Source organism: Mycolicibacterium insubricum (genome assembly GCF_010731615.1).
Taxonomy (GTDB): domain Bacteria; phylum Actinomycetota; class Actinomycetes; order Mycobacteriales; family Mycobacteriaceae; genus Mycobacterium; species Mycobacterium insubricum.
The window spans coordinates 455,405-513,075 of record NZ_AP022618.1; the positions used below are offsets into that span (position 1 = coordinate 455,405).

The following is a 57,671-nucleotide window of genomic DNA, read 5'->3' on the forward strand; positions in this document are numbered from 1 at the left end:
CTGGCGGCGCTGCTGTTCGTTATGGCGCTGACCTGGGCGTCCACCAACGGCTGGTGGTACGTCTCCACCTACGGGGTGCCGTTCAACAACGACGTGCCGGCCGTCGGCGGCATCACCATCTCCACGATGTTCTTCGCCGCGTTCGCGGTCACGGCGATCTACGCGTTCTACCTGCACTTCGCGCCGCCGGGGGCCGGTGACGGGCGACTGCCCCGGGCGCTGACCGCCGCGCCGATCCCACTGGCGGCGGGCTTCATGGTGCTGACGTTCATCGCCTCGATGCTGATCGGGGCGGTCCGCCAGTACCCGACGTACTCGAATGCCTGGGCCAACCTGCGGGAGCTCGGCGGCGGCTGCGGCATGGCCGACGACGTCCTGGTCGAACCGGATCCCAACCAGGGTTTCCTGACGCCCGTCGGCGGCCCGTTCGGTGCGCTGGGGCCCCTCGGCGGGGACAAGCCGGTGGGCTTCACACCCAACGGGGTGCCGGACAAGATCGTCGCCGAGTCCATCCGGCTGAACACCCCGAAGCCGGGTACCGACTACGACTGGGATCAACCGGTCAAACTCAAGACCCCCGGTATCAACGGGTCGACGGTGCCGCTGCCCTATGACCTGGACCCGGCGCGGGTTCCGGTGGCCGGTTCCTACCGCGACGGCTCCCAGCAGCCGGCACTGCTGACCTCGGCCTGGTACCAGTTGCCGGCGCCCGACGATGCGCACCCGCTGGTGGTGATCACCGCCGCGGGCACCATTACCGGCGACAGCGTCGCCAAGGGCCGCACCGAGGGTCAGGCCGTGCAGCTGGAGTACGCGCGCACCGGCCCGGACGGCGCCCCGGTTCCGGCGGGCCGGCTGACCCCGTACGACGTCGGCCCCACCCCGTCGTGGCGCAACCTGCGCTACCCGCGTTCGGCCATGCCCGACGATGCGACGTTCGTCCGGGTGGTGGCCGATGACCGGTCGCTGAGCCAGGGCGACTGGGTAGCCGTCACCCCGCCGCGACTGCCCGAGGTCCGGTCGGTCCAGGAGTACATCGGCAAGGACCAGCCGGTGCTGATGGACTGGGCCGTCGGGCTGGTGTTCCCGTGTCAGCGGCCGATGCTGCACGCCAACGGCGTCACCGAGATCCCGAAGTTCCGGATCAGCCCGGACTACTTCGCCAAGTTGCAGTCGACCGACACCTGGCAGGACGGCATGAACGGCGGCTTGCTGGGCATCACCGACCTGCTGCTGCGGGCGCATGTGATGGCGGCCTACCTGTCGCGGGACTGGGGCCAGGACTGGGGTTCGCTGCACCGGTTCGACACCGTGGTAGACGCCACTCCCGCCCAGATCGACCTGGGCACCGCGACGCACAGTGGGTTGTGGAAGGACGGGAAGATCCGGATCAAGCCGTAGCCGCTGCCCGCGACCGCGACCTCAGCCGCGGCGGAGCCGGGCGAGCGCCAGCTCGGCGGCGTTGGCGCCGCACATGCCGTGTGCGCCGGGACCGGGTGGCGTGGCCGCCGAGCAGATGTACATCCCGGGGACGCCGATGGTGTACGGCGACAAGGTGGTTCGCGGGCCGAACACCAGTTGCCGGACATCCTTGGCGCCGGTGTTGATGTCACCGCCGACGTAGTTGGCGTTGTAGACCGACATCTCGGTGGTCGTGCGGACCGCCCGGCCGACGATGCGGTCGGAAAATCCGGGGGCGAACCGTTCGATCTGGGCGACGATCGCCTCGGTGGCATCCCCGGCGTAGCCGTTGGGCACATGCGCGTAGGCGGAGACGGGGTTGATGTCACCCACGCTGCGCTGCGGATCCGCCAGGTACTGCTGGAAGGCCAAGACGAACGGCCGCTGCGGCATACGGCCCCGGTGGATGTCGCGTTCGGTCGCGGCGAGCTCGGCGAAGTCACCGCCGAGATGCACCGTGCCGGCCCGGCGCGCCGCCTCGTTGCTCCACGGCACTTCGCCGTCCACGGCGAAGTCGACCTTGAAGGCCCCCGGGCCGTAGCGGAACCGGCGAAACGCCCGGGCCACCCGCGCGGGCAACCGGTCGCCCAGGATGGCGGCGATCGCGGTTGGTGCCAGGTCGAACATGACGATGTCGGCGGTGGGCAACTGGTCGTACGCGGTCACCCGCACACCCGTCTCGATCCGGCCGCCGAGTTCGGTGAGCCGCGCTGCCAGCGCATCGGTCAGGGCCTGCGAACCACCCGCAGCGACCGGCCACCCGTTGGCGTGGCCGGCGGTGATGATGCCCAGCCCGATCGCCGAGGTCAGGGGGCGGGTCAGCGGCTGGAAGGTATGGGCGGCGACGCCGCCGAACAGGGCCCGGGCCTGCGGCGTGCGGAAGCCACGGGCGAGGACCGCGGCCGGCAGCACCGTCGGGGCACCGAATCTGGCCAGGCCGATCGGGTGGTGCGGGACCCGCAGCAGCGGACCCATGATGTCCTCCGACAGGGTGCCAAACCGTCTGGACGGCCCGCCGAACAGTGCTTCCCAGCGGCGGCCGTCGGCGCCGAGCCCGGCGGCGGTGTCCTGCACCGACCGGTGCAGTGCCCCGGCGCTGCCGTCGTCGAGCGGGTGTACGCAGTCGATCTCGGTCCACCGCCACTGCAGGCCGTGGCGGTCCAGGCCCTGCTCCCTGATGAATCGGGAGCCGGCGGGCATGACGTGGATGGCCGCGCAATGGTCGAAAACCAGGCCCGGCCGGATGCTTTCGCCGGAGCGGACCCCGCCGCCGATCCGGTCGGCCGCCTCCAGCACCGTCACCCCGATGCCGGCCGCGGCCAGGGTGATCGCGGCGGACAGCCCGTTGGGGCCCGCGCCAACCACGACGGCGTCAGGCACCCTGTCCCGCCTGCCCGCCGGTGGCCATCGGCGTGAGGAACTCGGTGTTGGCCCGGCGCCAGGTGACGTTCACCGGGATCGGTCCGTTGGGCAGCCAGGGCTGCTCGGTGACCAGGTCCGCGACGTTCCAGGTGCCCCGTTCGACGACGCCGAGCGCCGCATCGATCACCTTGTACTCCTGGGTCATCCGGTGGACCGGCTGCGATTCGACCCACACGACGACGAGTTCGCCCGGTTGAAACTGCGCCTCGGTCTGGATGGCCCGGATCAGGTCTTCGTCGTGCAGGTGTCCGTCGCCGAAGTTGAACCCGATGATCGTGTTGCAGGCCATCTCGCCCTCTCGCACGGTGCGGCTGTCGATGTCCGGAAGGTCGCGCAGCAGAACCGAATAGAGACCGCGCCCCTGGCTGTGCAGGGCGCGCCACGCCGTCACCTGCTGGGTGAACACCTCGGCGTCCACCGGGTCCCAGCCGAACGCGATGTACTGGTCGACGGTGTTGGGCGCCGACCGGGTGACCCTGTTCAGCTTCTCCTCGGCGCCGGGCGTGAAGGTCCACACCGCCGAAGCCCAGTTACCCGCGTACTGTCGCATGGCGGGCAGGAAGGACACCAGGTCCGGGCGCAGATTCCCGAGTATCGGGAAGAAGCAGAGGCCGATCAGCAGCGCGACGGTCAGCCACGGGGAGGACATGTCGGAGATCCCGTAGCCCTGCCAGGACGGGAATCCGGCGAACAGGAAGACGGTGATGTAGGCGAACAACACGTTCCATTCCAACGGCACGGCCAGCGGGAACGTCGAGATGATGAACAGGTGGAAGCAGACCATCAGGGCGCCGGCCGCATACGTGAGCCATGGCCAGGGGGACAGCAGCAGGGTCAGCGGTGCGACGATCTCCACGACGCTGCCCGGGCCGTGTGCCATGAACGACGCCAGGTGCGACGGTCGTAGGTCGTCGGGGAAGTCCCGGTAGTGGGCCCGTTTGATCCACCTGGCGGGGATCGACGGGCTGTTGCTGACCATCGGCGCGATGACATTGGTGAAGTGCACGCCGAACTTGGAGATACCGGCCCAGATCCACACAGTGCAGATCAGTAGCTTGCCGGCGATGATCATGTCGACGAACGGCAGCGTGGTGAAGAACAGCAATGCGGGCAGGTACTGCTCACCGCGGGCCGCGAGGAAGATCGTCTTGTCCCGCAGCCCGATCAGCACCAGCAGGACCATCGGCGCGATCAGCAGGGCGGGATCGACCAGCCCCGAGGTGTTGTCCGGCAGTGCCATCGACAGCGAATCGCTGTGTACGCCGGGGCAGACCAGCGCCAGCACGACGGCAGCGGTCAGCGCCAGGTAGACGGCGACGTCGAACCAGGTGCGCCGGTCACCGCCGGTGAACGGGACGGCCCGCCACGGACGCAGCCGGATGGTGTGCGGTCTGGCCCAGAATCGGTAGCCACCGGTCATCGGTTTGGTCTTGCCCGCCAGCGGCCCCCACGAGCCGGCGAGGCCGAGCAGTTCCAGCAGCAGGGTCCACAGGATCAGCTTCTGGTACACGATCGGCTGGTCCCACCACTGGGAGACATGCCAGAACGCGGGCAGGTGCGAAGTGGCGGTGGCGATCACCACGCCGCCCAGCGCGTAGAAGACGACGAGTTTCACGATGTAGACGACGTGGATCATCCGCGGAACGCCGAGGCCGGAATCCACCCATTTGGTGGTCATGATGCGCAGCCGCTCGGTCAGTGGGCTGCGCAGAAGGTCCTCGAGGTCGCCCTCGGGAAGGGTGGGTCGGACGAATCCCATGCTCAGCTCCTTTCGGTGGTTCGAGGTCAGGATCGCGCGGCGGCGGGCGCGGCGAGTTTGCGCAGCACGGGTTTGTCGATCTTTCCGATCGCGTTCTTCGGCAGGCTGTCCAGCACCGTGATCTCCACCGGGAGTTTGTATTTCGACAGCAGACCGGCGAGATGCGCGGCGATGCCGTCGGAGGTCGGGGCGGGGTCGGTCAGCGAGACGAACAACACCGGTTCCTCGCCGTAGAGGACGCTGGGGCGTCCGACCACCGCCGCCTCGACGACGCCGGGCAGCTGGTAGGCCGCGTTCTCGATCTCCTTCGGGTAGATGTTCTCGCCGCCGCGGATGATCATGTCCTTGGCCCGGTCGATGAGCACCAGGTAACCGTCCTCGTCGATGAGGCCGATGTCGCCGGTGTGCAGCCACCCGTCGACCAGGGTCCGCGCGGTTTCTTCGGGCCGATTCAGGTAGCCGCGCATCACGTTGGGTCCGGCGATGGTGACCTCCCCCGGGAGGCCCCGGGGTACCTCGTTGCCGTCGGTGTCGACAATGCGGATTTCCTGGCCGGGCAGCGGGATGCCGACGGTGCCGGGCTTGCGCGGGCCGTGCAGCGGATTGCCGGTGCTCGCGCACGACCCTTCGGAGAGCCCGTAGCCTTCGATCAGGCCGAACCCATAACGGTTCTGGAACCGTTCGAGCAGTTCGACGCTGGCGGGCGCGGCGCCGCACACGGCGAACCGGACTGCGCTGGTGTCCGGTTTCACGTCGGCGGGTAGCCCGGCGAGCATGGCGTAGATGGTCGGCACGGCGGAGAAGTAGGTGGCGCGGCTGGCCTCGAGGCGATCGAAGAAGGTTCCGGGGTCGAACCGGCCGGCGATGGTGACGCGGCCCCCGACGATCAGCGGCGACAGCGTGCTGACCACGATGCCGTTGACGTGGAACAGCGGCAGGATCAACAGGCTGTGGTCGGCGGCGGTCAGCTCGAAGCCGTCGATCACCATGGCGCACATGGCTTCGACGTTTCCGTGGTCGAGCATCACGCCCTTGGGCCGGCCGGTGGTGCCGCTGGTGTAGATGAGCAGCGCCAGGTCGTCGCCGGTGACCGGTGCGGCGGGTGCCGTCGGGGCGTCGGTCACGGCGAGGTCGGCCGTCGTGAGCACCGTCGCGTCGTCCTCGAAGTCCGGTGCGCTGTCCACGATCACCACCGCGGCCGCCGCGTCGCGGATCTGGAAGACGGCCTCGGGGCCGGTCAGGGTCGGGCTGATCGGGGTGACGACGGCGCCGAGCCGCCACGCCGCGAACAGCGCGACGACGAACTCGGCCTGGTTGGGCAGCATGACGGCGACGACGTCACCGGCGCGGATCCCGTGTGCACGCAGGACGGCCGCGGCGCGCAGCACGGCGGCGAGAAATGCGGCGTTGTCCAGGCTGGTGCGGTCGTCGGCGACGGCCGGTGCCGCGGGCGCCTCGGCGCCGCGGCGGTCGGGCAGTGTCACAAGGGTCATGGGAAGTACCTAGCGCGGTCGGTTGATGTGGTCGATGCACGAACGGTAGCGGTCTATGAGGTGGGTCACATCGTTGTCGGGCGATGAATTCACTTCCGCGGGTTGTTTCATAGAGACAAACCGGACGGCTTAGGCTGGGTTCGTGGCCACGCCCGCCCCGCCCGGCGACACCGCCGTCGCAGCCGCTCTCGGAGCGATCATGAGTCGGATCAGTGCGCACCAGGACCGGGTCGTCGCCACCGTGGAACGGCGGATCGTCACCGAGATCACGCAGCTTCGCGACGATTCCGGTCTCGGCGACCTGCTCGGCGCGAGCGTGGCCGGCAACGTGGACACCATCTTCCGGGCGCTGCGGCACCAGATCCCCATCCACCGCGTCGAACCGCCGACGGCGGCCCTGGAGTACGCCCGACGGGTGGCCCAGCACGGCATTCCGATGAATGCGCTGATCCGCGCCTACCGGCTCGGCCACGCCCTGGTCCTCGGCGCCATCGCCGAGGAGCTGGAGACCACGGACCTGGAACCACAACTGCGCCTCGCGGTGTTCGAGCAGATCACCGACATCAGCTTCCGGTATGTCGATTGGATCTCTCAGCAGGTGTCGGTGGTCTACGAGCATGAGCGTGACCGCTGGCTGGAGAACCGCAACAGCGCCCGCGAGATCCGGGTCCGCGAGGTGCTGATCTCCGATGACGGTGACACTGACGCAGTCGCGGCGGCGATCGGCTACCCGATGCGTCGGACGAACCTGGCGCTGATGTTGTGGCGCCCCGAGGCCGGGGAGGTCGGCGACGACCTGATCGGCCTGGAGCGCTTCCTCCGCGCTCTCACCGAAGCGCTTTCCGCACAGGGTGACTCACTATTCGTCGGTGCCGACCAGTCCTGCGGCTGGGGTTGGATACCGCTGTCCACCCGGGACGCGCCGGCGGTGGCCGCACGGGTGCGCCGGTTTGTCGGCGAGCATCCCGATGCGCCGGCCGTAGCCCTGGGGTCGGCGCTGCCCGGGCTGGACGGATTCCGCCGCTCGCACCGGCAGGCCCACCGCGCTCGGGGGATGGCGATCGCCATGGGATTGGCCGCGGGCGGGGTGATCTCCGCCGACGATCCCGGGTTCGCCACCGCCGCAATGCTCGGCGAGGATCTGGAGCAGACCCGCGACTGGGTGGCCGAGGTGCTCGGATCGCTGGCCACCGACACGGCGAACGACGCCCGGCTGCGGGAGACCCTGTGGGTGTTCCTGCAGCACGGGTCGAGCTACAAGGGCGCCGCCGCAGAGCTCAGACTGCATTTCAACTCGGTGAAGTACCGGGTCGTCCGCGCGGGACAGCGCCGTGGCCGCCCGATCGCCGACGAGCGGCTCGATGTCGAGTTGGCGTTGCTGGTGTGTCGATGGTTCGGGGGCGCGGTGCTGCAGCCCGGCGGGTGAACGTCCCGGCGCCGGGCGGGTTTACAGCGGGGTGAGGCCGTGCTTGCGGAGGACCTTCTTCTGAGGTTGCTTGTCGCGCAACATCTTCAGCGACTTGCGCAGCAGCAGACGGGTCTCGTGCGGCTCGATGACGCCGTCGATGTAGCCGCGCTCGGCGGCGATCCACGGGGTGGCCATGTTCAGGTTGTAGCCGTCGACGAAGTCCTGGCGGATCTTCTGCACCTCCGGTGCGGTCGGATCCGGGAAGCGCTTGACCAGCAGCTGGGCTGCACCCTCGGCGCCGATCACCGCGATGCGGGCGGTCGGCCAGGCGAAGTTCAGGTCCGCCGAGAGCTGCTTGGAGCCCATCACCGCGTAGCCGCCGCCGTAGGCCTTGCGGATCACGAACGTCACCTTCGGCACATCGGCCTCGACGATGGCGTTGAAGAACCGGCCCCCGCGCTTGATGATGCCCTTCTCCTCCTCGGCGACACCGGGCATCGCACCCGGGGTGTCGACGACGAAGACCAGCGGCAGGTTGAACGAGTCGCAGAATCGGATGAAGCCAGCGGCCTTGTCGGACGCCTCGTTGCCGACCGCACCGGACATGTACATCGGCTGGTTGGCGATCACGCCGACGGTGTTGCCGTCGACCCGGGCGAACGCGGTGATCATCTCGGGGCTGCGCTGGTCGGCGATCTCGAACACGTCGCCATCGTCGAAGATCCGCAGCAGGATCTCCATCATGTCGTAGGCCTGGTTGTCGTTGTCGGGCACCAGGGTGTCGAGTTCCATGTCGTGACTGGTGATTTCGGGTTCCAGGCCCGGGTTGACGACGATCGGGTCGTCGAAGGTGTTGGCCGGCAGGAAGCCGAGGTAGTCGCGCACGTACTGGTAGGCGGCGGCCTCGGACTCGACGACCTTGTGGATGTTGCCGCGCTGCGCCTGCACGTCGGCGCCGCCGAGTTCGTCGAAGGTGACGTCCTCGCCGGTGACGTCCTTGATGACGTCAGGCCCGGTGATGAACATGTAGCCCTGGTCGCGCACGGCCACCACCAGGTCGGTCTGGATCGGCGAGTACACCGCACCGCCGGCGCACTTGCCGAAGATCAGCGAGATCTCCGGGACCAGGCCACGCAGCATCTCGTGCCGGCGGCCCAGCTCGGCGTACCAGGCCAGCGAGGTCACCGCGTCCTGGATGCGGGCGCCGGCCGAGTCGTTGATACCGATGATCGGGCAGCCGACCATGGCCACCCACTCCATCAGCTTGGCCACCTTGCGGCCGAACATCTCGCCGACCGAGCCCTGGAACACCGTCTGGTCGTGGCTGAACACCGCGACCGGGCGGCCGTTGATCCGGCCGTGGCCGGTGACCACGCCGTCGCCATACAGCGCCGTCGGGTCACCGGGGGTCTTGGCCAGCGCGCCGATCTCCAGGAACGTGCCGGGGTCGAGCAGGTCGTAGATCCGCTGCCGGGCACTCGGGATGCCCTTCTTCTCCCGCTTGGCGACGGCCTTCTCCCCGCCCGGCTCGGCGGCCAGCTCCAGCCGCTCGCGCAGGTCGGCGAGTTTGGCGGCGGTGGTGTGCGGGGCTTCGGTCACTGGGACGCCTTCCAATCGTTCTGGATCTGGTCGATCGCCTGGCTCATGTGCGCACCGATCTTGGCGATGAACGGCTCATCGATGGCCTGGATGTGCTCCCCGCCAATATGCACGATCTCCAGATCGGGCACGTAGTCGCCCCAACCGCCGTCGGCCGCGCGGGTGGCGTATGCGGGCTCGAAGGTGATCGCGTCGTCCTGGTAGCGGTCGGCCATGTAGAGGACCATCCGCCCGTCGTACGGCTTGATCTCGACGACGTCGAGCGCCCGGTTGTCCAGGTACGACGTGCGCTGGTGCTCGATGATGCCGCCGGGGATCTGCACCCCGGCGTCGCGCACCGCGTTCAGCACGAACTGCACCTGACCGGCGTCGTCGAGCACCTCGAGTTCCTCGTACGGGATCGCCGGGATCTGCACGTTGAACGTCTTCTCGGCGAACTTGGCGTACCGATCCCAGCGGGCCCGGGTGCCCTCGGTGGAGGTGTCGATCGGCGTGCCGGGCCGGACGCAGTCGATGTTGCCGATGAACGACACCTCGGCGCCGGCCTGCTTGAGGCCGATCGCGCAGGCGTACGCCAGCGCCCCGCCGAGTGACCAGCCGGCCAGGATGAACGGCTTGCCCTTCTTCCCGTCGACCCAGCCGTTGAGCTCCAGCAGCTTCGGCACGTACTGCGCGGCACGCTCCTCGATGGTGCCCTCGACGCGTTCCAGTCCGATCATCGGCGTCCCGGCCGGCAGCCGGTTCAGCAGCGGTTCGTAGACGACCGTCGATCCGCCGGCGGCGTGGAACACGTAGACCGGGACCTGGTCGTCGGATTCGGCGGCCCGGATGGTGCGCACGAACCCGTCGAGCTCACCGGCCTCCAGGTAGTCCCGGACGACGGTGGCCAGCGCCTCGATGTTGGCGGCGCCGGTGACGTCGTCGGCGGTGATGGTGCCCTCGGCGCGCTCGGACAGCCGCGCCGCGAGCTTGCCGGCCGTCTCGGCGTCCACAGCAGGCAGCTCGTTGAAGATGCCGCCCGGGCTCTTGCCGGTGACGATCGCCCAGGTCGCGAACGTCAGCCGCTCGGCGGCGTCGCGCGGCGGGACGTCGGCGTTGAGCGCCGCGGCGACGGCCTCCTGGTTGAGCACCGCAGCGGCAGCCGCAAGATCGGGCTGAGCGGCGGGTCCCGACGGGTCGGTCGGCGGCGCCGGGACGGGCCCCGACGGGTCACTCGGCGGCGCGGGCAGGTCGGTGTGCGGATGGGTGTCCGCCGCGGCGACGGCCTTGCGGCCCAGCTCCTCGGCCTCCGGGCTCGCCTTCGCCGGCTCGGACTCGGCGGCCGGTTCGTTGGCGGCGCCGGATTCCAGCGAAGCCAGCCGCTCCTTCATCTCCGCGGCGGTGGTCGCCCCGCCCAGCAGTTCGGCCTGGGCCTTGGCGACCTCCTCCGCCGAAGCGGTCTGCTGGAACTGGTGCAGCCCGGCCACCTCGTCGCGGTGCTCGATCGCGTAGACGATCAGCTGCTCGACGTCGTTGATGTTGGCGTCGCGGACGGCCTGCAGCTGGATCGGCGGCAGGTCGAAGTCGTACTCGACGCGGTTCTTGATCCGCACGGCCATCAGGGAATCCAGGCCGAGCTCGATCAGCGGCACCTCCAGCGGCAGGTCCTCGGGCTCGTAACCCATGGCGCCGCCGACGATGGCGGCCAGCCGCTGCCCGACGGTCTCGCCGGAATCCGGAGACCACTTGGCGAACCCGGCGGCCAGCCCGGCGCCCGCGGTGAGGTTGTCGTGCAGGATGTCGGCGTCCTCGGCCGCGTCCACCGCGGCACCGGCCAGCGCCATCTCGGCGCCGAGCACACCCGCGCCGCCGGCCCCGGCGGCACCCGCCGCGGCGGCGGTGCCGGTGGCGACGGGCAGCGACTCGGCGGCCACCGCGACACCGGCAGCGGCCACCGGCAGCGCGGCGGCGGCACCGCCGCGGGTCACGACGGCGTCGTACACCAGGGTGAACGACTCGCCGATGCGGGAGTGCACCTGCACGGTCGCCCCGCCCGGGTGCCGGCTCAGGCTGGTCACCAGCCGTGATCCGTCGCCCGGGATGGCGCGCTGCTCGTAGGCGGTCAGCGTGGCGTCCGGGAACACCTGCGCGGCGGCGGCCTTGACCAGCGCCGCCAGGTCGCCGGCCGTCGGCTCACCCTTGGGCAAGTACTCCCAGACGTGCCGGCCGTCGGGCATGGCGACGTGGTTGCCGGGCATCATCACCGACGCGTCGCCGGTGAACCGGGCGGCCAGCCAGTGCGGCTTGCGGCGGAACTTCGTCGGCGGGATGTCGGCGTAGGCGGCGCCGTCGGTGACCGTCGAGGCGGGCGCGAACAGCGTGCGGAAGTCCAGATCGTGGCCGTAGACGAACAGGTTCGCCATCGCGACGGTCATCGAGTCGACCTCGTCGGCCTTGCGGGCCAGGGTCGGGATCAGCTGCGCGTCGGGCAGCCCGGCGGCCATGGTGGTCAGCCCGACCTGCATCAGCGCCACCGGGTTCGGGGCCAGCTCCAGGAAGGTGGTGTAGCCGGACTCCACCGCGTTGCGGATGCCCTGGGTGAAGTAGACGCTGTGCCGCAGCCCCTTCTTCCAGTAGTCCACGTCGTGGATCGGTTCGCCGCCGGGCCGCACGTAGGCGCCCTCGTGCACGGTGGAGAAGTAGCCGGTGGTCAGCGGGTGCGGCTCAATACCCTGCAGCTCGGCCATCAGCTCGCCGAGCAGCGGGTCCATCTGCTGGGTGTGGCTGGCGCCCTTGGTCTGCATCTTGCGGGCGAACTTGCCCTCGGCCTCGCAGCGGGCGATGATCGCGTCGACCTGCTCGGGCGGGCCGCCGATGACGGTCTGGTTCGGTGCGGCATAGACGCACACCTCCAGCCCCGGGAAGTCGGAGAACACCGTCGTGATCTCCTCGGCCGAGTACTCGACCAGCGCCATCAGCCGGATGTACTCGCCGAACAGCATCGCCTCGCCCTCACCCATCAGGTGAGCGCGGGAGCAGATGGTGCGGGTGGCGTCCGCCAGGCTCAGGCCGCCGGCGAAGTAGGCGGCGGCCGCCTCGCCGAGGGACTGCCCGACGACGGCCGCCGGCGCGGCGCCGTGCGCCCGCAGCAGCTCGCCGAGGCCGATTTGCAGGGCGAAGATGACGGTCTGCACGACCTCGATCGGGTACTCAACGGTCTCGTCGGTGTAGTCGATCGAGTCGTCGAGGATGTATTCGACGACGGAGTAGCCGCGCTCGTCCTGGATCAGCGCGTCGACCTTGTTGATCCACTCGGCGAACGTGTCGTTGTTCAGGTAGAGGGCCTTGCCCATCTTGCGGTGCTGGGAGCCGAAGCCGGCGAACACCCAGACCGGGCCTTTGGTCACCGGGCCGTCGGCGGCCAGCACCAGCGGGCTCTGCTTGCCCTCGGCCAGCGCGCGCAGACCCTTGACCGCCTCCTCGTGGTCGTGGGCCAGGATGACCGCGCGGGACCGGCCGTGGTTGCGCCGGCTCAGCGAGCGCCCGATCGACTCCAGCGACGCGGCGCGGCCGGCGGGGCTGTCGATCCAGTCGGCCAGCTCAGCCGCGGCGGCCCGCTTACGCGAGGTGAGGAACGCCGACACGGCCAGCGGCACGATGCGCCGCGGCGGGTCGGCCAGGTCGGCGGCGGCACGGGCGGTCAGCGCCTCGTCCAGCAGGCGGCGGGCCTCGTCGGTCAGGCCCGGCAGCTCGATCTCGGTGGCGTCGCTCTCCTCGCGCGCCATCTCGTCGTCGATGAATTCGCCGTACTCGTCCATCCGGACGCCGCCGGTGAAGTCGGCGTCGGTTTCCGGTGCCGGGGCCTTGGTCGGTTCCGGGGCGGGCGCTTCGGGCTCGACGAGATCCGACGGCAGCACCTCGCGGACCACCAGGTGCGCATTGGCGCCGCCGAAGCCGAACCCGGACACGCCGGCGATCTTGTGGCCGCTGTAGCGGGGCCAGTCGCTGACGGTGTCGACGACGCGGAGGCGTTCCTTCTCGAAGTCGATGTAGGGGTTGGGGCCGGCGTAGTTGATCGACGGCGGGATCTTGTCGCGGGAGATGGCCAGTGCGATCTTGGCGATGGACGCCGCGCCGGCGGCCGACTCCAGATGTCCCACATTGGATTTCACCGCACCCAGCAGCGCGGGCTTGTCGACGTCGCGGCCGCGGCCAATGACCCGGCCCAGGGCATCGGCCTCGATCGGGTCGCCGAGGATGGTGCCGGTGCCGTGCGCCTCGATCAAATCGACGGTGCGCGGGTCGATACCGGCGTCCTTGTAGGCCTTGCGCAGCACCTCGGCCTGGGCGTCGGGGTTGGGGGCCAGCATGCCGTTGGACCGGCCGTCGTGGTTGACCGCGGATCCGGCGATGACGGCCAGGATCTCGTCGCCGTCGCGCCGCGCATCGGCGACGCGCTTGAGCACCACCATGCCGCCGCCCTCGGACCGCGCGTAACCGTCGGCGTCGGAGCTGAACGACTTGATCCGGCCATCCGGCGCCAGCACGCCGCCGACCTCGTCGAAGCCGATGGTGACCAGCGGGGTGACCAGCGCGTTGACGCCGCCAGCCAGCACCACGTCGGCCTCACCGGAACGCAGCGCCCGCACGCCCTCGTGGATGGCGACCAGCGACGACGAGCAGGCGGTGTCGATGGCCATGGACGGGCCGCGGAAGTCGTAGAAGTAGGACACCCGGTTGGCGATGATGGAGCTCGCGGTGCCGGTGATGGCGTACGGGTGGGTGGCGGTCGGGTCGGCCACCGACAGGAACTGGTAGTCGTTGGTCGACGAGCCGACGAACACACCCACCGGGGTGCCGCGCAGCGCCGACGCCGGGATGCGCGCGTGTTCGAGTGCCTCCCAGGTCAATTCGAGCGCCATCCGCTGCTGCGGATCGATGTTGTCGGCCTCCATCTTGGCCAGCGCGAAGAACTCGGCGTCGAAGCCCTTGATGTCGGACAGGTAGCCGCCGCGGGTGCGGGCCCGGGCCACGCGCTCGGCGATTCGGGGCTCGGAGAGGAACTCCTCCCACCGGCCCTCGGGCAGATCGGTGATGGCGTCGCGGCCTTCCAGCAGCGCCGTCCACGTCTCGTCGGGGGTGTTCAGGTCGCCGGGGAAGCGGGTGGCCAGGCCGACGATGGCGATGTCGGCGGTGGCCGGGTCGATGTCGGCCGGCCGGGACCAGTCCTCGGCGTCGAGCTCGGCGGTGTCGACTTCCGGTTCGCCCTCGACGATCACCGTAGCCAGCGCCTCGATGGTGGGGTGGCGGAAGGCGACGGTCGCGGTCAGCGTCACCCCGGTCAGGTCCTCGATGTCGCTGGCCATCGCGACGGCGTCGCGCGAGGACAACCCGAGCTCCACCATCGGGGTGGACTCGCTGACGGTGTCGGCCTGCTGGCCGGTGGCGTTGGCCACCCAGTTGCGCAGCCAGGCCCGCATCTCCGGGACCGACAAGCCGCCGTTGTTCGCGGGGACCGCGGGCACGTTGGTGCCTTCGGTGGAACTGCCCGTGGAGGCGCTGTCGTCGGGGGTGGTGACGTTCTCGTCAGACATCGATTGCCCTCACATGGGTAGTCGCGGGTGGCCGGGGCCGGTGTTAGTCCAGTTCGTCGGGGAACGCGTTGGCGACCTTGCCCGACCGCAGCGACCCGTCCAGATACGCCGCCCGGCAGGCGCGCCGACCGATCTTGCCGCTGGAGGTCCGCGGGATGGCACCGGCCGGGGTCAGCAGCACGTCGCGCACGGTGACGCCGTGCCGGACGGCGATCGCCGCGCGGATGTCGTCGGTGATCGGGCCCGGCTCCAGCTTGTGCGTACCGGCGGCGCGTTCGCCGACGATGACCAGCTGCTCGGAGCTGTCGTCTGGGTCGCGCTTGAGGCCGGAGTGGGCATCGGCGAACACCTCGTCGGGCAGCTGGTTGGCCGGCACCGAGAACGCGGCGACGTATCCGACGCGCAGCGCCTTGCTGGCCTCCTGCGCGGAATACTCCAGGTCCTGCGGGTAGTGGTTGCGGCCGTCGATGATGACCAGGTCCTTGACCCGGCCGGTGATGTACAGGTCGCCGTCGTGGAAGGCGCCGTAGTCGCCGGTGCGGACCCAGGTGGCGTCGGGCTCGGCGCCCTCGGCGTGCGACGGCGTGGTGCGCGAGTTCAGCGTGTTGTAGAAGGTCTCCCGGCTCTCCTCGGGCTTACCCCAGTAGCCGGTGCCCATGTTGTTGCCGCTGATCCAGATCTCGCCGATCTGGCCGTCGGGCAGTTCGGCGCCGGCCTCGGCGTCCACGATCACCGCCCATTCGTCGATGCCGACCTTGCCGGCTGACGCCTGGGCGACGGCCTTCGGCGAGTCGTCGGACACCTCGACGAAGCGGCCCGCGTTGAGTTCGTCGCGGTCCACCGAGATGATCTTGGGCTCTTCCGACGACGGCGTGGTCGACACGAACAGCGTCGCCTCGGCCAGGCCGTAGGACGGCTTGATGGCCTTGGACGGGAAGCCGAAGGGCGCGAATGCCTCGTTGAACCGGCGCACGGTGGCCGCGGAGATCGGCTCGGAGCCGTTGAGGACGGCCTTGACGTTGGACAGGTCCAGCGGCGCCGAGCCCTCCTTGGGCACACCGCGCGCGGCGGCGTGGTCGAAGGCGAAGTTCGGGGCGACCGAGACGGTGCCGCCGGTGTCGCCCTCCTTGCGGGCCAGTTCGCGGATCCACCGCTCGGGCCGGCGGACGAACGCGGCCGGGGTCATGAAGGTGAAGCGGTAGCCGATCATCGGCGAGAGCAGCGCGGTGATCAGGCCCATGTCGTGGAAGAACGGCAACCAGGACAGACCGCGGTCGCCCTCCTCGCCTTCCAGTGCCTCCACCACCTGCAGCACATTGGTGGCCAGGTTCAGGTGGGTGATCTGCACGCCGGTCGGGATCCGGGTGGAGCCCGAGGTGTACTGCAGGTAGGCGATGGTGGTCTCGTCGGGCTCGTCCGGTGCGACCCAGGTGGCGGCGACCTCGTCGGGAATGGCGTCCACGGCGATGACACGCGGGCGGTCCTTGGCCGGCTTGCTGCGGAAGAACTTGCGCACGCCCTCGGCGGCCTCGGTGGTGGTCAGGATGGCCGACGGCTTGCAGTCGTCGATGACGGCGTGCAGGCGGCCGACGTGGCCCGGCTCGGACGGGTCGAACAGCGGAACCGCGATGCGGCCGCCGTAGAGCGCGCCGAAGAACGCCACCAGGTAGTCCAGGTTCTGCGGGCAGAGGATGGCGACCCGGTCCCCGGGCTGGGTGACCTGCTGCAGGCGGGCGGCGACGGCCTTGTTACGGGCGCTGAATTCGGCCCAGTTCAGGTCGTGCGCGACGCCGTCGCGTTCGGTCGAGAAGTCCAGGAAGCGGTAGGCCAGCTGGTCGCCGCGCACCTTCGCCCACTTCTCCACGTGCCCCACGATGCTGGCTCCCTCGGGAAACACGATCTTCCCGTCCTTGAGGAAGGGATTGTGGAACGCCATCTACCTGTCTCCTGTCAGCCCGGTCTGCACAGGTCCGCACGCCAGGTGGGCAGGCAAACCTCACAGATCGTACCGAGGCACGGGTGCGCCGCGACGTTTCCGCGAACACACCCGCACCCCGCCGCACGGTCTTAAATTCCTCTTAATGTTACTGGTCAGGATTTTGCCCGCCAAATCGCCCCGCCGGTGAGTCGGGAGAGCCTTAGTCGCTTCTCCGACTCCTGGCCGACTCCTCCCGCCTCGTCCCTCGGCGCTTCGTCGTCAGCCGGTCACCCGTGCTTGGGATGCGGGGCGTTGTCGATCAGGTTCTTGGCCCAGTTCTGCGTCCAGTCGGTGGCCGTCGCACCGTTGAGCACCCAGAAGTCCGGCGTCCCATACATGGCGTGCACCGGCTGGCCCGCTCCCCCGGCGAGGGTGTTGAGCGTCTCCGGCAGGTTGGTGACGTTGAACGCGCCGACGGGCGCATCGCAGATCAGGTCGCCGGGGGCGCAGATCTGGTTGGTGCGGTCGTCGAGTTTGCCGAAGCCGCCGGGCCGCGGGCCGGTCATGGTCAGCCCCATGCCGGACAGGAACGGCACCTCCGCCAGCGTGATCTCCGCGCCCTGGCCGGCCGGGTCGGGCCCGATATGCTGGCCGACGCCGGTCTGGCGGCGGCCGTCGGCGATCAACGTCACACCGAGCACCAGGTCCTCGTCGACCGGGCCCCGGCCGTTGCCGATGTCCCCGGCGATGTCACCGGCGATCACCGCACCCTGGGAGAAGCCGACCAGTACATAGCTGGTCAGCGGGCACTTCTCCGCCATCGCGGCCAGGGCGGCCTTGGTCGCCCGGTTGCCCTCGTCGCGGCTGGCGTTGTAGCTGATCTGGTTGTCCTGGGCGAACGGATTGTGGAACTGCGCGGTGTAGGGGACGGTGTACACCTGCACCCGGTCGGCGCCGAAATCATCGCCGATCACCCGCGACATCGGCAGCAACAGTGCGTGCGGGAACTGGATACCCGGATGCGCGGTGTCGTCGGTCGGGGAGGACTCCCAGGTGCCCGGGATCACCACCATCTGCACGTCCGGGCAGCTGGCGTCCTGGAACTCCGGGCGCGGTTTCTTGCCCGGCGTCGTGGGCGGTGTGACGACGACGCCCGGCTGCTGTCCGGCCTGACCCCCGGTCGGGGTCTTGCGCGCCTGGATCCAGACCAGCGTCAACACCAGCCCCACCGCGATGGACACCGCGGCGGCCGCCGCCAGGGCGAGCACGATCCGGCGGCGCCGCTGGGCGGGCGTCGCCTTACCGGCCGACTTCCTGCCGGTCGATTTCTTCGTCGACTTCTTCGCGCGGGCCATCAATCTCCCTGCCAGTACTTCGGGCGCCCCGCGGGCGCGCTGATTCCAAACTACCGGTCCGCCTGACTACGGTCCGGTCGCCGGCAGCCCGGTGTACTTGTCGCCCTTGAGCGGCGGGGTCGGCAAACCGCAGCGGGCCAGTTCGACCTCGGGCACCCGGTCGATGCGATAGCGGGTGAAGTCGGCGGCGTGCATCACGTTGGACAGGAACCGGCGCGGTCCCATCGGCCCGCGGATCGCGGACAGCATCGCTTCGGTCGCCGGGCACTTCAGCGCCGCCTGGGCCTCGATCACCCAGTTCTCGTCCAGGTAGGTCGGCAGGTACGGCGGCTCCTTGAGGAACGGCCCCTCGGCGACGGCCCAATCCGGGAACAGGTCCTTATCGTGCCCGATCCGGCCGTCCTCGATCCGCTGGGTGTGCATCGCGATGGGGTTGATCAGCCCGATCTGGTCGATGATCCTGATATCGAGCCCGACGTTCATGCCGAGCATGCCCATGTTGGTGAAGAAGACGGTGTGCGGCCCGATGTAGTCCGGTGTCCGCTCGGCGTCCGGCGGCGGGATGGCCGGCACCACGTCCCACTGGTCGTAGTTGCCCGACGGCAGCAGCAGCGCGCCGTCGGGGGTGTTGGCGATGGCCACCAGCACCGCGCGCATCCGTGGGTAGTTGAGGTAGTCCGCCGCGGTCAGCGGATGCGCGTGCCCGGTGGCCTGGGAGTAGAAGCGGCGCTCGTCGACGATGCCACTGTGGGTGACCCAGGTGCCGTCGCGACCCAGGCCGGGCGAGTTGGCCGCCCACAGCGACCAGCCCAGCAGCGACATCCACAGCACCGTCGTCGCACCGGCCAGCAGGTAGCCGGCCTCGCGGGAGATCTTGGTGCCGTCGGGAACCACGACGGGGATGACGGCCAGCGGCACCAGCATGCAGAACAGCGGGATCAGCAGCACCCGGCCGTGCATGAAGTCACCGCCCTGGCGGATCCAGTACACGGCCTGGACGAGCCCGGCGAACACGAACAGCCCGACGACCACCAGCGGGGCCTGCAGGGTGCGGGTCAACCGGGACGACCCGGCGGGGGCGCGGTGGCGCACCCACCACGGCCGGCTGCGCACCACCAGCAGCACCGCGCCCAGCCCCAGCAGCAGCACCGCCGGGATCCACAGCAGATACGGGTTGGCAAAGTTGGACAGGTACAGCGCGCCCTGCGCCCATTTCGCGCCGGAGGCGTCCTTGGCGACGGCCGGGCTCGGCACCAGCATGCCGTAGTAGCCCATCCGGAAAATCTGGTAGCCGACCGGCAGCAGGCCACCGGCGACGACGACAAGCAGCTTGCGCCGCCAGCCGGGGGAGGCCAGCAGCAACAGGATCAGGGCCAGGCCGCCGAGGAGCGCGAGCTCGGGGCGCACCAGCACCGAGAACCCGGCGACGGCCGACACCGCGGCCAGGAACACCGGGCCGTCGGGGGCGCCCTGCCCGGGCCCGGCGGTGCGCAGCCGCTGTGACCAGCAGACCATCATCCACCAGAGGACGCCGATGTAGGTCAGCGCCAGCCCGTTCTCCAGGCCGGAGGTGGCAAAGTCACGTGCCGGCGGCACCGCGATGTAGACGACGGCCCCGGCGGGCAGCAGCAGGGCGCGACGGCCCACCAGGCTCGGTGCGTACAGCCGGGCCGCGCCGAGCATGGCCAGCGCGACACCGGCGACGCTCAGGGCCAGAGCCAGGGCCAGGGCCACGTACTCCAGCCGGACCGGGCCGCCGACCCAGCCGCCCAGGTACATCAGGTAGGTCCAGGCCGTCGACGTGTTGGCCTCGACGCGTTCCCCGGCGTTGAACACAGGCCCGTTGCCGGCCAGCAGGTTGCGCACGGTCCGCAGCACGATCAGGCCGTCGTCGGCGATCCACCGGCGCTGCCAGGCGCCCCACGCGAACAGCAGCGAAACCACCAGCACCGAGCAGCCGAGGCTGATCCGGACCGAGGCCGAGTACGGGAATTTGGGCCAGCTCACCGCGGCCGTCACCGCGGGAGCCCGCTCAGTGGAGGAAGATCGCCGCAATGACGGACCCGATCCAGGCGACGGCCAGAATCTGCAGCACTCGGTCGCCGAGAGCGATGTCCTCGGGCTCGCCGGCTTCCCCGCCGTCGACGTCGACGGCGTAACGCAGGATCGCGATGGTGAACGGGATCATCGACACCGCGTACCAGGCGCCGCCGGTGGCGGCGTCCCGCTCGAACGCCCACAGGCCGTAGCAGAGCACCACCGCGGTCGCCGACAGCGTCCAGACGAACCGCAGGTAGCTGCCGGTGTAGCTCTCCAGCGACTTGCGGATCTTGGCGCCGGTGCGTTCGGCGAGCTGCAGTTCCGCGTAGCGCTTGCCGGCTGCCATGAACAGCGAACCGAAGGCCATCACCAGCAGGAACCACTGGGACAGCGGGATGCCCGCGGCCGCGCCACCGGCAATCGCCCGAATCAGGTAGGCCGACGAGACGATGCAGATGTCCAGCACGGCCTGGTGCTTGAGTCCGAAGCAGTAGGCCAGCTGCATCGCCAGGTAGATCGCGATGACCAGCGCCAGGTTGGGGTTGACGACGAAGTAGCTGACGCCCAGCGCGACGACGGCGAGGACGGCGGCGATCACGTACGCGAGCCACTCGGGCACCACCCCGGCGGCGATCGGCCGGTACCGCTTGGTCGGGTGGGCGCGGTCGGCCTCGACGTCGCGGGCGTCGTTGACCAGGTAGATCGACGACGCGGCCAGGCTGAACACCACGAAGGCGATGCCGACGCGGATGAAAACCTGCTTGTAGTCGTATTCCTTGTCGACACCGAGGGCGGCCAGCGGCGCGGCCAACACCAGTAGGTTCTTCACCCACTGGCGGGGCCGCATCGCCTTGATGACACCGGTCACCACGTTCGACGGCGGGCCCGCCTGCTTGGTGGTGCTCATGCCTCGTCTCCTGCCAGTCGGTCAGCGACCCGCGCAGTGGTGGCGGCCACCGCGGTTCCGACCAGCGCCCCGGCGACGACGTCGCTCGGATAGTGCACACCGGCCACCATGCGCGACAGCGCCATCGGCGGGACCAGCAGCCACGGCAGCCGGGATCCGGTGGCGCGGGCCATCAGAGCCGCGGCGGCGGCCGTCGACGTGGCGTGCGCGGACGGGAAGCTCAGTTGGCTGGGGGTGCCGACGTTGACCGCGATCGCCGGGTGCGACGGGCGCTGCCGGCGCACGATGCGCTTGATGACGACGGCCGCCGCGTGCGCGGCGAAGGTACCGGCGATCATGGCCAGCCAGTCGCGGCGGTGCCGCCGGGAAACCAGCACGCCCACCGCGCCGATGCCCAGCCAGCCGAGCGCGTGCTCACCGAAGTGCGACAGCGCGCGGGCCGCCGGCAGCACTCCGGGCCGGCCGGACAGCCCGGCCTGGACCAGGATCAGCGCCATCTCCTCGGGGTTCGGCGCCTCGATCACCTCGACGGCTTCGGCGCCGGGCGCCCCGACCGTCTGCGTCTCGGTAGCCTGCGTCTCGGCAGCTTGAGTTTCGGCAGCTTGAGTTTCGTCGGTCTCAGGCATCGGTGCGCCGATCGGCAGCGCCCCGGTCAACAGCGTCCCGATCGAACAAGACGGTCTCCCACTTCTGCTGGCTGGACAGCACCGGAAGGGCATCCCGGTAGATCCGGCGCATGGTGTCGAACTTACGGGCCAGCTTGGCCTGGCGGCGCAGCGACTCACGCAGCAGTTCGGCGGCCTTGGCCCGGTCCCGCTGCCGGTACACGACTCCGCGGCCGTCGGCCGTGGTGACGGTGACGCCGTCGGCCTTGCACAGCAGGAACCAGCGGGCATCCTGGGTGGGCACGTTCAGCTGGGGCCGCTGGTGGGCGGCTTCATCGGTCGGGCGCATCTGGTGCAGCAGCCCCTGTGCCAGCCGCAGCGCGATCATCGGCTTGGCCACCGGCGGGCGGTGCACCCGGACCCGGCCCGACGGCGCGGGCAGGGCGGTGGCACCGGGCAGCACGACGGCATCCGGGTACTGCTTGCGCAGCTTGTGCACGTCGGGCAGCGCCGATTCCAGGATGGAGAAGATGTGCTCGGGCCCGGCCAGGAAGTCGTCGATCGCCTTGTTCTGGATAGCGACGGTGGAGTACTCCAGGCACATCAGGTGCTTGACGGTGGCCTTGAAGTGGCTGGCGATCAGGCCGCGGACGTCGCCGTCCCAGTGCATGGCGGCCACCACCAGCCGGTTGCGCAGGTGGAAGTACGCCTGCCAGTCGATGGCGTCGTCCTTGTCGCTCCACGCCATGTGCCAGATCGCGGTGCCCGGCATGGTGACCGTCGGGTAGCCGTGCTCGGCGGCGCGCAGCCCGTATTCAACGTCGTCCCACTTGATGAACAGCGGCACCGGCTGGCCGAGTTCCTCGGCCACCGCCCGCGGGATCATGCACATCCACCAGCCGTTGAAGTCGACGTCGATGCGGCGGTGCAGCAGCAAGCTCTTGGCGTTGTCGGGGGAGTCGTCGATCAGCGGGTGCTTGGCGAAGTCGTGGTCGTACTCGGTGAACGGCGCGTTGGTCCACATGAAGTTGGCCCGGTTGACCACCTCGCCCATGACGTGCAGGTGCGACGGTTCCTGCAGGTTGAGCATCTGGCCGCCGATCAGCGTCGGCGACTTGGCGAACCGGGACAGCGCCAGCGCCCGCAGGATCGAGTCCGGCTCGATGCGGATGTCGTCGTCCATGAACAGGATCTGGGCGCAGTCGGTGGTGCGCAGCGCCTCCATCATCACCCGGCTGTAGCCGCCGGAGCCGCCGAGGTTGGGCTGGTTGTGGATGGTCAGCCGGTCGCCCAGCGGCGCGGCGGCGGCCGCGAAGCCCGGGTGGTCCTTGGCCTTGCTGGTGCCCTGGTCGGACACGATGACCGCACCGATGACGGCGTCGACCAGCGGGTCCGAGGTCAGGGCGGCCAGTGCGCTGACGGCGTCCGCCGGCCGGTTGAACGTCGGGATGCCGACGGCGACGTCGGCGCGGCCCGGCGCCTCCACCGGCGCGTACCAGGCCGCGCTGTGCACGGTGGTGGCGGTGTCGGTGGTGATGTCGAACCAGATCCAGCCACCGTCCTCGAACGGGGCGAGGCTGATCTCGAATTCGACCACCCCCGGCACGTCGGGGCTCGCAACCGGGGCGCCGCTGACGGTGATCCGGGCGCCGGTGGCCTTGGATCGGTACACGTCGACGCGGGCCGAACCGGTCAGTTCCACTCGCAGCACCACCGCGTCCAGGGTCGACCAGCGTCGCCAGTAGCTGGCCGGGAACGCGTTGAAGTAGGTGGCGAAGGACACCTCGGATTCGGCGCCGATCTCCAGGCTGGTGCGCGTGGGCGCGTGCGCGCGGCGCGCGTTGGTGTCGGACTCGACGATGTAGAGCTTCCGGACGTCCAGCGGTTCGCCTGGCCGGGGCAGGATGACCCGGGACAGCAGGCTGACGGCCCGGGATTCGTCGGAGCTGATCGGGCCGTTGGGGATGTCGCTCATGATGAGGCGCCTTCGTTGTCGGGCGGGGACAGTGGCGTTCCGTCGCGCAGGTGCGGGGCCAGCACGTTGTCGAACATGCTCAGCGCACTGGCGATCGCCATGTGCATGTCCAGGTACTGGTAGGTGCCCAGCCGGCCGCCGAACAGCACCCCGGCGGTGGCGGTTTCAGCCTTGGCGCGGGCCCGGTAAGCGGCCAGCAGTTCCCGGTCGGCTTCGGTGTTGATCGGGTAGTACGGTTCGTCGTCGTCGGCGGCGAACCGGGAGAACTCCCGCATGATGACGGTCTTGTCGTCGGGGTATTCGCGTTCAGGGTGGAAGTGGCGGAACTCGTGGATGCGGGTGAACGGGACGTCCGGGTCGTTGTAGTTCATCACCGGGGTGCCCTGGAAGTCACCGGTGGCCAGCACCTCGACCTCGAAGTCCAGGGTGCGCCAGCCCAGCCGGCCGTCGGCGTAGTCGAAGTAGCGGTCCAGGGGCCCGGTGTACACGACGGGGGCGTCGGGGTTCTCGGCGCGCAGCTGATCGCGCACCTCGAACCAGTCGGTGTCGAGGCGGACGTCGATGCGCTCATCGGCGGCCATGTTCTCCAGCCAGGCGGTGTAGCCGTCGACGGGCAGGCCCTCGTAGATGTCGTTGAAGTACCGGTTGTCGAAGGTGTAGCGCACCGGCAGCCGGGTGATGTTGGCCGCCGGCAGCTCGCGCGGGTCGGTCTGCCACTGCTTGGCGGTGTAGCCCTTGACGAACGCCTCATACAGCGGGCGGCCGATCAGCGAGATGGCCTTCTCTTCCAGGTTCGTCGCGTCGGCGGTGTCGATCTCGGCGGCCTGCTCGGCGATCAGCGCGCGGGCCTCGTCGGGGCTGAAGTAGCGGCCGAAGAACTGACTGACCAGGCCCAGGCCCATCGGGAACTGGTAGGCCTGCCCGTCGTGCATGGCGAAGACCCGGTGCTGGTAGCCGGTGAAGTCGGTGAACTGGTTGACGTAGTCCCACACCCGCTTGTTCGAGGTGTGGAACAGGTGCGCGCCGTAGCGGTGGATCTCGATGCCGGTCTGCGGCTCGGGCTCGGAGTAGGCGTTGCCGCCGATGTGCGGCCGTCGTTCGACGACGAGGACCCGTTTGCCCAGCTGAGTGGCCGCCCGTTCGGCGATCGTCAGGCCGAAGAACCCGGAGCCGACAACGAGGAGGTCGAAGCGATCATTCATCGGCTGCAAGGGTATCCGACTGCTCGCCGGGCGACGTTCAAGCGGCGGTCCCAACGGCCAACCGGTCACCCGAGCCCGAACCCGCCGCGATGAGGAGCCCGGCCATCAAGCACCGCCGAGCGACGATCAAGCGGCGGTCCCAACGGCCAACCGGTCACCCGAGCCCGAACCCGCCGCGATGAGGAGCCCGGCCATCAAGCACCGCCGAGCGACGATCAAGCGGCGGTCCCAACGGCCAACCGGTCACCCGAGCCCGAACCCGCCGCGATGAGGAGCCCGGCCATCAAGCACCGCCGGGCGACGATCAAGCGGCGCGCCAGCACGCCCGGCCCGGCCTCCGACACACCCCGGGCGCCCCCTGGGAGTGCCCGGGGAGTCCGCTGGGACATGGGGCGATCGCGATTCCCTCACGATTCGGTCTCGTCACCACTTTCACACCAGTCACACTCGTAACATCGATGACGTCGGTGGTCGGGCCTTTCGGCCACCGGGACATGACCCCCAGATATTGAGGAGACTTCCGTGCCGAACCGTCGTCGACGCAGGCTCTCGCGGGCCCTGAGCGCGGTCGCCGCCGTGGCCGTCGCAAGTCCGTTCGCTGCCGTTGCCACCGCCGAATTGGTGGCCGGCTCCCAGCCCAACACCGAGGCCCACGAGTTCACCCGGGCCGCCCTGGTTACCGATCTGCCCAACGAGCTGCTCTCCGCGCTGTCCTCGGGCCTGTCGCAGTTCGGCATCCAGCTGCCGCCGCTGCCGACCGGCCTGAACCCCTCGGGCGCGCAGCCGCTCACCGGCCTGGGCACCACCGGTCTGACCACGCCGTCGACCGGGCTGACCACGCCCGGCCTGACCAGCCCGGGCCTGACCACGCCCGGTCTGACCAGCCCGAGCCTCACCGATCCGGCGCTGGCCTCGCCGGGGCTGACCACCCCGTCCACCACCGGCCTGACCACCCCGGGGCTCACCACGCCGTCGACCACCGGGCTGACCACGCCGGGACTGACCACGCCGTCCACCACCGGCCTGACCACCCCGGGGCTCACCACGCCGTCGACCACCGGGCTGACCACGCCGGGACTGACCACGCCGTCCACCACTGGGCTGACCGAGGGGCTCAACCCCGCGCTCACCCCGGGCGGCGCCTCGCCGTCGTCGCTGACCAGCAACTCGCTGACCAGCCCGCTGGGCGTCGGTAACCCGATCGGGGCGCCGGGAGAGCAGCCGATCGCCGCGCCGATCGGCCTGGACTCGGGCGCGTCGACCTACCCGATCCTGGGTGACCCGTCGCTGAGCGGCCTGGGCACCACCGCCCCGGCCAAGACCGGCCTGGTCTCCGACCTGTCCAGCGCCGCCAACTCGCTGGGCGCCGGGCAGGCCGTCGACCTGCTCAAGGGCGTGCTGATGCCGACCATCATGGGTGCGGTGAAGTCGGCCGCCCCGGCGGCGGCAGCAGCCGCTCCGGCCGCTGCGGCTCCGGCCGCTGCGCTCCCGGCCGGCTGATCTCCGACAAGCCTGGAACAAAACGGCACCGCAGGGCGGCTCGTTCCCCTGCGGTGCCGTTGCGTTGCCGGCCTCGCATTCCCGACGACCACTCAGCACGTTTGCTGTGAGCCCAGATTCCCCGACCGTGACGCTTACTACCCGGCCTGGTTGATTCACGCTCACGTTCGGCGAGCACGAGGTTGACCCTGCCGCGAAGCGAGCCCCACTCATGCCCCGCGCGCCCAACTCCCGCGGTCACTTTGTCCTCATTAATGCCGTGTCGTAACAGAGACAACAAATGACACGTCCGTAACATCGGCCTCGTGCCGTCCCGTAGTACCCGCTCGCCGGTGCTGTTCTCCGCCCTCGCGGTGACGGCGCTGACCGTCTCGGCGTTCTACGGCGTGCTGCCCGGCACCTCCCGGAACGACGAGCCCGCGCCCACCACCCTGGCTGAGCAACCCCTCGAGGGCGTCGGCGGCGGCACCACCGTCCGCGAGATCAGCCAGGACAAACCGTTCTCCCTCGTCGCGCTGACCGGCGACGATCTCACCGGGACGAGCGCCAAGATCCGGGCCCGGCGCGACGACGGAAGCTGGGGCCCCTGGTACGAGGCCGAGGCGCTGGAATCCAACGCCGACGACAGCCAGCGGCACGGGCCTCGCGGCACCGACCCGGTGTTCGTCGGGCGCACCACCGCCGTGCAGATCTCGGTGACCCGGCCCACCCACGCCCCGGTCACCCAACCGCGGACCGGCGCGGGCCTGGGCTACAAGCCGGTCAACGTCGAGGAATCCATCGGGACGCACCTGAACGCCGTGCTGATCACGCCCCGGCAAGCCCCGGCCGGCGATGCGTCGACCCTGCCCACCGGCGCCGTCATCCCGGGTCAGCCACCGGCGATCATCACCCGCGCGCAGTGGGGCGCCGACGAGAGCATGCGCTGCGGCAACCCGGTGTACGACGACGGGGTGAAGGCCGCGATCGTGCACCACACCGCCGGCAGCAACGACTACGAGCCGTCGGATTCGGCGGCCATCGTCAACGCGATCTACGCGTATCACACCAAGACGCTGGGCTGGTGCGACCTGGCCTACAACGCGCTGGTCGACAAGTACGGCCAGGTCTTCGAGGGCCACGCCGGCGGGATGGACCGCGCGGTGGAAGGTTCGCACACCGGCGGGTTCAACAAGGACACCTGGGGCGTGGCGATGCTCGGCGACTTCGACGTCGTGCCGCCCACCGACGTACAGATCCGTCAGGTCGCCCGGCTGATCGGCTGGCGACTGGGGCTGGATCACGTCGACCCGAAGGGCACCGTCGCCCTGACCTCCGCCGGCGGTTCCTACACCTTCATCCCCGCCGGGGTGACGCCGACGCTGCCGACGATCTTCAGCCACCGCGACGTCGGCATCACCGACTGCCCCGGGAACGCCGCCTACGCGAAGCTCGGCGAGATCCGCGACCTTGCCGCCCGGTTCCTGGTTCCGCCCGGACCGCCGACGCTCTCCGATCAGCTCCGCGGCGGCGCCATCTTCGCCCGCTGGCAGGCCAGCGGCGGGGACAAGGGACCGCTCGGAGCGCCCACGTCGCCGGAGGCCGCCGCCGAGGGCGACGCTCGCTACTCCACCTTCACCCACGGCGCCATCTACTGGTCCCCGAGCACCGGTGCCGCCCCGCTGACCGGCGCGATCTACGCCGCCTGGGCCGACCTCGGGTACGAGCGCGGCCTGCTCGGCCTACCGACCTCCGGCGAGATCGACGAGCCCCAGTGGGTGGTGCAGAACTTCCAGCACGGCACGCTGAACTTCGACCGGGAGACCGGCCAGGTCACCCGGGTGGTCGACGGCGTGGCCCAGCAGTTGCCCCCGCCGGCCCCGACCGGCCCCCCGGTGCAGCTGGAACGCATCACCCCCATCGCGCCCGACGCGTAGCTCCCCACGCCGTCAAGGGTCGTGGCCACAAGCAACCCCGCGCCGAACGTCCACTGGACCGCGACGCTAACATCCCACCGCCCAACCGAACATCGGCCGAACGTCGTCTTGTGTGCCACCCGCTCGGCGTGTCGTCGAGCACGAGCCAACGTTCGTCGAGCAGACCTATCCGAACAGCCGCTCCAACACCACGGCCAGCCCGTTGTCGCGGTTGGTGGCGGTGACTTCGTCGGCGGCGGCCTTGACCTCGGGGTGCGCATTGCCCATCGCCACTCCGTGCCCGGCCCAGGTCAGCATCGCGATGTCGTTGGGCATATCGCCGAAGGTCAGCACCCGTCCGGCGTCGATCCCGTCGAGCGCGCCGATCGCGGCCACCCCGGTCGCCTTGCTGATGCCGTGCGGGACCACCTCGACCAGCCCGTTGTCGGTGCTGTAGGTCAGATCCCCCTGGCCGTTCAGGTGCGGGGCCAGCGCGTCAACCATCTCGGCGCTGGTGGCCCCGGTGCGCCGGATAAGCAGCTTGATCGCCGGCTCCGACAGCAGATCCAAAAGCGACACCTCGGTGTTGTCCGGGTTCAGCCAGGCGTGCTCATACCCCGGCGAGCTGACGAACTGCGGCGTGACGGCGTCGTGCGCGCCGGCCCCGACCCGTTCCACCGCCAACCCGGCGCCCGGGATCACCCGGGCGGTGATCTCGGCGAGTTCGGCCAGCACCTCGGCCGACAGTGTGTGCGCCGACAGGATCCGGTCGGTCGACGGGTCGTAGATCACCGCGCCGTTGGCGCAGACGGCGATCGGCGCGAAGCCGAGCCCGTCGACCACCGGCGCGATCCAGCGCGGCGGCCGTCCGGTGGCGAGCACGAACCGCGCGCCGTCGGCCACCGCGGAACTCACCGCCTCGCGGGTGCGCGGCGTCACCCGCTCGTCGTCGTCGAGCAAGGTGCCGTCGACATCGGTGGCGATCAACAACGGACGGGTGCTCACCCGCGACCTCCCTGAGCCCGGCGCCGAGCCCGCTCGGCCTCCTCGGCCGCATCGAGTTCGGCCGCTCGCGCCGGAGTGGGCGCGCCACCGCCGAGCCGGGCCGGAATCCATTGTGCGCCTGGCGAATACGGATAGGTCTCGATGACCTCGTCGAGCAGCCGGGCCATCGAGGTGTGCAGCGTCGCGTCGAGTTCGGCGACGGTACCCGTCGGCGCGATCGACTCGCCGACGGCGACGGCGATCGGGATCTTGTGCCGGCCCAGCCGCCGGGGATGATCCTTGGTCCAGATCCGCTGGGTGCCCCAGACGATCATCGGGACGATCGGCACCTCGGCCTCCAGCGCCATCCGCGCCGCCCCCGACTTGAACTCCTTGAGCTCGAAGCTGCGGCTGATGGTCGCCTCCGGGTACACCGCGACCAGCTCTCCGGCGCGCAGATTGTCAACGGCGACCGCATACGCCCCGGCGCCGGCGCTGCGGTCCACCGGGATGGTCTTGGACCGGGTGATCAGGAAGTTGACGCCCGGAACGTCCTTCATCTCGGCCTTGATCATGAACCGCAGCGGGCGCCGGCTGGGCTTGGTCGCCATCGCCGCCGGCAGCCAGTCGATATAGCTGGTGTGGTTGATCGCGACCACCGCCCCGCCCTCCGGCGGGATGTTCTCCAGGCCGGACAGGGCCAATTTGCTGCCCACCGCGCGCAGCCCCAGCGTGCAGGCGACCTCCAGGCTGCGGTACACCGGTTCCATCGGCGGCTACTCGGCGTCGGGCTGCGCGTCCCGGCGCGCAGCCTTGGCCGCGGCTCGTCGTTCGAGTTCCTCGGCATCCAACCGGGCAGCCTCCGCCATCGAGGGCGCCCCGCCGCCCAGGCGCTTGGGCACCCAGAACTCTCCCGGGGGATAGGGCCCGTAGGCGTCCTGCACCTGCTCCAACAGATGCTGCATCCGGGAGTGCAGCAGCGTGGTCAACTCCTGCGAGGGCAGGTTCGGCTGGATCGGCTCGCCGACGGCCACCGTGATCGGCACCTTGGGCCGCCACATCTTCTTCGGGTGGTCCTTGGTCCAGATCCGCTGGGCTCCCCACACAATGTGCGGGATGATCGGCACGTTCGCCTCGATCGCCATCCGGGCCGCCCCGGACTTGAACTCCTTGAGTTCGAAGCTGCGGCTGATGGTGGCCTCGGGGTAGACGCCGACGAACTCGCCGTCCGCCAGCCGCCGGCACGCCTCGACGAAGGAATCGCTGCCGGAGGCCCGGTCGACCGGGATGTGCTTGCAGCCGCGCATCAGCGGCCCGGTGATCTTGTGGTCGAACACCTCCTGCTTGGCCATGAACCGGACCTTGCGGCCCTTGTGCTGCAGGTACGCCGGCAGTCCGGCGAAGGTGAAGTCGAAGTAGCTGGTGTGGTTGATCGCGACGACCGCGCCGCCGGTCTCCGGAAGGTTCTCCACGCCGGTCACGGTGAACTTCAGGCCCTGGACCTTCCAGGTCAGGCGGGCCAGCTGGATGATCGTGCCGTATACGGGTTCCACGATGCTCAGCCTAATCCGCCCGGCCCCCGGCCGAACCCCCGACGGCCGCCGCGGACCTCACCGGCACCGAAAAGATCCGCGTCAACGCCCTCCGCCGCAGCCCTACGCTCGATACAGACCACCGACGACGGGGAGGGATTCCGGTGCGTGCACTCCACACACGGCTCTCGGCGGCGCTGCTGACGGCGCTGACGATCGCAGCGCCCTACCGCGCCGCCGCCGATCCGGCGCCCGATCCCTCCGTCGCCCTGTGCAGCGGGGTCGGCGGCACCTGGGACGCGGGCTCGGGCACCTGCGCGCTACTCGGCCGCAACACCAAGAAGGTCACCGTCGACACCAAAGCCCAGTACCCCGCCGACCTGATCGCCGATCCGACCTCGGGACCACCGTTGCGTGAGTTCATCACGACGTTCTTCAAGAACTTCGGTCACCCCCGCGAGGACCAAGTGCAGAATGGCGACGCGCAGTTGACCTATGCAGCCTTCCGGCACGGCACGAACACCCGCTCGGTGCTGTTCACCAACGACTGGTATCTCGGCGGCGCCCACCCGAACGACGACATCACAACCTTCACCTTCGACCTCGACGCCAAAAAGCCGCTGGCGCTGGCCGACCTGTTCTGCGCAGCGGACCCCAAGGCGGTGCTGGACCCGCTGGTCAAGAAGCACGTGTGGTCGACCTTCGACACCACCGGGACGCAGTCGTATCCGGACTACACCCGGTACACCGACGACTACCGCGCCTGGGTGCTCGACGGCGACGACCTGGTGATCCGGATGCCCGCCGGGCGCACCGGGCCGATGCACGCCGGCATGTTCGTGGCTCAGATCCCGCTCTCGGAATTGCGGCCCCAGCTGCGCGACGGCGGCTGCGCCGCCTGACCCGCGGGCGCCGCGCTGTCGCGCCGGACGGAGAGTCCCAACGTCCACAAACCCGGTGCCCAATGTCTCGACGACCGTCGGCGGTCGGCCAGGGTGCCCGGACCTACTCGCCGGTTAGACTTAGCCGGGCGGTTCACAGCGCCGGCATAGCCGAGGCGAGCCGGGCACTGCCCCATGAGCAGGACGTTTCGGGCAGCCCCCGCGACGCCGTCAGAGCAGGTCGGAAGGTATCGGAGTGCAGGTCACCAGTGTCGGTCACGCCGGCTTTCTGATCGAGACCACCGCGGGCAGCATTCTGTGCGACCCGTGGGTCAACCCGGCCTATTTCGCCTCCTGGTTCGTCTTCCCGGACAACTCGCACCTGGACTGGGACGCCCTGGGCGCCTGCGACTACCTGTACGTCTCGCATCTGCACAAGGACCACTACGACCCGGCGAACCTGGCCGCGCACGTCAACAAGAACGCCGTCGTGCTGCTGCCGGACTACCCGGTGCCGGACCTGCGCCGCGAGCTGGAGTCCCTGGGGTTCCACAACTTCTTCGAGACCACCGACTCGGTCAAGCACACCGTCAGCGGCCCCAAGGGCGATCTCGACGTGATGATCGTCGCGTTGCGTTCCCCCGCCGACGGCCCGATCGGCGACTCCGGCCTGGTGGTGTCCGACGGCCAGACGGTGCTGTTCAACATGAACGACGCCCGGCCGATCGAGCTGGACATGGTGGCCGCCGAATTCGGCCATGTCGACGTGCACGCGCTGCAGTACTCCGGGGCGATCTGGTACCCGATGGTCTACGACATGCCCGCGCGCGCCAAGGAGGCGTTCGGCGTGCAGAAGCGTCAGCGCCAGATGGATCGCTGCCGCCAGTACATCACGCAGGTCGGTGCGACGTGGGTGATCCCGTCGGCCGGTCCGCCGTGCTTCCTGGACCCGGAGCTGCGGTTCCTCAACGACGACCACGGCGACCCGGCCAACATCTTCCCCGACCAGGTGGTGTTCCTGGACCAGATGCGGGCCAACGGGCACGACGGCGGGCTGTTGATGATTCCCGGGTCGGTCGCGGATTTCACCGGCTCCCAGCTGATTTCGCTGACCCACCCGCTGCCCGACGACGAGGTGGAGGCGATCTTCACGACCGGCAAGGCCGACTACATCGAGGACTACGCGCAGCGTATGGCACCGGTACTGGCCGCCGAGAAGGCCAGTTGGGCTCCCGCCGAGGGTGATTCGCTGCTGGAGCCGCTGCGCGAGCGGTTCGAGCCGATCATGGAACAGTCCGACCAGATCTGCGACGGCATCGGCTACCCGGTGGAGCTGCGTCTCGGCGCCGAGACCGTCGTCCTGGACTTTCCGAAACGGACTGTCCGCGAACCGATCTCCGACGAGAAGTTCCGCTACGGCTTCGAGATCGCGCCGGCACTGGTGCGTACCGTGCTGCGCGACGACGAGCCGGACTGGGTCAACACCATCTTCCTGTCCACCCGGTTCAAGGCGTGGCGGGTCGGCGGCTACAACGAGTACCTGTACACCTTCTTCAAGTGTCTGACCGATGAGCGGATCGCCTACGCCGACGGCTGGTTCGCCGAAGCGCACGACGACTCCGCGTCGATCACCAAGGACGGCTGGGAGATTCAGCGCCGCTGCCCGCACCTGCTGGCCGACTTGTCCAAGTTCGGGGTCATCGAGGGCAGCACGCTGACCTGCAATCTGCACGGCTGGCAGTGGAATCTGGAGAACGGTCGCTGCCTGACCTCCAAGGGCCACGAGCTGAGGTCGCAGAAGCTGTGAGTTCCGCGCGGGAGTACGACGACGGCCTGATCCAGCTGGACGGCCGGGCAATCACCCTGCGCCGCTTCCACTTCCCGTCGGGCACCTCGAAGGTCATCCCCCTGGGCTCGATCCGCACCTGGCGGGCCGAGCCGCTGAGTTGGGTGAACCGCTATCGGCTGTGGGGCAGTTCCGATCTGCGCCGCTGGCTCCCCCTGGATCTGGCCCGGCCCAGCCGCGCCACGCTGGTCACCCTGGAGCTCGACGACGGCTGGTGGCACCCGGCGTTCACCCCGGTGCGCCCGGAGGAGTTCGTCGCGCTGCTCACCGAGGTGCTGGCCCGGGACTGACGTCCCGCAAGTACACCTTCGACACCGACGTCAGACGACGTTCTGCTCCAGTGTGGACGCCGCCGGCTCGTCCTGGTCGTAGACCCGCACGATCGCGGTGTCACCCGGCTGAAGGTAGGTCGATTCCCCCAGCTCGGTGTAGCGGGTGGCGCCGATGCCGATCAGCACGTTCTGTGGGCGCCCCGCGGCGACCAGCAGCGCGCCGACGTCCTCCAGCGGGGTGTTCGGCGAACCCTTCTGATTGGCCAGCCGGTCGACGATCCAGTCCAGCAGCCGATCCCCGAAGAACGAGTAGCCCTGCAGCGCACTGTTCACTCCGTAGGCGCGGCGCTGCCCGTCGTCGCGGACCAGGAAGCACTCCAGCCGCAGCGACGACGTCGGCCCGTCCGGGGACAGGTCGGAGATCTCGAAGAACCGGGGCGCCACGCCCTTGGAGCCGGGGCCCCAGTTCTTCTTGACGCTGATCTTCGGCGCGCCGGGCCGGCGGATCGAGCAGTCGTTGAACGCACCGAGCGCGAACGGCTCCAGGTTCGCGACGACGTCGCCGTCCCAGTTCACCCGGCAGGCCAGGCCCACCTCGGGTTCGATCTGCAAATTCAGCGGACTGCCGTCGGCGTTGGGTTCCGGGGTCCGCAGGCTCGACGAGGACAGCGGGAATTCGCCGAGGTAGCCCGGGTTGTCCGGGATGTACCAGGGGAAGATGCCCTTGGGGGCGGTGCCCTCGGAGGCGACGTTGACGAAGTCGACGGCCTCGCCGGCCTGCTCCAGGTGCCCGGCGAAGTTGCCGGCCACACCGAACCCGGCCCAGGTTCGCAGCTCGTCGAAATCCAGCTCGATCACGGGTCAGCACCTCCACACGGGGATACAGGGCAGTGCCAACCCTACTTTTGCCCGCGGTGCCCGCGAACCCGGGGCGCATCTGTCAACGGTGCCGACACCGTCCGTTCACCCAGCTCAGCGGTCGGACAGCACCTGATGGGCGGCGTTGTAGCCGGGGATGAAGGTGATCCCGGGCCCGCCGTGGCAGCCCGCACTGCCCAGGTACAGCCCGTCGACGCCGAGGGGTTGTCCGATGAAGCCCCGCGGTCCGGGCCGGTTGGGGCCGATCTGGTCCGGGTTGAGCAGGCCGTGGCAGTAGTCGCCGCCGGGAGCCCCGAACATGGTGCCCATATGGCGCGGGGTGAAGGTGGTGTGCCGCGTGATGGCGCCCTCGAAGTTCGGTGCCAGCCGGGTGATCTTGTCGATTACCCGCTGTCCCATTTCCACCTTCATCTCGCCGTAGTTCCCATCGCCCTCGATCGGGAACCACAGGGCGAACGCCGAGGCGGCGTGCTTGCCGTGCGGAGCCAGGTCGGGGTCATGCAGCGACGGGATCTGCAGCACCACGGTCGGGTCGGCCGGCACGACGCCGCGGCGGGCGTCCTCCCACTGCTGCTGCACCTCCTCGGGGGTGCAGAAGATCCCCACCGAGGCAGCCATGGCGGGTTCGTTGAGCGCCTCGTACGGCGCGGCGAAGCGCGGGGCCTCGTCCAGCGCGAAGTGCATCTGCAGATAGCTGCCGCGGTGATCGGTGCGCGCGAAGCGTGCCCGGACGTCCTCGGACAGCGCGCCCGGGTCGATCAGCTCGGTGACGGTGAGGTCCGGGGCGACGGCGGACACCACGACCGGCGCGTCGACCGTGTCGCCGGCTTCGGTGCGCACGCCGGTCACCCGCCCGTCGGCGACGAGAATCTCACCGACCTTGCTGCGCAGCCGCAGCTCGCCGCCCAGGCCGGTGAAGGTGTCGCGCAGGTGCCCGGTGAGCGTGCCGATCCCGCCGCGCAGCTTCTTCATCAGCACGGTGTTCTCGTCGGGGATGCCCAGTCCGTAGGCCAGGGCCGCGGCGCTGCCGGGCGTCGCTGGGCCGCGGTAGAGCGTGTTGACGGCCAGCACGGTGAACGAACCGCGGAGTGCGGCGTGCTTCTCCGGGTCCGGCAGGTAGCGGTCCAACACGTCGGTGACCGACCCGAACAGCATGTCGTCGATCGCCGAGCGCTCGAATTCGTTGGTGGCGCAGGCATACATCTCGTCGAGTGTCTTCGGCGGGCGGCCGGCCTCGAATCGCCCGAGCGCCCGGGTGGGCGCCTGACTCCAGGCCAGCAGCCCGGCCATGCCGTTGAGCGCCTCGACCCCGTGCACCTCGGCCAGGTGGGTCAGCAGCTTCATCGGATCGGTGTACTGGATCAGCGGCTGGTCGCCGACCCCACGCAGCGCCACCGACATCACCTCGAGGTCGATGCTGTCCAGGCCGTCCAGACCCAGTTCCGCACTGACCGCGGCCGACGTCGGGAACTGCACCGAGCCGGCGATCTCGAAGCGGTACCCGTCGAAAAGCTCGACGGTGGAAGCCATTCCGCCGGCGTAGAGCCCAGCCTCCAAACACAGCGTGCGCATTCCGGCGCGCTGCAGAATCAGGGCCGCGGCCAGCCCGTTGTGCCCGGCACCTATGACGATCGCGTCGTAGTCGGCCATCGACCCACCCTTCCCGCTCTCCGGGAACGCTGGCACGCACGGATAGTTTTGTCAATAATGACGTAACTAGATATCGCTCAGCGAGTCCAGGGCGGTACGGCACATCCTGGCCAGGTCGGCCAGCGAGCGGTCCGCTCCGAGCATCCAAACCTCCATCGCGGCGAAGACCGCCGCCGCGATGCAGCGCGCCGTCACCGCCACCCGCAATTGGTCACCGGCGGTGGTGGCGCGCAACCGTTCGGCCACCGCATCGGCGAAATCGGCCTGCACCTGCCGGATGTGGCGCACGATGCGGTCCGGGTCGAGCTCTTCGGCGCGCAGCGCGGCGATGCGGGTCACCGCTTCGACGTCGTAGGGGAACGCGAAGATCGCCGCCTGGACGGATTCGATGATCGGCTCGCCGGCCGGCCGGTCGGCCAGCGCGCTGCGGAACCATTGCAGCCCCGCGTCGTAGTCGGCGAACAGCAGGTCGTGCTTGGAGGTGAAGTGCCGGTAGAAGGTCCGCAGCGAGACACCGGCATCGGCGGCGATCTGCTCGGCGGAGGTGTCCTCCACGCCCTGGGCCAGGAACCGGACCAGCGCAGCCTGCCGCAACGCTTCGCGGGTGCGTTCGCTGCGCGCGGTCTGCGGCGCTCTGGGCATGCGGCTAAAGCTACCGCAGCACCTCGGCGTACCAGAATGTCATTATTGACAAAACTTTCGCGTCGTGGTGACACTGGGCGAATGATCTCCCTCGTCGTACACGCCGTGCTGGGCACCGCCGTCGTCGCTTGGATCGTCACGTCCAATCGCGCGGTTTTCGCGAAACCTGCTCAGGGTCCGATGTTTTCGCCGATGGAGGCCGTGTACTACGTGATCGGCATCGCCTCGATCCTGCTCGGCTGGTACTTCAACATCCGCTTCGTCAACGAGTACGCGCACCCCGGTCATCACAACCCGATCTGGGGACCGGGCAGCTGGACGCAGTACGTGCAGCTGATGTTCACCAACCCGGCGGCCGGCTCGGCCAGCCAGGACTACACGATCATCAACGTCATCCTGCTGCCGCTGTTCACCATCGTCGACGGCTACCGACGCGGGTTGCGGCGCCCGTGGCTGTTCTTCGTGTCCAGCCTGTTCACCAGCTGCGCGTTCGCCTACGCGTTCTACTTCGCGACCATGGAACGCCAGCGCCGCCATGCGCTGGCGGCCGCACCGCAGCCGTCGTCATAGCGCCGAGGGCTCAGGCCGTCGGCGCCAGCACATCCGTCCCGACGTAGGGCACCAGCGCGGAAGGGACCCGCACGCTGCCGTCGGGGCGCTGATGGTTCTCCAGGATGGCCACCAGCCAGCGGGTGGTGGCCAGCGTCCCGTTCAGCGTCGCGGCGATCTGCGGCTTGCCGTTCTCGTCGCGGTAGCGGGTGGCCAGCCGCCGCGCCTGGAACGTCGTGCAATTCGACGTCGACGTCAGCTCTCGGTAGGCACCCTGGCTCGGCACCCACGCCTCGCAGTCGTACTTGCGGGCGGCCGAGGATCCCAGGTCGCCGGCGGCGACGTCGATCACCCGGTAGGGCACCTCGATGTGGGCCAGCATCGTGCGCTGCAGCTCCAGCAGGCGCTGATGCTCGGCCTCGGCGTCCTCGGGCCGGCAGTAGAGGAACGCCTCGACCTTGTCGAACTGGTGCACCCGGATGATGCCGCGGGTGTCCTTGCCGTAGCTGCCCGCCTCCCGCCGGAAGCACGACGACCAGCCCGCGTAGCGGCGCGGCCCGTCGGACAGGTCCAGGATCTCGTCGGAGTGATACCCGGCCAGCGGCACCTCGGAGGTCCCGACCAGGTACAGGTCGTCGTCGTCCAGGTGGTAGATCTCGTCGGCGTGTGCACCGAGGAAGCCGGTGCCGCCCATCACCTCGGGTTTGACCAGCACCGGCGGGATCATCAGGGTGAACCCGGCCGATGTGGCCTCCCGTACGGCCAGCTGCAGCAGACCCAGCTGCAGCAGCGCGCCCCGGCCGGTCAGGAAGTAAAACCGTGACCCGGACACCTTCGCGCCGCGGCCCATGTCGATCAGGCCCAGCGTCTCGCCGAGTTCGAGGTGGTCTTTGGGACCGGCCAGCTCCGGCGGTGTCCCGACGGTGTCGAGCACGACGAAGTCGTCCTCCCCACCGGCCGGGACGCCGTCGACGATGACATTGCCGATCGCCAGGTGCGCGGCGTGCATGGCCGCCTCGGCGTCGTCGCGCTCGGACTCGGCGGCCTTGACCTGCGCCGACAGCTCCTTGGCGCGGGCCAGCACGGCGGGCCGCTCGTCGGACGTCGCGGTCTTGACGGCGTTGCTCACGTTCTTCTGCTCGGCGCGCAGGGCGTCGGCGGTGGCGATCGCGGCGCGGCGGGTGGCGTCGGCGGCCAGCAGAGCGTCGACCAGTTCCGGGTCCTCGCCGCGGCTGATCTGAGAGCGCCGAACACGGTCCGGGTCGTCACGGAGGAGTTTGAGGTCGATCACGCCCGCCAACCCTACTTTTGTCCGCATCACCCGGGAACCCCGGGCACGCCTGTCACAATGGACACAATGTCCGATTCAGAGCTTCCCGACGACAACGCGGCGACGGCGCCGGCCGACGACGCCGCGCCGGCCGTCGGTGACGACGACGCCACCGAGACGGTCGCCGCACAGACCGAGGCCGAGAAGCCCGCAGGCACCGCCGAGGACGCCACCGCGGTGCTCGACGACGAGGTGGCCGATTGGGACGCCGAAGCCGACTGGGACGACGGCGTCAACCACGAGGAGTCCGGACGCGGCGGCTGGCGCAGTGCGCTGCAGGCCGCGCCGACCCGTCGGATCCTGCTGCTGACCGCTCTGGGCGGACTACTGATCGCCGGGCTGGTGACCGCGGTACCGATGAGCGGCGGCAACAGCATGCTCGGCTACCTGGCGGAGAACGGCGCCGTCGGCAGCCGGGGTACCGACACCTTCAACAAGGCCGTCGCCGGGGACTGCCTGACCTGGGACAAAAACCCCGACCACGCCACCATCGTGGACTGCGGCACCGACCATCTCTTCGAGGTGGCCAAGCCCATCGATCTCGGCACCTTCCCCGGCGCCGAATACGGCCCGGACGCCGCGCCGCCCACACCGGTCCGGATCCAGCAGATCGTCGCCGAGCAGTGCCAGGTCGCCGTCCGCAACTACCTCGGCCCGCACTTCGATCCGGACAGCCGCTACACCGTCAGCATGCTCTGGCCCGGCGAGGACGCCTGGCGCAGCTCCGGTGACCGGCGCATGCTGTGCGGCCTGCAATTACCCGGCGAGAACGCCAAGCAGCTGACCTTCATCGGCAAGATCGCCGAGGGCGACCAGTCCAAGGTCTGGCCGGTCGGCACCTGCCTGGGCATCTCGCCGACCACCAACCAGTCCACCGACAGCCCGGTGGACTGCGGCACCGCGCACGCCGCGGAGATCACCGGCATCGTCGACCTGAGCCAACAGTTCCCCGCCGGTGCGCCCGACGACGCCGCCCAGGACGCCTTCATCAAGGAACAGTGCACCAAGTTGACCGACGCCTACCTGGCCCCGGTGCAGCTGCGCAACACCACCCTGACCCTGATGTACAAGACCATCTCGATGCCCAGCTGGTCGGCGGGCAGCCACCAGGTGGCCTGCAGCATCGGCGCCACCCTCGGCAACGGCGGCTGGTCGACCCTGGTCAACAGCGCCAAGGGCAACCTGCAGATCAACGGCCAGGCCCCCGTCCCGCCGCCGGACATCCCGAGCGAACGCCTCACCGTGCCCTCGGTTCCGGTGGTGCCGACCTACATCCCGCAGTACGAGCCGCCGGCCAGCCAGAACCAGTCGTCGACCGGCAGCCAGAATCAGTCCAGCAACCAGGGCAATCAGGGCAACCAGCACATGCCGGCACAGTCGACGCCCAGTCCCGCCGCCTCCCCCAGCCCGACCGCGACCAACTCCGGCGGACCCAAGCCGCCGCAGGGCAACACGTTCAACCCGCCGGCCCCCGGTGCGCCCGCGCCGCCGGCCGGTGACGGTCCGGCGATGGACGGTCCCGCGGCGGACGGACCCGCCGACAACGGTCCCGCCGCGGTCGGCCCCGCGCCGGGCGCCTGACCGTATGCCGGTCCGGATGACCCCGCGCCGGTTCGAGGAACTCGTCGGCGACGCCCTCGACCTGCTACCGCCCGAGCTCGCCGCGGCGCTCGACAACGTTGTGGTGCTGGTCGAGGGCCGGCACCCGACCGAGCCCGACCTGTTGGGTCTCTACGAGGGCATCGCCCTGACCGAACGGGATTCGTTCTACGCCGGCGCGCTGCCGGACACCATCACCATCTACCGCGACGCTCTGCTCGACATGTGCCACGACGAGCCGGAGGTCGTGTCCGAGGTGGCCATCACCGTCATCCACGAGATCGCGCACCACTTCGGCATCGAGGACGACCGCCTGCACGAACTGGGTTGGGGTTAGGGCGGACCGCCCCATCAAATTTCAGGCAGGCTCGGCGGGGGACAGCGTCAAGCCCGCCCACTGCACACACCGCCACCCGCCACCGTCGGTCGGCTCCAGCACCACCGACTCGGTGTTGGCCAGCTGATTGCGCATGGCGAACTCCCCGTCGATGCCCGCCAGGGCGGCGGCGACCAGTCGGATCGCGGCACCGTGGCTGACCACCAGCAGATCAGCGGTGAAGTCGGGGTTGTCGAGGTAACCGCGGCGCAGGTCCGAAACCACCGGCAGGTACCGGTCGAGCACATCGCGGCCGCTCTCCCCGCCGGGCATGCGCAGCTGCAGGGCACCGCTGTGCCAACCCCGGTAAATCCGGGTGAACTCATCGTGCGCGGCCTCGTCGGCGCGGTCCTCCAGATCGCCGGCCTGCACCTCGTACACACCGTCGACCTCGTTACACCCGACGGCGGTGATGTCCGAGATCTCCGCGGCGGTCTGACCGGCCCGCAGCGCCACCGAATGCAGCAGCAACCCCGGTGGCACCGGCTGCGCCAGGGCGAAGTCGCGCGCCTGACGGTGACCGGCCGGGGTGAGGGGCGACCCCGGCGGCCGGGTGTCGAGTCGGCCGGCCACATTGCCGTCGGTCTCCCCGTGGCGCAGCAGCACCAGCCTCCCGCCCGCGCGCTCCGCCCTCGCCAAACTACGGCTCGGGTCGTCGCACTCAAGCCCCTCGGTTCGCTCCGCCCTCGCCAAACTACGGCTCGGGTCGTCCCTCACGGCCGCCCCTCGCGGAGCCCGGCCAGCCAGCCGTCGGCCTCATCGGGCGCCGGCGGAGTCACCCCGTCCGGGTTGTCGACCGGCCAGGACCCCAGGTAGCGGACCTGGGAGCACCGCCGGTACAGCGCCTTGAGCGCCTCGGCCACGGCCTCGTCGTCCACGTGCCCGATGAAATCCACGAAGAACACGTACGTGCCGAGCTGACGCCGGGTCGGTCGGGACTCGATGCGGGTGAGATCGATCCCGCGCATGCCCAGCTCCGACAACGCGGCGGCCAGCCCGCCCGGTTCGTTTGCCAGCCATAGCACCACCGAGGTGCGGTCGGCCCCGGTGCGCAGGGAGGGTGGTGCCGGGGCTCCGGCCAGCACGAAGCGGGTGCGGGCGTTGGGTTCGTCGACGACGCCGTCGGCCAGGGTCGCCAGCCCGTAGCGCTGGGCGGCCAGCGCCGTGCTGACCCCGGCGTCGGCCCGGCCCTCGGCCACGTCGAGGGCCGCCCCGGCGTTGGAGATCGCCGGGACCACCTCGGCGTCGGGCAGGTTCTCCGCCAGCCAGCGCCGCACCTGCGCGGCCGCCACCGGGAACGCGGCGACCGTCGCAATCCGGCGAGCGCGCGCGTCCCCGGGCGACACGACGATGGAGAAGGCCACGTCGAGGGTCAGCTCGGCGAAGATCTGCAGCGGGCTGCCGGTCTCCAGCGCGTCGAGCGTCGGCAGCACCGACCCGTCGATGGAGTTCTCGATCGGCACGCAGGCGTAGTCGGCGTTGCCGTCGCGCACGGCGGCCAGCGCCGCCGGCGTGCTGATCACCGGCACGAGTTCGACGCCCGACGGCGGGCCGGGGATCAGCCCGGCATCCACCATGGCGTTCAACGCGGCTTCGGTGAAGGTGCCTTGCGGGCCCAGGTATGCAATGCGCGGCACGGCAGCCAGCCTATCCGGTGGGGCTTGCGTCGCCCTTCGATTTGATGTTAGGTAAGGCTTACTTAATGAGAGGGGTTCCCGTGGCACTGGCGACCATCCCGGCACCGACCACCGCCGAGCGCATCCGCAGCGCCTGCCTGCGCGCCGGTGCCGCACTTTTGGCCCTCGACGGTGCCGACCCCGAGAACGCCGCCGTGCACCACCTGCTGGCCGACGGGTCGTTCGCCGTCACCGTCCCCGCCGACGGCGTGGCGGCGCTGACCGTGGCCGCCGCGGTCGGGCCCCGGGGCCGCGCCGAAGGTGTACAGGGACTGCTGGAACTCACCGACTACGCCCCGCTGCCGCTGCGCGAGCCGGTGCGCTCCCTGGTGTGGATCCGCGGCGTGCTGCGTCCGGTGCCGAAATCGGAGATTCCCGCGCTGCTCGACCTGATCGCCAGCGAGGACCCCAACCCGGCCCTGCTGAACGTCAACGCCGGGCCTCGCGCTCGCGGAACGACACCGCTCGCCGAACCCGACGGGAAGGTCGGCGCGGAGGACATCGTGCTGCTGCTGGAACCGGACTCCATCGTGGTCGCCGACGCCGACGGCGCCGAGTCCGTGGGCATCGGCGCCCTGCTGGCCGCCCGGCCGGACCCGTTCTGCGCCATGGAGTCCGGCTGGCTGCGCCACCTAGACGCGGCCCACCAGGACGTGATCGGTCGGCTGGCGGCCCGGCTGCCCAGCACCCTGCGCCAGGGCCGCGTCCGGCCGCTGGGCCTGGACCGTTACGGCATGCGGCTGCGCGTCGAATCCGACAGTGGTGATCACGACATCCGGCTGCCGTTCCCGGCCCCGGTCGACGACATCGCGGGCCTGAGCAAGGCCATCCGCATCCTGATGGGCTGCCCGTTCGTCAACGGCCTGCGACCCCGCCACACCTGAGGCGCCCGCGGCTCCGCGGCGCTACCGTGTCCCGGTGCAACCCCGCACCATCCGCATCGAGCTGGCGATCGTCCTCGCGACCACCTTCGGCCTGGCCGCCGCCACCGCCACACTGCAACTGATCGACTTCGCCCTGCGCGGTCTCGGCGAACAGCGCGTCGCCCTCAATCCGCGGCGCTCCTACTACGACGTGATCGACGCCGGACTGCACCTGGCGTCCATCGCCCAGCTGCTGGCCTGGGGCGCGCTGGCCGTCTATCTCCTCTGGCGCAGCGGGATCACCCCGCGGCGCATCGGCCTGGGCCGCTTCCGGGCCGCCCCGGATCTGCTGGGCGGACTGGGGCTCGCCGCCCTCATCGGGATCCCGGGACTGGGCCTGTACGTCGTGGCCCGACGGCTCGGCCTGGCCGCCCAGGTGGTGCCCGCCCAGACCGACGTGCGCTGGTGGGTGATCGTGCTGCTGATCGCCGCCGCGATCGCCAACGCCTGGGCCGAGGAAGTGGTGGTGGTCGGCTATCTGCTCACCCGACTGGAACAGCTGAAGGTGCGACCGCGGGTGGCCCTGCTGGCCTCGGCCGCACTGCGCGGCGGCTATCACCTGTATCAGGGGTTCGGTGCCGGGCTGGGCAACCTGGTGATGGGCCTGGTGTTCGGCTACACCTGGCGGCGCAGCGGACGGCTGTGGCCGCTGATCGTCGCGCACGCCGTCATCGACGTCGTCGCGTTCGTCGGCTACGCGCTGCTGGCCAACCGGGCCGGTTGGTTGCGCTGAGTCCACACCCCGTGGACGTAGATTGGACCGATGACCGGCGGCTCCCGACAGGATCGTGAGCGCGGTCCTCACGACGGTCGCGGTGTCCCACCCCGTCCGCCCGGCCCCGCCGAGCCGCCGGACCAGATGCTGCGGCGGCCGTCCGGGACTCCCCGGTTGCCACCCCCGCCGAGGCCGCCGACTCCACCTCGTCCCCCGGCCGGCCATCCCGCCGGCGCCCGGCCGGCCCCGCGCTCACCGGCAGACGAGCCGACCCAGCGCATCCCCGATCACCGGATGGCCCAGCCCACCCGCCGAATCGGCGACCGGATACCGCTGAGTCCGCGTACCTTCCCACCCTCCGAGGCCACCCCCCGGCGCTTGCCGCCGGCCACTCCGACCCCGGCGGGCCGCCCCCGGCGCAACCGTGCCGCCTCCTCGTCGCGATCCGATGCCCCCCCGCCGAATCGCCGACCTCCGGCACCAGCTGCCCCGCAGCCGCCGAAACCCCCGAAGCCGCCGCGCAAACGCCGGCGCTGGGGACGGATCATCCTGACCCTGCTGCTGGTCGCGATCCTGCTGCTGATCGGCGCGGTGCTGGCGGTCGGGGTGTCCACCGATCGCGCGCTGCGGCACACCGACGCGTTCACCGACTACCCGGAGCGGCCGGTCGCCGGCAGCGGCACCACCTGGCTGCTGGTCGGTTCCGACAGCCGCCAGGGCCTCTCCGAGGCGCAACAGGACCAGCTGGCCACCGGCGGCGACATCGGCGACGGCCGCACCGACACCATCCTGCTCGTGCACGTGCCGGCCTACGGCGCCGATACGCCGGCGACCATGGTGTCGATCCCCCGCGACTCCTACGTCCCGATCCCCGGCTACGGCCGCGACAAGATCAACGCCGCATTCAGCCTGGGCGGCGCGCCGCTGCTCACCCAGACCGTGGAGCAGACCACCGGCCTGCGGGTGGACCACTACGCCGAGATCGGCTTCGGCGGGTTCGCCGGCGTCGTCGACGCCCTCGGCGGGGTGACCGTCTGCCCGGTCGAACCGGTCGACGATCCGCTGGCCGGTATCAACCTGCCCGCCGGCTGCCAGAACCTCGGCGGCAGCGCCGCGCTGGGGTATGTCCGCAGCCGAGCTACCCCGCGCGCGGACCTGGACCGCATGGTGCACCAGCGGGAGTTTCTCACCGCGCTGCTGCACCGGGTTTCGGAGCCGTCGGTGTGGCTCAACCCGTGGAACTGGACGACGATTCCGCAGGCGGTCGCCGGGGCGCTGACCGTCGACACCGACACCCGGGTGTGGGATCTGGCGCGGCTGGGCTGGGCCATGCGCGACGCCACCACCGTCACCGTCCCGATCGGCGAGTACACCTGGGCCGACGCCGGCCAGGTGGTCATCTGGGACCACCAGCCCGCGGCCGATCTGTTCGACGCTCTCGGGTCCGACCGGCCGATCCCCCAGTCTGTCCTCGACGCGCAGCCCTGAGCATGCCCTGAGCGCCCTGCCGGCCGGCGCAACCGCCTATGGTGGCTGGCATGACCGCCGACGAGCCGACCTTCATCGACCTGCTGCACGCGCAGGTGGGGAACGAGTTTTTCGCCTGCCAGCAGTACACCGCCGTGGCCGTGTACTTCGACGGCCAGGACCTGCCGCAGCTGGCCCAGCGCTTCTACCAGCAGTCCATCGAGGAACGCAATCACGCGATGATGATCGTGCGGTATCTGCTCGACAAGGGCGCCGACGTGGAGATCCCCGGCGTACCGCCGGTGGTCAACAACTTCGACTCGGTGCGCGCGCCCGTCGAACTGGCCCTGCGGCAGGAGCGCGAGGTCACCGATCAGGTGACCCGGCTGGCCAAGGCGGCCCGCGCCGAGGGCGACTATCTCGGCGAGCAGTTCATGGGCTGGTTCCTCAAGGAGCAGGTCGAGGAGGTCGCCTCGATGACCACGCTGCTGACCATCGTCGACCGGGCCGACGGCAACCTGTTCCACCTGGAGAGCTTCGTCGCCCGCGAGCTAAACACCCGCGGATCGGCCGATCCGACCGCGCCGACGGCCGCCGGCGGCGCGATCTGACACCGCCGCGGAAGTGACGTAGCTAACTTCTGAGCGAACCGGTGCAACCCTGTTGAAACCCTCTCTCACGTTAGGGAATGCTGCCCTGAGTTAGGCGTACCTTCCATATCATGCCCTCTGACCTGCGGTATTATCGACCCGTGCATGTAGCAGAGGCGGCCGAATCCAAGTTCCACATCCTGCTGACCGACCAGGTCCGCAACGAATTCACCGCCTCCCAGCAATACCTCGCGATCGCCGTGCACTGCGACGACGCCGACCTGCCCCAGCTGGCCCGGTTCTTCTACACCCAGGCCGAGGAGGAACGCGCGCACGCCCTGCGGGTGGTGCGCTACCTGCTCGACCGCGGCATCCGGGTCGAGGTCCCCGGTGTCGACGAGGTCCGCAACGACTTCGACGACATCCGCGACGCCGTCGCGCTGGCGCTGGCCTCCGAACAGGTGGTGACCGACCAGGTCACCCGGCTGGCCGCCGCCGCCCGCGACGAGTTCGACTTCCTGGGCGAGGAGTTCATGGGCTGGTTCCTCAAAGAGCAGGTCGAGGAGGTCGCCACCATGACCACGCTGCTGCGTGTCGTCGACCGCGCCGCGGGCAACCTGTTCGACATCGAGGACTTCGTGGCCCGGGAGATGGTCCCGGGCGCGGTCGCCGCTCCCGCCGAGTAATCCTCAGCCGCCCAGCCACTTCCGGGTCCGGCCCGGATGGTTGGTGGCCACCCAGTTCACGCCGACATCCCGGCAGAACGTGACATCGGCAAACTCGTCGACGGTCCAGCAGTACACCCCGCGCCCGGCCGCCACGGCACGCTCCACCAGCTGCGGCCGTTCCCGCAGCGTGCCGATGGACGGTCCTACCGACCGGACGCCCGGCGGCCCGGCGTTGGCTGCGCCCGACGCCCCGGCGGACCCGGCACCGAGAAACCGCGCCGCCTCGCCCAGCTGCACGGTCGGCAGCATGGGGGCACTGCGACGCACCCGCCAGACCGCCGCCGTCGAGAAGGACATCATCACCGCGTGCACGCGGGCCGCGTGCCGCGGTTCGACCAGTCCGTAACCGTCCAGCAGCTCCAGCAGCCGTCGCTCCACCAGCGCGCCGTAGCGCACCGGATGTTTGGTCTCGATGAACAGCGTGACCGGTTGACCCCAGTCGAAGGCCAGCTCGACCAGTTCGGTCAGGCACAGCACCCCCGGCTCGTCTCCGGCGCCGCCGTCGTGCCAGGACGAGAAGTCGAGCTCGTTGAGTTGCGCCAGCGTCATCTCGCTGACCACGCCGGTGCCGTTGGAGGTGCGATCGACCCGCCGGTCGTGAACGCAGACCAGTTGCCCGTCCCGGGTCAACCGCACATCGCACTCAAGCCCGTCGGACCCCTGGTCCAGCGCCAGCTCGTAGGCACCCCGGGTGTGCTCGGGCCGCTGCGCCGACGCACCCCGGTGCGCGACGACGCGCGGGGACTCGCCGCTCACCGCGTCGGCATGCGGACTAGGCGATCCGGCCGGCGCCGACGGGTTCGACGTCGACCGGCGGTTCGGCATCGGGCTCATCGGCCGGCTCGGCGGAGTCCGCCTCCGCAACGCCGACCGGCTGCGGCGCGGTGACCGGCACCCAGCGGTGCAGCGGCCGGTCGACCGGCTTGGCCTCGAAATCGCGGAACACCCTCATCAGCGCCCAGACCGTCGCGGCGGCCAGCAGGTAGCCGACGATCGCGGCCAGCGTCGTATCGGCGACGCCCTGGGTGTCGGTGGCGAATCCGGTCCACAGCGCAAAGCCGGAGACCGTCATCACGGCCCCCGAGACCAGGGTGCTGGCCACCCACAGCAGCCACCACTGCCGGATCTGCCGGCGGCACCGGTGATAGCCGGCCTCGGCGGTGGCCAGCTCGATGACGAAGACGGGCGACCAGAACAGATTCCAGATGGGGACCACACACCCCGCCCACAGCTCGGGTCGCGAGCGCGGGTCCTTCTCGCCGCGACTGGCGTAGCTCAGTTCGCGGCGGTGCACCAGCCAGCCGGTGAGCACCAGGGTCAGGGCCAGCAGCGCCACCAGCGAGAGGACCGCACCCAGCACTGCCAACAGGTTGGCGCCCAGCGCCACGAACGGGTAGATCAGCACGGTGCGGTTGAGGATCATCAGTAGATAGCGCAGCAGGTAGGCCGCCGCGGCGCCGAGCAGAACCGCCTGCGTCACCGTGGCGACGATCTGCACCCCGCGGGCGGACATCCGGTTGTGCTCGCCGGCCGATTCGTCCTCGGTCACCGGCGGCGGATCGGGCAGCGACCAGCGCGGAATGTACTGGTAGTGCGGGGTGGGGCCGAGTGCGACGCGGGGTCGCCGCTGCCGCGGCGGGGATCCGGGCCGCACCGCGATCCAGCGGTAACCGGGACGGGCGGGCGCGACAGCGGCGGCCGGGGCGCTGCCCGCGGCGGCCGCGCCGGCCGCGGGGGCACCATCCGGCGCCACCGCGGCAGGAGCCGCGCCGCCCGCGGCGGGGGCACCCGTCGGGGCCAGCAGGGCACCCGGACAGCGTGGGCACCATTCCCGGCGCTGGTCGCGCACGTTCCACCGGGTGCCGCAGGACGAACAGACCTGGATCACCGGTTCAGCCTAGCGACGCCGCGGCCCCTCGTCGCGCGCCAGTTGCCGACGATGGGATTCCGGCCCGCGCGGGACGGGTCCGGTGATGCGGCCGAATCGATTTCGCGCGCACCGGCCGAGGGGCTATGATCGCGCACACAGCTTTGCGATTGTGAGACTTGTCACCGAGTCGGTGCTTGCAATTGCACGCAGTGGGCGAAGGAGGGAGCGAGGTGGGCACGCAGGAATTCAGTTCCGGACCCGTGGCACCGTCGTGGCATCCGTCCTCGATCGTCTACAGCCGCTCCTATCTGAGCGCCTGCCTGCGGGCCGGGGCCATCGCCCTGATGTTGCTGGCGATCCTGCTCGCCGTCGTCATCTTCTGAAACAATTCCGCGCGCAACGCCGTCCTGGTCAATCCCGGCCCCCGTGATCGGGGCGCCTTGCCATGCGAGTAGACATGGAGCAAGGTGGTTTGTGTGGCCCGAGCATGGCCATCTTCGCGACCGTGACCACCGTCATAACCCGCGCTTTCTGCAGAGAGGATCTTTCGTGGCCGACTACACGCTGCCCGACCTGGACTGGGATTACGGTGCCCTGGAGCCCCACATCTCCGGTCAGATCAACGAGCTGCACCACAACAAGCACCACGCCGCGTACGTCGCCGGCGTGAACTCGGCGGTGGCCAAGCTCGAGGAGGCCCGCGCCAACGACGACCACGCGGCGATCTTCCTCAACGAGAAGAACCTCGCTTTCCACCTCGGTGGGCACGTCAACCATTCGATCTGGTGGAAGAACCTGTCCCCCAACGGCGGCGACAAGCCCACCGGAGACCTGGCCGCCGCCATCGACGACCAGTTCGGGTCGTTCGACAAATTCCGCGCCCAGTTCACCGCCGCGGCCAACGGCCTGCAGGGGTCCGGCTGGGCGGTGCTCGGCTACGACAGCCTCGGTGACAAGCTGCTGACCTTCCAGCTCTATGACCAGCAGGCCAACGTGCCGCTGGGCATCATCCCGCTGCTGCAGGTCGACATGTGGGAGCACGCCTTCTACCTGCAGTACAAGAACGTCAAGGCCGACTACGTGAAGGCCTTCTGGAACGTCGTCAACTGGGAGGACGTGCAGAACCGCTACGCGGCGGCGACCACCAAGACCCAAGGTCTGATCTTCGGCTGATACCGAACTCTGCCGAAGGCGGGGTGCCGTGCCCGACGGGCGCACACCCCGCCTTCGTCGTTGTCGGGCCCGTCGTTATCCAACAGCGGCCGTGTTGCGGTTGCGAACCACGGTGAAAGTGGCTCATTCTGAGGCGAACCGGCCCGTCGGCGTGTCGATCAGCAGCTCGAACCGACCAGTCACGGAGGTTGCCATGGCTTCCGGATCCGGTCAGGCCATCGGCCTGGCCCCCTTCCAACTCGATGGTGCGCTCAAGGGCTTCGTGGTCTCGGGGCGCTGGCCGGACTCCACCAAGGAATGGGCGCAGCTGTTGATCGTGACGGTCCGGATCGCGTCGGTGCCCGGCCTGCTGTCCACCACGACGGTGTTCGGGGTCCGCGAGGAACTTCCCGAACGGCCCGAGCCGGGCACCGTCGGCCTGGTGCTGGCCGAGGGGCCGGTCGTCGGCGATGAAGCCGTGGAACCCGGGCGCTTCGCGGGCCACCAGCCTCCGGCGCTGCTGGTTCTGCACCCCCCGTCGGAAACCACCCCGACGCTGCCCGAATGCGCGGGCGCCGCGTCGGGGTGCGTGCTGCTGCCCGGATTGCCCCACCTAGGCCTGGAGCATCGCGCGGCGTGGGTGGAAGCCGAGTCCGACGGCACCGTCACCTCGATGGTGAGCCGCGTCGGCATCGACCCGATCGCCGATCCCGACACCGCGGTGCTGGCCATGCTGCTGGCCTCCTGACCCGGGCCTCCGTTGTCGGACAGCAAATCACGCACATGAACGGCCTCGGCATCGGGAACGTTGCCGGGGGTGGCCGGGGGCGGGCCTCTAACCGCCCTGCACCGGCCGGCCGATAACCTACTGATGAGTAACCTGGTAATGCCGTTCCGCAAGGAAAATCCGGTAAATACGCCCGCCGACCAGCGACGCAGCACCTGAGTTCCGACAAATTCGGAAGCAAATGTAAGCTGCTGGTTGAGTTTGCACTTGGCGGCGTCAGGCATCGTGGCTAGCATGGTCAGCAAATCGACCATTCGCGCTTGCCGAGCACCCTTGGCTATGGAAGGTCCCATTCACCATGAGCACGACGTTCGCCGCACGGCTTAATCGCCTGTTCGACACGGTCTACCCACCCGGTCGCGGCCCGCACACCTCCGCCGAGGTGATCGCCGCGCTCAAATCCGAGGGCATCACGATGTCGGCGCCGTACCTGTCGCAGCTCCGTTCCGGCAACCGGACCAATCCGTCGAGCGCCACCACCACCGCGCTGGCGAACTTCTTCCGCATCAAGCCCGCCTACTTCACCGACGACGACTACTACGAGAAGCTCGACGCCGAGCTGACCTGGCTGTCGGCGGTCCGCACCGACGAGGGCGCACGTCGCATCGCGACCACTACCGTCGGACTCTCCCCGGAGGCCAAGCAGGAATTGCTTCGCACCGCCGAAGAACTGCGCCGCCGCGAACACCTCGACGGCTGACCGGTCTACAGTTTGCCGATGGGCTTGATCAGGAAGCGGAAGAGCAGGGCAACCCGGCGCGCTGAAGCCAAGGCACTCAAGACCAAGGCGCGGGCGCAGGCCAAGTACGAGGCGAAGAACGAACGACGCCGGATCAAGGCCGAATCGCGCAGCGCGAACCGGGCAACGGCCGCGGCGCTCAAGGCATCCCGGGACGCCGACAAGACCGCCATCAAGGTCGCCGAGACCGAACTCAAGGCCGCCCGCGAAGGGCGCGTGCTGTCCCCCACCCGGATCCGCCGCAGCTTGACGGTGACCCGCCTGCTGGCGCCGGTGCTCGTTCCCGTCGTCTATCGGGCAGCGATCGCCATCCGCGGGCATCTCGACCAGCAGCGCGCCGATCGCCTCGGCGTCCCGCTGGCCCAGCTCGGCCAGTACTCCGGGGAGAGCGGCGTGCTGTCGGCACGGGTGGCCGGGGCGGAGAAATCCCTGCGCGCACTGGTCGAGGCGCACCCCAAGGACGCCGAGACCAAACAGTTCGCCGGCGCCATCGGTGCCCGGTTGGCCGACCTGGCGGCCGCCATCACCGCTTCCGAGTCCATGCCCCCGGCTCGCCGTCGCACCGCCCAGGCCGCCGTGTCCGACCAGCTCGACGGGATCGAGGCAGATCTGCTCGCCCGGCTCGGAGTCGGCTGACCGCGAGCCCCATTTGGCATGATGGGCCACGGGGCAGATTCCGCCCTCCACACTTTTGAACCTCCGAAGGAGTCGCAGCACATGCCCGACCCGCAGGATCAGCCCGCTGACCAGCCTGAGGCCACGCCGGCCGCGCCGCCCGTGACGAAGGCCGCCGCCAAGAAGGCCCCGGCGAAAAAGGCCGCACCGGCGAAGAAGGCTGCTGCAGCCAAGGCTCCGGCGAAGAAGGCAGCCGCCAAGAAGGCAGCCGCCCCGAAGGCCCCGTCCGCTCCGGTGGCCGAGCCGACCGCCGAGACCGCCGCCGAGAAGCCGACAGCGCCCAAGCCGGCCCCGAAGCCCGCCGCCCCGGCACCCCCGGCACCCTCTGCTCCGGCACCTGCGGAGCCCGCTGCTCCGGCAGCCGCGAAGCCCGTCGAGGCACCCGCCGCCAAACCGCTCGCCGAGGTGGTGGCGAGCGCCAAGGCGACCGTCGAGCAGGCCACCGATCCGACCCCGGCTCCGGCCGCGCTGCCCGCACCCGCGACCGGCCGTTCCCCGGTGCCCGCGCTCGTCGCTCTGGCCCTCGCCGTACTGGCGATTCTGCTGGTACGACGGTTGCGCCGCGACGACGAGTGACCGCTACCATGTGCCGGTGACTCTCACCCCGCAACCCACCGCAGATCTGGTCGACGAGATCGGACCCGACGTCCGCAGCTGTGACCTGCAGTTCCGCCAGTTCGGTGGCCGGGATTCGTTCGCCGGTCGGATCGTCACAGTGCGCTGCTACCAGGACAACGCGCTGCTGAAGTCGGTGCTGGGCGAACCCGGTGAAGGCCGGGTGCTGGTGGTCGACGGCGCCGGCAGCCTGCACACCGCACTGGTCGGCGACCTCATCGCCGAGCTCGGCCGCAGCAACGGCTGGGCAGGGCTGGTCCTCAACGGCGCAGTCCGCGATGCCCCCACCCTGCGCACCCTCGACATCGGCATCAAGGCGCTGGGCACCAACCCGCGCAAATCCACCAAGACCGGAGCCGGTGAGCGTGACGTCCCCATCGGCTTCGGCGGCGTCACCTTCATCCCCGGCGAGATCCTGCACAGCGATGACGACGGCATCGTCGTGCTCTAATCGGGATACCCCCGCCGACGCGAAAACCGCACGCCCCCAACGGGGTACGTGCGGTTTTCGCGTTCTGGCGCCGCTCGTCGGTCAGGCGGTGCTGCTACGCCTGACCTCTCCTCGCGGAAAAACGCCGCTCGTCGGTCAGGCGGTGCTGCTGCGCCTGACCTCTCCTCGCGGAAAAACGCCGCTCGTCGGTCAGGCGGTCACCGGCTCCGGGGCACGATTCCGGCTGAAGTGCAGCGACCCCTCGTCCACCTTGTCCATCCGCAGAACCTTGTAGTCCTGCAGGTAGTTCTGCCGGAACTTCCACGGTCCGCGGTCTCCCGACTTGGGCAGATCATCCATCGCCCGCAGCAGGTAGCCGGAGTTGAAGTCCGTGGTGAAGGGCTGCGCCTGGACGTCGGCGGGCACCTGCGCCTCGACCTTGTTGTAGCCGTGGGCGTCCATGTAGTTGAGCAGGCGGCAGACGTACCCGGAGACCAGGTCGGCCTTCAGCGTCCACGACGAGTTGAGGTAGCCGACGGTGACCGAGGCGTTCGGCACGCCGGAGAGCAGCGCGCCCTTGTACACCACGGAGTCGGACAGGTTGACCGGCTCACCGTTGCGGGTCACCTTCGCACCGCCGCCCAGCTGCATGTTCAGGCCGGTCGCGGTGATGATGATGTCGGCTTCCAGCTCCTCACCCGAGCCCAGTTTGACGCCCTTTTCGGTGAAGGTCTCGATGGTGTCGGTGACCACCTCGGCGTCACCGTGCTTGATGGCCTTGAACAGCGCGGCGTCGGGGTCCAGGCACACCCGCTGATCCCACGGGTTGTACCGCGGATTGAAGTGCCGGTTCACGTCGTAGCCCTCCGGCAGCCGGTGCTTGGCCATGGTCAGCAGGGTCTTGCGCATGTAGCCGGGGAACCGCCGGGACAGCTGGTACTGAGCGGTGGAGAAGCCCACTTTGTAGAGGCGGTTGATGTGGTGGGCCAGCCCGGTCGGCAGGTACTTCAGGGTGCGCTGGGTGAGCGGGTCCACGCCCGGCAGCACACCGACGAAGGTCGGCGAACGCTGCAGCATGGTGACGTGGCCGGCTCCGGAGTTGGCCAGCGCCGGGATCAGCGTGACGGCGGTGGCGCCGGAGCCGATGACGACGATCCGCTTGCCCTGGTAGTCCAGGTCCTCGGGCCAGTGCTGCGGGTGCACCAGGGTGCCCCGGTAGTTCTCCTCGCCCGGGAACTTCGGCCGGTAGCCCTCGTCGTAGTTGTAGTAGCCGGAGCAGACCATCACGAACGAGGCGTTGAGCTCCGTGGCCTTGCCGTCGGCCTCGATGCTGATGGTCCACTGGTTGTCGGGGTCCGACCAGTCCGCGGACAGCACCTTCTGGCCGTACCGGATGTGCTTGTCGATGCCGTTCTCGACGACGGTCTCACGTAGGTAGTTCTTGATCGCACCACCGTCGGCGATGCCGCGGGCGGAGGTCCACGGCTTGAAGCCGAAGCCGAGGGTGTACATATCGGAGTCCGAGCGAATGCCCGGGTAGCGGAACAGGTCCCAGGTGCCGCCGAGGTCGTCGCGGCGCTCCAGAATCACATAGCTCTTCTCGGGACATTCCTTCTGCAGGTGCCAGGCCGCACTGATGCCCGAGATTCCCGCCCCGATGATCACCACATCAACGTGTTCAGTCATGCCGCCATGTTATCGACGCGATGTTGAGTTAGTCAACACTCTGTTGAATTTTTCAACATCGGGTTAAGGTAGAGCCGTGACCACCCTCGACAACAAGCGCGCCCGGCGCTCCAGCCGACCCACCGGCGACGAGCGCCAGCGGGCCATCCTCGATACCGCGGAACGGCTGTTGCGCGAGCGGGCGTTCACCGATATCTCCGTCGATGACCTGGCAAAAGGCGCCGGGCTGTCCCGTCCCACCTTCTACTTCTATTTCGCGTCCAAGGACGCGGTGCTGCTGACCCTGTTCGAGCAGATGATGTCCGATGCCGACACCATCTTCGAATCGCTGGTCGGCTCGGTCGAGCTCGGCGATCCGCTGGTGACCCTCCGCACCGGAATCAGTGCCTTCTTCACCGCATTCGGCAAGCACCGCGCCGTCACCCTGGCCGGCGCCGCCGCCAAAACGCTGCACCCGGAGTTCCAGGTGGTCTGGTCGGGGTTCATGCAGCGCTGGGTCGACTACACCGCGCTGCTGATCGAGGCCGAACGCGAACGCGGGAACGCGCCGACGACCCTTCCGGCCGTCGATATCGCAGTGTCGCTGAACCTGATGAACGAACGTGCGATGTATGGCGCGCTGGCGAACGAGCCGCCCGCCGTGGCCGACGAGAAGGTCGTCGACACCCTCGCCCACATCTGGTTCACCGCCATCTACGGCCGCACCCCCTAAACACCCCACCCCGTTGATCCAGACACCACGCCGGCAGATCTGCCCGGTTCGGCAGCGTGGGATCTGAACCGACGGCGCAGATAGCCGAAATGCGGTTCGGCACCGCAGCCCGTCACGCCGACCATGCGGCGGGAGGTGGGCGTGGCGGCTAGCATCGGCAGACGTGCGCTTCGCCTTCAAGACCTCCCCGCAGAACACCGAATGGGCCGACATGCTGGCCGTCTGGCAGGCCGCCGACGGCATCGACGTCTTCGAATCCGGTTGGACCTTCGACCACTTCTATCCGATCTTCTCCGACCCCACCGGGCCGTGTCTGGAGGGCTGGGTCACTCTCGCCGCCCTGGCCCAGGCCACTACCCGGCTGCGGATCGGGGTGATGGTCACCGGCATCCACTACCGGCACCCGGCAGTGCTGGCCAATATGGCCTCGGCGCTGGACATTGTCTCCGCCGGTCGCCTCGAGCTGGGCATCGGCGCCGGCTGGAACGAGGAGGAGTCCGGCGCCTACGGCATCGAGCTCGGCTCGATCCGGGAGCGGTTCGACCGGTTCGAGGAGGCCTGCCAGGTTCTTCTCGGCCTGCTCACGCAGGAAACAACGACCTTCGATGGCCGGTACTACCAACTCACCGACGCTCGCAACGAACCCAAGGGCGTGCAGAAACCGCACCCGCCGATCTGCATCGGGGGTAGCGGCGAGAAGCGCACTCTGCCGCTGACCGCGCGCTACGCCAATCACTGGAATTTCATGGGCGGCAGCCCGGAAGAGTTCGCCCGCAAACGCGACGTGCTGGCGGCCGCCTGCGCCGACATCGGCCGCGACCCAGCCGAGATCACCCTCAGCGCCCACGTGCGCCTGGACGCGGACCTCGACTACGCCAAGGTGGTCGACGATTCCCTGGCGCTGGGCGCCGAGGGTCTCGACCTGGCCATCGTCTACCTCCCCACCCCGCACACGCCGGCCGTGCTGGAGCCTCTGGCCGAGGCCATCCGCGACGCCGGGTAGAAGCGCCCCGGCGTCGGTCTCCACCGCGCCTGCCCGACCCCGGCCGTCGAGACAGTCCACACGCCGGCGAGGACCCGGCGGGCAGCAGCGTGGTGTCTGCACCAACGATCGAGGCGGCGCCTGCGCACCGAGCGATGGCGGCTCAGTCCGGCCGCCCGACCAGCACGCCCTCGATCTCCCCCTCGACGGTCACCAGCTGGCCCCGGCCGGGCGGCAGCTGCTGGGCGCTGATCCGGCCGAACACCTTCACCGTGGTGGGGTCGTTGTCCATGAACAGCGTCGGCGCCCGCGAGCTGGTCAACCGGGCGACCAACGGATTCATCACCGCCGCCGCGGCCCAGTTGCCGGGCAGCCGGGCCGCCACCACGTGCAGCCCGATCTCTCGGCTGCGTTCGATCAACGGCCACAGCGGCGCGCTGGCGGCGGCCTTGCCCAGCACCACTCCGGCGGCCCGCAGTTCCTGTTCGTCGTCGATGAGCACCAGGTGGTGCGGTCCCGTCCAGGGTTTGCGGTTCAGCAGTTCCTCCTGGCTCAGGCCCGACGGCGGCAGCCGCAGCGTCAGTTCCGCGGCCAGTCCGGCCAGCGCCTCGTCGATGTCGTCGGCGGTGTACGCGTAGCCGGTGACGTGCGGCCCCTGGACCCGGCCGATCAGGCTGGTCTTGGGGTCGATGATGGTGATGTGCAGCTGGTCGGGGGTCAGCCGGGACATCGCCGCCTGGCCGATCGCCGCCAGCGCGGTGGTCTTGCCACAGCCCTGGCGCCCGACGATCAGCAGGTTGGGCAGCACCGCGGCCGGCAGCACCACCGGCGCCAGCGCCCGCTCCCCCAGCGCGAACGGGAGGTTCAGCGGGTCCGCGGCGCCCGGGGTCGCGTCGAACGCCGTCAGCACCGACGACAGGGCGATCCGCTGCGGCAGCCGGGCCAGGGTGTCGACCCGCGCCACCCCGGTCAACTCGGCGATCGCCCGGCCGGTGTCGCGGGTGGAGAGCCGGTTGCCGCCGGCGTCGAGGATCTCCGGCAGGCCCATCAGCAACTCGTGCCCGCCCGCGGTGACACCGAATCCGGGCCGGTCCGGTACCCGTCGGGCGGCGCGCCGGTGGTCGATCCCCGTCCCCATCTGGGTCTCGTCGGGATTGCTCAGCCGCAGCTGGATCCGGGCGTTGGAGATGTTGATCAGCGCCTGACGTTGCCCGACCAGCCAACCGCCGGCGCTACTCATCACGTGAATGCCGTAGGACAGGCCCTGGCGGG

At 69.8% G+C, this 57,671-nt stretch carries 49 protein-coding genes (2 of these 49 running past the window's edge); 24 read left to right on the forward strand and 25 right to left on the reverse strand.

Annotation, left to right across the window (positions count from 1 at the left end; all coding sequences use genetic code 11):
- Positions 1-1,401 carry the 3' portion of an arabinosyltransferase domain-containing protein gene (locus G6N16_RS02165; RefSeq protein ID WP_163787738.1) on the forward strand. 1,851 nt of this gene lie to the left of the window's left edge, so only the last 1,401 of its 3,252 coding nucleotides appear in the window; its start codon lies off the left edge, out of view; it ends in the stop codon at positions 1,399-1,401.
- A gap of 21 nt (positions 1,402-1,422) precedes the next feature.
- On the opposite strand, the gene G6N16_RS02170 is transcribed toward G6N16_RS02165, so the two are convergent.
- From G6N16_RS02170 to G6N16_RS02180, 3 genes are read right to left on the reverse strand one after another with little or no spacing between them, the layout of a single operon-like run.
- Positions 1,423-2,841, reverse strand: coding sequence for a phytoene desaturase family protein (locus G6N16_RS02170; RefSeq protein WP_083033062.1), 1,419 nt, complete (start codon positions 2,839-2,841; stop codon positions 1,423-1,425).
- Positions 2,834-4,642 (reverse strand): DUF3556 domain-containing protein, encoded by a 1,809-nt coding sequence (locus tag G6N16_RS02175; protein WP_083033061.1) that lies wholly within the window; start codon positions 4,640-4,642, stop codon positions 2,834-2,836. The genes G6N16_RS02170 and G6N16_RS02175 overlap by 8 nt, the downstream gene beginning before the upstream one ends.
- A 26-nt stretch (positions 4,643-4,668) precedes the next feature.
- Positions 4,669-6,135, reverse strand: a complete 1,467-nt coding sequence (locus G6N16_RS02180) for a class I adenylate-forming enzyme family protein (protein WP_083033059.1) — start codon at positions 6,133-6,135, stop codon at positions 4,669-4,671.
- A gap of 142 nt (positions 6,136-6,277) precedes the next feature.
- On the opposite strand from G6N16_RS02180, the gene G6N16_RS02185 reads away from it, so the two are divergent.
- Entirely contained in the window at positions 6,278-7,561 is a 1,284-nt protein-coding gene (locus G6N16_RS02185) for a PucR family transcriptional regulator (protein ID WP_234805997.1), read from the forward strand.
- A gap of 21 nt (positions 7,562-7,582) precedes the next feature.
- Here G6N16_RS02185 and G6N16_RS02190 read toward each other — a convergent pair whose 3' ends face one another.
- The 9 genes from G6N16_RS02190 to glf all read right to left on the reverse strand — a co-directional run bounded on the left by G6N16_RS02190 (position 7,583) and on the right by glf (position 24,717).
- Positions 7,583-9,142, reverse strand: a complete 1,560-nt coding sequence (locus G6N16_RS02190) for an acyl-CoA carboxylase subunit beta (RefSeq protein ID WP_083033058.1) — start codon at positions 9,140-9,142, stop codon at positions 7,583-7,585.
- On the reverse strand, positions 9,139-14,715 hold the full coding sequence (gene pks13 / locus G6N16_RS02195) for a polyketide synthase Pks13 (protein ID WP_163787739.1): 5,577 nt from the start codon (positions 14,713-14,715) through the stop codon (positions 9,139-9,141). The genes G6N16_RS02190 and pks13 overlap by 4 nt, the downstream gene beginning before the upstream one ends.
- A gap of 43 nt (positions 14,716-14,758) precedes the next feature.
- Positions 14,759-16,651, reverse strand: coding sequence for a long-chain-fatty-acid--AMP ligase FadD32 (gene fadD32, locus G6N16_RS02200; RefSeq protein ID WP_083033056.1), 1,893 nt, complete (start codon positions 16,649-16,651; stop codon positions 14,759-14,761).
- A gap of 269 nt (positions 16,652-16,920) precedes the next feature.
- A complete protein-coding gene (locus G6N16_RS02205; RefSeq protein ID WP_083033055.1) occupies positions 16,921-17,988 on the reverse strand; it encodes a cutinase family protein in 1,068 nt (355 codons plus the stop codon).
- Positions 17,989-18,054: 66 nt separating this feature from the next.
- Positions 18,055-20,043 carry a terminal beta-(1->2)-arabinofuranosyltransferase gene (zomB, locus tag G6N16_RS02210; protein WP_407663613.1) on the reverse strand — a complete coding sequence of 663 codons (1,989 nt, stop codon included), beginning with the start codon at positions 20,041-20,043 and terminating at the stop codon, positions 18,055-18,057.
- Positions 20,021-20,935, reverse strand: a complete 915-nt coding sequence (locus G6N16_RS02215) for a decaprenyl-phosphate phosphoribosyltransferase (protein ID WP_083033053.1) — start codon at positions 20,933-20,935, stop codon at positions 20,021-20,023. Before G6N16_RS02215 ends, zomB begins: the two co-directional genes overlap by 23 nt.
- The gene (locus G6N16_RS02220) at positions 20,932-21,432 is read right to left on the reverse strand and encodes a phosphatase PAP2 family protein (protein WP_234805998.1); all 501 of its coding nucleotides are present in this window, start codon (positions 21,430-21,432) and stop codon (positions 20,932-20,934) included. Before G6N16_RS02220 ends, G6N16_RS02215 begins: the two co-directional genes overlap by 4 nt.
- 121 nt (positions 21,433-21,553) lie before the next feature.
- A complete protein-coding gene (locus G6N16_RS02225) occupies positions 21,554-23,515 on the reverse strand; it encodes a glycosyltransferase (RefSeq protein WP_083033052.1) in 1,962 nt (653 codons plus the stop codon).
- Positions 23,512-24,717, reverse strand: a complete 1,206-nt coding sequence (glf, locus tag G6N16_RS02230) for a UDP-galactopyranose mutase (protein WP_163787740.1) — start codon at positions 24,715-24,717, stop codon at positions 23,512-23,514. The genes G6N16_RS02225 and glf overlap by 4 nt, the downstream gene beginning before the upstream one ends.
- A 522-nt stretch (positions 24,718-25,239) precedes the next feature.
- Here glf and G6N16_RS02235 point away from each other — a divergent pair.
- Both G6N16_RS02235 and G6N16_RS02240 read left to right on the forward strand, forming a co-directional pair.
- Entirely contained in the window at positions 25,240-26,217 is a 978-nt protein-coding gene (locus G6N16_RS02235; protein WP_083033946.1) for a hypothetical protein, read from the forward strand.
- Positions 26,218-26,522: 305 nt separating this feature from the next.
- The gene (locus G6N16_RS02240; protein WP_163787741.1) at positions 26,523-28,133 is read left to right on the forward strand and encodes an N-acetylmuramoyl-L-alanine amidase; all 1,611 of its coding nucleotides are present in this window, start codon (positions 26,523-26,525) and stop codon (positions 28,131-28,133) included.
- A gap of 165 nt (positions 28,134-28,298) precedes the next feature.
- Here the strand turns inward: G6N16_RS02240 and G6N16_RS02245 are convergent, their stop codons facing one another.
- From G6N16_RS02245 to G6N16_RS02255, 3 genes are read right to left on the reverse strand one after another with little or no spacing between them, the layout of a single operon-like run.
- Positions 28,299-29,117 (reverse strand): HAD family hydrolase, encoded by an 819-nt coding sequence (locus tag G6N16_RS02245; RefSeq protein WP_234806021.1) that lies wholly within the window; start codon positions 29,115-29,117, stop codon positions 28,299-28,301.
- Positions 29,114-29,866, reverse strand: coding sequence for a lysophospholipid acyltransferase family protein (locus G6N16_RS02250; protein ID WP_083033480.1), 753 nt, complete (start codon positions 29,864-29,866; stop codon positions 29,114-29,116). Before G6N16_RS02250 ends, G6N16_RS02245 begins: the two co-directional genes overlap by 4 nt.
- A gap of 6 nt (positions 29,867-29,872) precedes the next feature.
- On the reverse strand, positions 29,873-30,649 hold the full coding sequence (locus tag G6N16_RS02255; RefSeq protein WP_083033482.1) for a lysophospholipid acyltransferase family protein: 777 nt from the start codon (positions 30,647-30,649) through the stop codon (positions 29,873-29,875).
- Positions 30,650-30,792: 143 nt separating this feature from the next.
- Between G6N16_RS02255 and G6N16_RS02260 the strand changes: the two genes are divergently transcribed.
- From G6N16_RS02260 to G6N16_RS02270, 3 genes are all read left to right on the forward strand, one after another.
- The gene (locus G6N16_RS02260; protein WP_083033485.1) at positions 30,793-31,530 is read left to right on the forward strand and encodes a DUF3298 domain-containing protein; all 738 of its coding nucleotides are present in this window, start codon (positions 30,793-30,795) and stop codon (positions 31,528-31,530) included.
- 235 nt (positions 31,531-31,765) lie between these two features.
- Positions 31,766-33,316: a Rieske 2Fe-2S domain-containing protein gene (locus G6N16_RS02265; RefSeq protein WP_083033487.1), complete on the forward strand. Its 1,551-nt coding sequence runs from the start codon at positions 31,766-31,768 to the stop codon at positions 33,314-33,316.
- The gene (locus G6N16_RS02270) at positions 33,313-33,645 is read left to right on the forward strand and encodes a hypothetical protein (RefSeq protein ID WP_083033489.1); all 333 of its coding nucleotides are present in this window, start codon (positions 33,313-33,315) and stop codon (positions 33,643-33,645) included. Before G6N16_RS02265 ends, G6N16_RS02270 begins: the two co-directional genes overlap by 4 nt.
- Positions 33,646-33,675: 30 nt before the next feature.
- Here the strand turns inward: G6N16_RS02270 and G6N16_RS02275 are convergent, their stop codons facing one another.
- The 3 genes from G6N16_RS02275 to G6N16_RS21680 all read right to left on the reverse strand — a co-directional run bounded on the left by G6N16_RS02275 (position 33,676) and on the right by G6N16_RS21680 (position 36,798).
- Positions 33,676-34,485 (reverse strand): DUF5718 family protein, encoded by an 810-nt coding sequence (locus G6N16_RS02275; protein ID WP_083033491.1) that lies wholly within the window; start codon positions 34,483-34,485, stop codon positions 33,676-33,678.
- 114 nt (positions 34,486-34,599) lie between these two features.
- On the reverse strand, positions 34,600-36,156 hold the full coding sequence (locus G6N16_RS02280) for a phytoene desaturase family protein (RefSeq protein WP_234806022.1): 1,557 nt from the start codon (positions 36,154-36,156) through the stop codon (positions 34,600-34,602).
- Between the two features lie 66 nt (positions 36,157-36,222).
- On the reverse strand, positions 36,223-36,798 hold the full coding sequence (locus tag G6N16_RS21680; protein ID WP_234806023.1) for a TetR/AcrR family transcriptional regulator: 576 nt from the start codon (positions 36,796-36,798) through the stop codon (positions 36,223-36,225).
- An 81-nt stretch (positions 36,799-36,879) separates the two neighbouring features.
- Between G6N16_RS21680 and G6N16_RS02285 the strand changes: the two genes are divergently transcribed.
- Positions 36,880-37,368 carry a DUF2834 domain-containing protein gene (locus G6N16_RS02285; protein ID WP_083033493.1) on the forward strand — a complete coding sequence of 163 codons (489 nt, stop codon included), beginning with the start codon at positions 36,880-36,882 and terminating at the stop codon, positions 37,366-37,368.
- A gap of 10 nt (positions 37,369-37,378) precedes the next feature.
- On the opposite strand, the gene serS is transcribed toward G6N16_RS02285, so the two are convergent.
- Positions 37,379-38,638 (reverse strand): serine--tRNA ligase, encoded by a 1,260-nt coding sequence (gene serS / locus G6N16_RS02290; protein ID WP_083033495.1) that lies wholly within the window; start codon positions 38,636-38,638, stop codon positions 37,379-37,381.
- A gap of 66 nt (positions 38,639-38,704) precedes the next feature.
- Here serS and G6N16_RS02295 point away from each other — a divergent pair, with 66 nt between their 5' ends.
- Positions 38,705-40,258 carry a septum formation family protein gene (locus G6N16_RS02295; RefSeq protein ID WP_083033497.1) on the forward strand — a complete coding sequence of 518 codons (1,554 nt, stop codon included), beginning with the start codon at positions 38,705-38,707 and terminating at the stop codon, positions 40,256-40,258.
- Positions 40,259-40,262: 4 nt separating this feature from the next.
- Entirely contained in the window at positions 40,263-40,613 is a 351-nt protein-coding gene (locus G6N16_RS02300; RefSeq protein ID WP_083033500.1) for a metallopeptidase family protein, read from the forward strand.
- A 21-nt stretch (positions 40,614-40,634) separates the two neighbouring features.
- Here the strand turns inward: G6N16_RS02300 and G6N16_RS02305 are convergent, their stop codons facing one another.
- Together G6N16_RS02305 and pheA are read right to left on the reverse strand one after the other, a co-directional pair.
- Positions 40,635-41,258, reverse strand: a complete 624-nt coding sequence (locus G6N16_RS02305; RefSeq protein WP_163787742.1) for a histidine phosphatase family protein — start codon at positions 41,256-41,258, stop codon at positions 40,635-40,637.
- Positions 41,259-41,365: 107 nt separating this feature from the next.
- The gene (pheA, locus tag G6N16_RS02310) at positions 41,366-42,289 is read right to left on the reverse strand and encodes a prephenate dehydratase (RefSeq protein WP_083033506.1); all 924 of its coding nucleotides are present in this window, start codon (positions 42,287-42,289) and stop codon (positions 41,366-41,368) included.
- Between the two features lie 65 nt (positions 42,290-42,354).
- Here pheA and G6N16_RS02315 point away from each other — a divergent pair, with 65 nt between their 5' ends.
- The 5 genes from G6N16_RS02315 (at position 42,355) to G6N16_RS02335 (ending at position 46,709) form a co-directional block, all read left to right on the forward strand.
- Positions 42,355-43,212 carry a DUF2470 domain-containing protein gene (locus tag G6N16_RS02315; protein WP_083033508.1) on the forward strand — a complete coding sequence of 286 codons (858 nt, stop codon included), beginning with the start codon at positions 42,355-42,357 and terminating at the stop codon, positions 43,210-43,212.
- A 34-nt stretch (positions 43,213-43,246) separates the two neighbouring features.
- Complete coding sequence (locus tag G6N16_RS02320; protein WP_083033510.1) at positions 43,247-43,984, forward strand: CPBP family intramembrane glutamic endopeptidase; 738 nt, start codon at positions 43,247-43,249, stop codon at positions 43,982-43,984.
- Between the two features lie 276 nt (positions 43,985-44,260).
- Positions 44,261-45,454, forward strand: a complete 1,194-nt coding sequence (locus G6N16_RS02325; protein WP_083033878.1) for an LCP family protein — start codon at positions 44,261-44,263, stop codon at positions 45,452-45,454.
- A 50-nt stretch (positions 45,455-45,504) separates the two neighbouring features.
- Entirely contained in the window at positions 45,505-46,044 is a 540-nt protein-coding gene (locus G6N16_RS02330; protein WP_110810990.1) for a ferritin, read from the forward strand.
- Positions 46,045-46,184: 140 nt separating this feature from the next.
- Positions 46,185-46,709: a ferritin gene (locus G6N16_RS02335; protein ID WP_234806046.1), complete on the forward strand. Its 525-nt coding sequence runs from the start codon at positions 46,185-46,187 to the stop codon at positions 46,707-46,709.
- A 3-nt stretch (positions 46,710-46,712) separates the two neighbouring features.
- Here G6N16_RS02335 and G6N16_RS02340 read toward each other — a convergent pair whose 3' ends face one another.
- Complete coding sequence (locus tag G6N16_RS02340; RefSeq protein ID WP_083033871.1) at positions 46,713-47,576, reverse strand: glycerophosphodiester phosphodiesterase family protein; 864 nt, start codon at positions 47,574-47,576, stop codon at positions 46,713-46,715.
- Positions 47,524-48,639, reverse strand: a complete 1,116-nt coding sequence (locus G6N16_RS02345; protein ID WP_083033869.1) for a DUF4328 domain-containing protein — start codon at positions 48,637-48,639, stop codon at positions 47,524-47,526. Before G6N16_RS02345 ends, G6N16_RS02340 begins: the two co-directional genes overlap by 53 nt.
- A gap of 212 nt (positions 48,640-48,851) precedes the next feature.
- On the opposite strand from G6N16_RS02345, the gene G6N16_RS21525 reads away from it, so the two are divergent.
- The 7 genes from G6N16_RS21525 (at position 48,852) to rraA (ending at position 53,040) form a co-directional block, all read left to right on the forward strand.
- The gene (locus tag G6N16_RS21525; RefSeq protein ID WP_165756853.1) at positions 48,852-49,004 is read left to right on the forward strand and encodes a hypothetical protein; all 153 of its coding nucleotides are present in this window, start codon (positions 48,852-48,854) and stop codon (positions 49,002-49,004) included.
- Positions 49,005-49,170: 166 nt separating this feature from the next.
- On the forward strand, positions 49,171-49,794 hold the full coding sequence (locus G6N16_RS02350) for a superoxide dismutase (protein WP_083033867.1): 624 nt from the start codon (positions 49,171-49,173) through the stop codon (positions 49,792-49,794).
- 193 nt (positions 49,795-49,987) lie between these two features.
- Entirely contained in the window at positions 49,988-50,521 is a 534-nt protein-coding gene (locus G6N16_RS02355; RefSeq protein ID WP_083033864.1) for a peptidase, read from the forward strand.
- A 337-nt stretch (positions 50,522-50,858) separates the two neighbouring features.
- A complete protein-coding gene (locus tag G6N16_RS02360; RefSeq protein ID WP_083033862.1) occupies positions 50,859-51,260 on the forward strand; it encodes a transcriptional regulator in 402 nt (133 codons plus the stop codon).
- Positions 51,261-51,278: 18 nt separating this feature from the next.
- Positions 51,279-51,935, forward strand: a complete 657-nt coding sequence (locus G6N16_RS02365; protein WP_083033860.1) for a DUF6474 family protein — start codon at positions 51,279-51,281, stop codon at positions 51,933-51,935.
- Positions 51,936-52,016: 81 nt separating this feature from the next.
- Positions 52,017-52,550, forward strand: coding sequence for a hypothetical protein (locus G6N16_RS02370; protein WP_163787743.1), 534 nt, complete (start codon positions 52,017-52,019; stop codon positions 52,548-52,550).
- Between the two features lie 16 nt (positions 52,551-52,566).
- Entirely contained in the window at positions 52,567-53,040 is a 474-nt protein-coding gene (rraA, locus tag G6N16_RS02375; RefSeq protein ID WP_083032545.1) for a ribonuclease E activity regulator RraA, read from the forward strand.
- A gap of 189 nt (positions 53,041-53,229) precedes the next feature.
- On the opposite strand, the gene G6N16_RS02380 is transcribed toward rraA, so the two are convergent.
- Positions 53,230-54,705 carry a flavin-containing monooxygenase gene (locus tag G6N16_RS02380; RefSeq protein ID WP_083032499.1) on the reverse strand — a complete coding sequence of 492 codons (1,476 nt, stop codon included), beginning with the start codon at positions 54,703-54,705 and terminating at the stop codon, positions 53,230-53,232.
- A 76-nt stretch (positions 54,706-54,781) separates the two neighbouring features.
- Between G6N16_RS02380 and G6N16_RS02385 the strand changes: the two genes are divergently transcribed.
- On the forward strand, positions 54,782-55,417 hold the full coding sequence (locus G6N16_RS02385; protein ID WP_083032500.1) for a TetR/AcrR family transcriptional regulator: 636 nt from the start codon (positions 54,782-54,784) through the stop codon (positions 55,415-55,417).
- A gap of 163 nt (positions 55,418-55,580) precedes the next feature.
- Positions 55,581-56,420 carry an LLM class F420-dependent oxidoreductase gene (locus G6N16_RS02390; RefSeq protein ID WP_083032502.1) on the forward strand — a complete coding sequence of 280 codons (840 nt, stop codon included), beginning with the start codon at positions 55,581-55,583 and terminating at the stop codon, positions 56,418-56,420.
- A gap of 142 nt (positions 56,421-56,562) precedes the next feature.
- Here the strand turns inward: G6N16_RS02390 and eccCa are convergent, their stop codons facing one another.
- Positions 56,563-57,671: the 3' end of a type VII secretion protein EccCa gene (gene eccCa / locus G6N16_RS02395; RefSeq protein ID WP_083032504.1), read on the reverse strand. 2,971 nt of this gene lie beyond the right edge of the window; 1,109 of the gene's 4,080 nt are visible here — the last part of the coding sequence; its start codon lies off the right edge, out of view; it ends in the stop codon at positions 56,563-56,565.

Bases quoted from the DNA above. Each gene is read 5' to 3' on its own strand.
- G6N16_RS02175 (WP_083033061.1), bottom strand. From the start codon at position 4,642: ATGGGATTCGTCCGACCCACCCTTCCCGAGGGCGACCTCGAGGACCTT.
- G6N16_RS02180 (WP_083033059.1), bottom strand. From the start codon at position 6,135: ATGACCCTTGTGACACTGCCCGACCGCCGCGGCGCCGAGGCGCCCGCG.
- pks13 (WP_163787739.1), bottom strand. From the start codon at position 14,715: ATGTCTGACGAGAACGTCACCACCCCCGACGACAGCGCCTCCACGGGC.
- fadD32 (WP_083033056.1), bottom strand. From the start codon at position 16,651: ATGGCGTTCCACAATCCCTTCCTCAAGGACGGGAAGATCGTGTTTCCC.
- G6N16_RS02205 (WP_083033055.1), bottom strand. From the start codon at position 17,988: ATGGCCCGCGCGAAGAAGTCGACGAAGAAATCGACCGGCAGGAAGTCG.
- G6N16_RS02215 (WP_083033053.1), bottom strand. From the start codon at position 20,935: ATGAGCACCACCAAGCAGGCGGGCCCGCCGTCGAACGTGGTGACCGGT.
- G6N16_RS02220 (WP_234805998.1), bottom strand. From the start codon at position 21,432: ATGGCGCTGATCCTGGTCCAGGCCGGGCTGTCCGGCCGGCCCGGAGTG.
- G6N16_RS02225 (WP_083033052.1), bottom strand. From the start codon at position 23,515: ATGAGCGACATCCCCAACGGCCCGATCAGCTCCGACGAATCCCGGGCC.
- glf (WP_163787740.1), bottom strand. From the start codon at position 24,717: ATGAATGATCGCTTCGACCTCCTCGTTGTCGGCTCCGGGTTCTTCGGC.
- G6N16_RS02250 (WP_083033480.1), bottom strand. From the start codon at position 29,866: ATGGAACCGGTGTACCGCAGCCTGGAGGTCGCCTGCACGCTGGGGCTG.
- G6N16_RS02280 (WP_234806022.1), bottom strand. From the start codon at position 36,156: ATGGCCGACTACGACGCGATCGTCATAGGTGCCGGGCACAACGGGCTG.
- G6N16_RS21680 (WP_234806023.1), bottom strand. From the start codon at position 36,798: ATGCCCAGAGCGCCGCAGACCGCGCGCAGCGAACGCACCCGCGAAGCG.
- G6N16_RS02285 (WP_083033493.1), top strand. From the start codon at position 36,880: ATGATCTCCCTCGTCGTACACGCCGTGCTGGGCACCGCCGTCGTCGCT.
- G6N16_RS02295 (WP_083033497.1), top strand. From the start codon at position 38,705: ATGTCCGATTCAGAGCTTCCCGACGACAACGCGGCGACGGCGCCGGCC.
- G6N16_RS02300 (WP_083033500.1), top strand. From the start codon at position 40,263: ATGCCGGTCCGGATGACCCCGCGCCGGTTCGAGGAACTCGTCGGCGAC.
- G6N16_RS02315 (WP_083033508.1), top strand. From the start codon at position 42,355: ATGAGAGGGGTTCCCGTGGCACTGGCGACCATCCCGGCACCGACCACC.
- G6N16_RS02325 (WP_083033878.1), top strand. From the start codon at position 44,261: ATGGCCCAGCCCACCCGCCGAATCGGCGACCGGATACCGCTGAGTCCG.
- G6N16_RS02330 (WP_110810990.1), top strand. From the start codon at position 45,505: ATGACCGCCGACGAGCCGACCTTCATCGACCTGCTGCACGCGCAGGTG.
- G6N16_RS02340 (WP_083033871.1), bottom strand. From the start codon at position 47,576: ATGCCGAACCGCCGGTCGACGTCGAACCCGTCGGCGCCGGCCGGATCG.
- G6N16_RS02355 (WP_083033864.1), top strand. From the start codon at position 49,988: ATGGCTTCCGGATCCGGTCAGGCCATCGGCCTGGCCCCCTTCCAACTC.
- G6N16_RS02360 (WP_083033862.1), top strand. From the start codon at position 50,859: ATGAGCACGACGTTCGCCGCACGGCTTAATCGCCTGTTCGACACGGTC.
- G6N16_RS02365 (WP_083033860.1), top strand. From the start codon at position 51,279: ATGGGCTTGATCAGGAAGCGGAAGAGCAGGGCAACCCGGCGCGCTGAA.
- G6N16_RS02370 (WP_163787743.1), top strand. From the start codon at position 52,017: ATGCCCGACCCGCAGGATCAGCCCGCTGACCAGCCTGAGGCCACGCCG.
- G6N16_RS02380 (WP_083032499.1), bottom strand. From the start codon at position 54,705: ATGACTGAACACGTTGATGTGGTGATCATCGGGGCGGGAATCTCGGGC.